The sequence below is a fragment of the Lactiplantibacillus sp. B652 genome, from assembly GCF_023806745.1.
Classification (GTDB): domain Bacteria; phylum Bacillota; class Bacilli; order Lactobacillales; family Lactobacillaceae; genus Lactiplantibacillus; species Lactiplantibacillus pentosus.
The window spans coordinates 230,686-288,356 of record NZ_JAMSKY010000003.1 but is presented as its reverse complement, the minus strand read 5'-3'; the positions used below and the strand labels follow the sequence as shown (position 1 = coordinate 288,356).

Genomic DNA, 57,671 nt, shown 5'->3' with positions numbered 1-57,671 from the left:
TAGCGGCGTTGGCCTTATCAGCTTCCGTTTGTGCAGCAGTTTGTTTGGCTTGTGCATCCGCCGTCGTCTGTTGCGCACTAGTTGCTGTTTGAGCCGCCTTATTAGCAGCATCTTGCGTATTAGTCACTTGATTGTTGGCAGCCGTCACGTTAGCTTGTGCAGCATTCTGAGCAGCCTGAGTCTGGTTGACCAACTGTTGCGCGGTAACTTGTTCCTTCTTGAGACTATCAACGGTCAGACCGTCATAGTCCGCTTGCTTGGCATCAACCTGACTTTGTGCGGTTGCGACTGTCTGCTTGGCGATGTTCGCGTTGTGAGTGGCCTGATTGGTACTAGTCGTTTGGGATTGAACTGTCGTTGTAGCTTGATCAACTACCTGCTGTGCTTGGTGCATCGCATCCTGCGCATTGGTCAAGTGCGTCCCCGCCTGTTGGACAGTAGTTTGGGCTTGTTTGATATTTTCGGGTGTCGCCTGGTTCTTAATTTGTTGAGCAGCATTAACGTTGGTCGTCGCCGTAGCAACCTTGTTAGTAGCGGTAGTCACGCGATTTTTAGCCGCATCTAGCTTGTCTTGCGCATTCTTCGCCGCATTAGTCTTATCAGTCACCAGCTGATGGGCAGTCGCTTGGTTAACTTGTGCTTGCTGGACGTGCTGCTGAGCTTGTTCGATTGTTTGCGCACTGGTGGTCACAGTTGCAGACTGATAGTCAGTCGGCTTGGTGGCTGCCTTGGCGTTAGTCGTTGGGGCCATCCCCGCGCCGGTCGCAATTACGCCAACTAAAGTTGTAACGGATAGTGATATCATTTTACTCATTGTTATGAATACTCCTTTTAAGTAATGTTCAAAGTTGATACAGTTTAATACTGGGAAACGTTGGATTGACGACAAAAAAATATCACGAAACTAGTTAACTGGTTTCCTTGTCGCCTACTCACACGCTAACCCACCTCGATACGGCTGGTAGTGAAGCTAAACCAGCCCTTGCGAAAATTGAATGCCGTTTTCACCCCCCAACCTTCATCGACAGCTGCTAACCAGCGAAAAAGTTAACAGTAGTAAACAATAAAGCGGACTGAATCCTAGAATAACCACCACACTATACTTCTGATAGTATCAAACGTGCCCAAAAATAACAAGCAAACACGCGTATTGTACATTAGTAATCACGTACGACCTGATTATGTCTGCCTAGTTAATGTTTGTCTGTCATTTTGAAGGCCAGCACACATCGCGCAACAAAAAGGACCGATTCATCTTCGAATCGGTCCTCCAGTTTATTTAGATTGTCGCTCTTTCAGCAACCAGGCTTACCATTCATAATCGGTCGCGTCCTGTAGTCCCCGGCCAGTCGCCTTGTCCAACATGATGCGTTGCTCAAAGTGGGCGACATTCCGCTTCGTCTCCTTGACCATATCAGGGTTGACTGAAACATAATCGATACCGCTTTGAATCAAGAAATTAGTGAATTCTGGGTATTCGGATGGGGCTTGACCACAAATCGAAACGGTCTTACCATCCTTGTGCGCCGTCTTGATCAAGTGCCGAATAGCCCGTTTAACGGCCAAATTCCGTTCATCAAAGAGGTGCGCGACCGTATCATTGTTCCGGTCACAACCAAGAATCAACATTGCCAAATCATTCGAGCCAATCGAGTAACCATCCACGAACTGGTTGAATTGATCAGCCAGAATAATGTTGGTTGGGATTTCAGCCATCATGTAAACCTTGAAGTCCGCGCCACGAACTAAACCTTCATTACGCATGATGGTCGTGACTTTTTCAGCTTCGTCAACGGTCCGAACAAATGGGATCATGACGTTCAAGTTCTTCAGGCCAAACTCGTTACGAACCTTCTTGACCGCAGCTAATTCCAGCTTGAAAGCTTCGATATACTTCGGATCGTAATACCGTGAAGCACCCCGCCAGCCTAACAAATCAGCTGGTTCGTGCGGTTCGTACTTGTCGCCACCCTTTAAGTTCCGATATTCACTGGACTTAAAGTCTGAGAACCGTAAGACAACCGGCCGTGGTGCCATTGCCCGAACCACTTTGGCAATCCCATCTGCCAACATATTGACCACTTTTTCAGGATGACCCTGTTCAATCAAGTATAGTGGGTGTTCGTGAATGAAGGTCGTCCAGAGGAATTCTTCACGCATTAACCCGATTCCATCGGCTGGCAAGCTAGAATACTTTTCGGCCAAGTCAGGATCACCTAAGTTCATCATGACACCTGTGGCCGTTGGTGCAAAGCTTTCAGCAGCCACCACTTGACCTGCAGCGGCCGTGGTACCGGACTTCGGTTTGAGCATGCTGGCAACCTTACCTTGGTAAACGACCCCGTTTTTGGCATCGACGGTTACCACGTCACCGGTCTTCAAAACATCCGTTGCGGCAACTTCCTTACTCTTAGTCCCAACGATACATGGAATCTGCATCTCACGCGACACAATCGCAGCATGGCAGGTCATCCCACCATTATTCGTGACGATTGCGGCCGCTTTCTTCATCGCAGGTACCCAGTCAGGTGAGGTCATCAAGGTAACTAAGACTTCGCCCTTCTTGAATTGGTCAATGTCCTTTGGGTTATCGATGACGTGAACAACACCGCTGGCTAAGCCAGGACTAGCTGGTAACCCCCGGACGACCACTTTTGCATCCGCTTCATCGACCACGTCAGCATCGTCCTCGGCGTCTTTCTGCTTGTTGCGTTGTGACCATACCGTTTCAGGCCGGGCTTGCACGATCCATAAGCGATTGGTATTCGTGTCTAAGGCGTATTCCATGTCCATGTAGCAGCCATAGTGCCGTTCGATTTCCTTCGCGTAGCCGGCTAATTCGATCACTTGGGCATCCGTTAAGACTGGTTGACCTTGCAGTTCTTCGGGAACGGGTTCTTCCTTAGTCCCGCCGCCTGGTAACCGTGTCAACTGAACAGGTTGCTTGATGATGTTCTTTTCAACGATTTTCATCGATTGCTTATCGATAACAAAATGGTCTGGGGTGACTTTCCCTAACACGATGTATTCACCTAAACCATAAATCGCATCAATGACGATTTTAGACGCGTCACCATCAGCCACGTTAACGGAGAACATGATTCCTGAGGCCTTTGAGAAGACCATCATCTGAATCGCAGCGGAAAGCGCCACTTTTTCATGTGGGAAATGCTGCTTGTGACGATAGTAAGTCGCCCGGTCAGTAAAGAGTGAAGAATAGCATTGTTGCACCCGGTTGACAACGTCCGCAGCCCCTTTGATATTTAAGTATGATTCTTGTTGACCTGCAAATGAGGCATTTGGCAGGTCTTCAGCGGTCGCAGACGACCGAATCGCCACGAAGGGATCCGTTTGACCGACTTTTTCAGCTAACTGGGCATACGCCGCTTCAATATCAGCGGCTAAGTCCGCGGGCATCGTCGCGCCGACGATCAAATTACGAATTTCTTCGCAGACCCGATGCAATTCATCAGAATTTTCATAATCCGAGATACTTTCTAGGAGCGCATTCACCCGATCGTTTAAACCAGTCTGGTGCATGAAATACTGGTATGCACGTGCGGTGGTCGCAAAACCATATGGTACGGGAACGTCCATCGAGGATGTCATTTCACCCAGTGACGACGATTTCCCGCCCACCAGGTTCACATCTTCGCGGTGCAATTCATCAAACCATAAAACGTTTGCTGTGTCACGACTACTCATAAGATTACCTCCCTGTATTTCTTCGCTTGAATAATAATGATTGACAATCTAAAGTTAACTTATGTAAGCGTTTACATTAACCAACTATATTGTAGTTCATTTTTGCACAAAGTAAAACCTATTTTCATAAATTTTCGAGATAAATATGATTAGTGTTGTTGATTAATCACTAACAAAAAAATTAATGTAACGCTTGTAAGTTAAGGGATGCCGAACCACCTTATTTTCATAATCATCCCACTTAGAGCAGTTAGCCCCAGTAAAATTAATGAATTAACAAACTTACTTCACAAGTTGGAATTTCGAGTCAAACAGTGTGACCAGTCGACACCCTCCCCACGGGGCAATTTTTACCGTGTTGGCACTGATTATGTGCAGATCGAGTCAATGTCAAAAAGCGGTGACGCTTGCCGTGTGCACGCACCACCATGGGCACTAACTGCAAATCGCTTGCATCGTCGCATGTCAAATTTGGTTGGCTCCGCTGAAAAGTCGCATTGCTAAGCGATGATTCTTGCGACTCATTCAAATTAAGCTTACCTTATAACCATACCTGTTTACAGGACTAAAAACGATAACGAGGAGCTTTGCAATGTCCATTAATGATAGATTTACACTAACGCCGAGTGACCAACAACTCGCCATAGACCAGCATTTCATACCCATCATACACGCGCTATCACGCTTCGAAGATGTTCAGACGACCCGTGAACAGACCAAAGCCATCGTTAACGGTGATCCGACGATGAACGTCTCACCTGAAGACCAAGCCATCGTCCTGCGACTTAAACGGGGCCTGACATACATTATCGAACACGATGGCCCCTATCAGCTTCAAACTTCACTTGCCATTAACGACATCGTTGCCCAAGACGAAGCGCTCGATTGGGGCACGCTACGAACTGGACAGATTCAAATCGGTGGTGTCGACTTTGTCCCGCCAATTCCAGTCCAAGCAACGGTCGAAACACAAATCACGCGTATTTTAGCCAGCCACACGAGTCTCACCTATCGCGCCCTGTTACTCATGTTTAACATCATGCGCGCCCAGCTGTTTTGGGACGGCAATAAACGGACTGCGTTTCTAACTGCTAATTATCTCATGTCGCATGCCGGTGTGGGACTGGTCTACGTTACCGAGAACCAACTAACCACTTTCCATCAGTTGCTGAGTGCCTATTATGAAGCTGGTGCAGGGTCGGCACTCACGAAGCTGATTCAGTGGACGGCTGAAAATTGTATTCATGGTCCTTCGACATTAAAATCCTAGGAATATCAGCGTAACCGTTTACTCGGGCACAGCGCGTTAACTTTTGCACGTCGTTTTTGACTTGAACATGACCTTACCACCTCATCAGCCATCACGATTCACCATTCAGCGATGGACCTGTTCATCCAACTCGCCTCGCCCCAAAAACAATGGTCACTACCATTTTCAAACACCAAAAGCGCCGTACAGACAACGATTTGTTGACAGTGTACGACGCTTTTAATCAAATTTAGGAATACTCAGTGTCCCGAATTCAGTAATTATCGCTTCATCCGCCGCAATCCCGTTCCTCAGCATGCCAAGGATCCGTGACCAGAATTGGACCGTGGGCCGTCTTCATCATGATTTGTGAGGCCCGTTGATTCGCATATTCTTCCAGCGAAAAGCCCAACTGACCGTGCACGACCTGGATGTCAGCGTGTGCACCAGCAATCACTTTTAATCGCTCAATCAGCTGCAGTGCTTGGGCTGGTGACATCGGTGCTGGGCGCTGCATAATGATGTCGAGGTCCGAATTTGGATTGACCATGGGTAAGCCGGTCGCCAATTCAAACTGGAGACTACCACCGACGCCCCAGTCATAAGCGGACAGTAAGGACTGCACGCGCGCTAATTTTTGAAAGGCTGGTAATTGACGCCGAGCCGCTGTTAACTCTGGCAACCGGTTCAATGCCATCGCGGGGGTCACGGGCGCTTGCCAGTCGGTTGGCATGATTGCCGCCGCAAAGCGTTGCGACTTTTGGTAGCCGCGAATGCCGACTGGAATCGTGGTCGTTTGCGGCCCACGACGGACGATTACGACCGGAGTTGCCGCTAACATGTCTGTGACCCAAGCCGGTAATGGGCCACTGGTCAGTAAAACATCAGGTGATTGTAAACTGACCAGTGTATGCGGGGCTAGTCGGCCCATTGTTCTGCCATTAGCCGCCGGACTTGATTGGTCGCCTTGCGTCCGCCCGCTTCACCGTTCACCGCAATCGGGTTCGTATACCGGAAGCTTAAATCAGTTGAGGTATCATCCAAACTAGTTAACGCTTCGTCTAAAGCTGCCTTGACCTTGCTGATCGCTGCTTGGTCGGTGTCGGTCCCTTTGACGCCTTCAATCAGTCGATACAGTGCGCCTAATTTTTGATAGTTTTCAATATCATACGCCATGGCAGGCACGTGTTGCGTCGCCGCTTCCAGCTCTGCAATCGTCCGTTGCGTGATACGCGCAGAACTAGCTTTACTCATGGCTTGCACGGTGATGTCCAAATCATCGAACGCCACTAATCGATTCGACTGTAAGCCGTGTGCTAAGAAACCACCAGACACCGCGTCACCCGCAATCAAAGCGACCACTTTATGGCCAGCTTGCCGCGCCCGAGCATACGCACTGGCACTCGCGGCTAACGCCATGTGAATACCAATCAACTCTTCATTATATCCATAGGCTTGGCTAGGCACATCCACGACCATGATGATGGGCGTCTTCGTTGTCTTGTCAGCATCTGCCGCAATCAAATCATTGACGACACTGGCGACCGTATACCCTTCTTGCAACCCAACTTCACCATGCCGGACGCGTGGAAAACGGTTCTGTGCATCCGCCACGATTGCAATGTATTCGCGCTGGTCGACTTGGGCATGCAACACCGTTGAAACATCACTTTGAGCATTGGTAATGCCGGTCAGGTTTTCAAACCAAGTCCGCCCACGAGAAGGCGTTGACTGATTTTCGCCGCTAGTTGCTGGGGCTAGATGATGGGGTGTCACCGTCACTTGTTTAAATAACTTGTCATAGGCTGGAATCGTCAACTTTTCACTCGGATCCAGTTGGTCGAGCAGTGACAAGTAAAAGTCGCCGCGCTGGTCACGATGACTATCCTGATGGGTCGCAATTGCCGCACTCACCGCATCGCGGAAGGCCGTCACGTCGTCTTCAATGACTTCATCGATGATGCCAGTTGCTTGGCGTTGCGTCGTCCCTAACGTATCCCAAATGAGATTTTTATCACTCGCATCCCACTCACGGACGCCGGCTTCCTGTTCAATGACTTCCGGACCATTCAGTCCGATGCGGGCTTGATTGGTGCCAATCACGTACGACAACAAGGCATTGGTGATCGACATGCCGCCAAACGACCCCACCCGTCCAGGAACAAGGCCAATCACGGGCACGTATTTTTTGAGCGCCACGACCATGTTATGAATTTCAGAAATCGATAATAAGCCGTAGTTGGCTTCCTGTAACCGCACGCCGCCAGTATCCAGAATAATCACGGGATAGATGCGATGACCGGCCTGATTATCTGCCAACGCTTGCTCGAGCGCCGCCACGATTTTAGCCCCACTGACTTCACCGATCCCGCCGCCTTGAAAGGCCCCTTCAATCGCGATGACCACCAAGTCATGGTCCGCTAACCGGCCCTTCATAATGACCACGCCATCGTCACTTTCCGGCACGATCTGTTGTGGTTCCAAGTGCGGTGAGATCATGTTATCAAGCGGTCCAATCAGTTCGCGGGTGGAACCAGCATCTAATAAGGCTTCGGCCCGCTGGCGGGCGTGTAATTCTACAAAACTATTGCTCATCGTTCAACGCCTCCATTGCTTGAGTCAGTCGCAAATTGACAACGCCAGGCGTCGCCCCGAAGTCGTTAATTTCAAACTCGGCCAGGAGTGGGTAGCGGTCAAAATAGCGTTTCAACACATTTTGCCAGACCGTTTTAAAGCCATCACTCCCCGTTACAATCGATAATTGGGCTTCATCGGCCGTTGTGGGGCGCATGATGACCTCTAAATCGCCAGAAGCAACGACCCCGATATGAACCGGGTGGTCGATTGGTTTGGAAGCCGGAAAGTTAAAGTGTAATTTTTCCATAATCGTTATTCCTCATCTTTCAATCTGATTCAACTTTCAATCTAATTCAACGTTACGACCAGCTACGGAACTTAGCCGGCGGATTGTAGAGGCCGTGTGACCACTGGACTAAGTCGGCCATATTTTGCGCGGCCAGTAGCGAACGTGTCGCCTGGGTCCGCCGCACACCTAAATCTTCTGGTAAGGCGACAATGCCGCGTGCCCGCAAATCTTGGACGACTGCGGGATCACTACGAAGGCCAACCGGCGTCACACCGGCAATCGCTTCAATTGCCGCTTGGCGTTCCGCCATACTATCGGTCTTGTAGAGGTAAGCGATCCCTTCTTCAGTCACGATGTGGGTCGTGTCTTCCGAATAAATCATGATTGGGACGTTCTTCAGTTTAGCTTCCTTTTGCACAGCGACCGCGTCTAATGAATCCACAAAGACTGGGCGTTTATTAGCGCCATAGGTCTCAACCATTTGAACGACCAGTTTTTGACCTTTGCCTAACGGATCATTGTCCGGACGTAAACTCTGCCAAGCGGGCGTCGAGTGCCGACGACCACTTGGATTGGACCCCATATTTGGCGCACCGCCAAAACCAGAGAGCCGCCCGTGTGTGACGGTCGATGAATTCCCATACTGGTCGATTTGTAAGGTCGAGCCGACGAACATGTCTAAGGCGTACTGCCCGGCCATTTGCCCGAAGGCCCGGTTAGAACGCATCGTCCCGTCTGGTCCCACAAAGAAGATGTCGGGTCGCGCTGAAATGTAATCGCCCATGCCGACTTCGCCACCGAATGAGTGAATCGATTGGATCCAGCCAGATTCAATCGCAGGAATCAAGGTTGGTGTCGGGTTAACTTCCCAGTTTGGCACGATCTTGCCCTTCAATCCTAACTGTTCCCCATAAGTCGGGAGCAGGAGCTCGATTGCGGCGGTGTTAAAGCCGACCCCGTGATTGACCGACTGAACATGGTGTTTGCCATAGATTCCCTTGATGGCCATCATCGCCATCAAGATTTGCAGTTCAGTGATGTTCTGCGGGTCACGCGTAAACAATGGTTCCAACTGGTATGGCTGGTCGGCCGGAATGACCACATCGACCCAGTCTCCCGGAATATCGACTCGTGGCACGCGATCCACGACTTGATTGGCCTGAACGATGACGATGCCGTCATGGAACGCAGCTGCTTCAACGATGACCGGCGTTTCTTCGGTGTTGTTGCCTGTATACAAGTTACCGTCCTTATCGACTTGATCCGCAGCCACTAATACGACGTTTGGAATCAAATCAACGTAGAGGCGCGCATATAATTCCAAGTAGGTGTGAATATCGCCAATCACCAAACTGCCATCCGCAATCATTTGCGAGACCCGCGTACTCTGTGGACCCGCAAACGAGAAGTCGAGCTTGCTGGCGATGCCGTCTTCGAAAATATCGAGGTGTTCTGGTCGAGAAATACTGCTCATAATCATGTGCAAATGATTGACCTTTTCCGGGTCGACTTGGGCTAAGGTTTGAGACAAAAAGCTCGCTTGCTTCTGATTGTCACCTTCCAAAACGACGCGGTCACCACTTTGAATCAAGCCTTCTAGAATGGTTTTAGCATCCTTCGTTTGTCCAAACTTGCCGTTCAGCCAAGATTGCATCGCCGTCAGCTTGGCCTACTTGGCCGTCCGTCGTGATGCCCAATTATGTTCTTCACTCATTTAATTAGTCCCTCGCTTCCATTTATTCAATAAGTACTGTGCGTCATCTAGCGACGTTTGATTTAAATCGATCTGCCGAAGATCGCCAAAGTCTTGTTGTAAGACGTGGCGAAACGGGCTTCCGGGCGCAAAATTGAGAATCGCATCCGGCTGGTAATTCAGTGCGACCTGACACATCGCTTCAAAATAGACCGGATGTACCAAGTTACTGACCAAGTCTTGTCTGACCTTGGCCGCTTGCCGGGCTGCATGGCCTGAATAATTCGCCAGATACACGCCAGTCGGTCGCTGAATCGGCGTCGCTTGAGCCGCTGATGCCAATTGCTCGGCAACAGCGGCCATTAACGGCGAATGCGACGGTACCGGCACCTTTAATCGCAGTGCCTTGGCTGCTCCAGCCTGCTTAGCCAGCGTCAACACTTGGTCAATCGCGATGAGTTCACCCGCAATTGCCGTTTGGTCGCTGGCATTTTGATTGGAGACATACACTGGATGTGTCGCCGTATGAACCTGTTCGACCAAGGTCGTCACCGCCGTACGGGTCAAGCCAACAATCACGCCCATCCCGTAACCATGGGGATAAGCCGTCTGCATCAATTCCGCGCGCCGTTTGACCAATCGAAAACAATCATCACGTGTCAGACTGCCAACCGCATAGGCTGCCGCAAACACGCCTAATGAGTGCCCTGCAACAAGACTAGGCCGTTCGCCGGCCGCAATCAGCTGGTCCACTTGATTCACTTGCAGGAGTGTAATGCTGACTTGCAGTTGTACCGAATCTTGATAACCCTGTGCTGTATCCAATAATTTCAGTCCGAGTAATTGTTCAACATGCTGTCGTAACGGACCTGGAACGTGCGTAAGCATCCCAGCACGCTGCCCACCTTGGCCAGGAAAAATCCATAACGCTTTCACCATGCAGCCTCCTTTCAGATACCCATTCAAATCGATCTCACAAGCTTAGTGTATGCCGAATTGATTCTGTTGTATAATGAATTAAAGTTATATTAATAACCGTTAGTTATGAATCGAGGGACGTTTATGAATATCTCACAACTGGAAGGTTTTATGTACACCGCCCAAACCGGCAGTATCACTGCTGGGGCTAAGAAGGCGTTTATCAGTCAGCCGGCAATGACCAAATTAATTCAGGACTTGGAAAAAGAACTAGGAACGCCCTTGTTTGACCGCGTTGGCCGCGGGATTCAGATCAATGCTAAAGGGCGAACTTTTTTGAACTATGTGGAAGCAACCCTCCAGCAGTTAAATCAGGGCATTGACGCAGTCTCATCACCCGTTTCCACACGGCAGCGGCCCATCCGTCTGCTAGTGGAAGTGGCGTCTGCGCTGATTCCAGAAATCATTACACAGATCCACCAGATTTTTCCGGCTGCGCCTGTGCAATTAACACAACGGATCAGTACCGTCAATGACACTGAGAACTTTGATTTCACGATTTCAACGCGCCAACCCGCGACTAATTTGCGGTCGTTACCACTGCTGACGGAAGAAATTTTAGTTGGCAGCCTCGAGCCAGTCTTCCAAACGTCAGTGATCACCCCTGCCGAACTTGCATCCCACGCCTTAGTCACGCTTGGTCGCCAGACACCGCTACGCCGAACGATGGACGCCTACTTTAAGTCGCAACGGGTGCCTGTCGATTATCAATACGAATCAGACGACCCCGCCAGCATCCGTGCGCTACTGCTACACGGCATTGGAATCGGCTTTATTCCCGCCATCACTTGGCACGCGACCGGCTCACAGTTGCACTTGACGCGCTTAAATCCGAACCCGCCGTTACGAACGATTTATTTGACGGAGGGACAGAGCAATGAAACGCCGCAAAATCGCCGTTTAGCAAACGCCCTCGTGAAATTATTCGTCGACACTCGCGCGCAATCCTTATAAAATCGAATCTTATAAAATCTGGCCTAGTAAAAACGTGGCTTGTAAAAATGAGCCTTGCAAATCTGAAAAATTCCGCTAAACTGAATCTAAGATTATCCACCATTCGATCTCACACTATTCGAAAGGTGGCGACGAACAATGAACGAACCTTCAACTCAACCTGCCCAGCAAGCTGATATCGGGGATTACCTGAAATTAGGCGCTTGTACGGCAGTCATGGCACAACCAATCTTGGCGGACGCGTTAACGGTGCACCCAACTGTGGCCGTGCAAGTTGGCATCGGGGTCCTTTATAATTTGGTCAAGTATACGGCCCCCGCCTTCATCTTTGGCATCCTGTACACGACGACCCGGACGACGTTGGCACGGCGTGAGCTAACTTATGGGACTTATTTACGGCAACAGTGGCACGCCTTGTTTGTCCCAACGATTTGGTGGACATTAATTTACTTGGTTCTGATGCCCCAATTACAACAGGGTTCTCCTTTCCAGAATTGGAAGGGATTTCTCTGGCGCTTTACCAATGGTAACGCAGCGCCGCACCTGTGGTATAACACCATGATGCTTCAATTCATCGTCTTGATGCCACTCTTCTGGGCGATTGGCCGCTGGTGTCAATATCACCCACACCGCGGTGAACTAGTGCTGACGGTGACCATTCTCATCACCGGTTTATGGCTGTGGTTCTATGACACACAAATTTTCCATGGCCCACAAATGCAACACTGGTACTTATTCGACCGGTTCTTTGTCAGCTTTCTCATCTTCGGGGTCTGCGGTGTGCTGGCGTGGGTCTTTCGGTCCCGTTTTGACCACTTGATCATGCGCTGGTGGCCGGGCTTAGTCGGCTTATTGCTGCTTTGCTTCTGGTGGACCAACCGGGAATTATTCAGCTATGGTTTCCCGATCAAGCTGGGGAACGCACCGTACTACAAACCCTCGATGACCCTATATGCGTTTGCCGTGATTGGCCTGCTGACAGCGCTGTGCCTGGCGCAAGTCAAGCGGCACCGCACATTTACAAGATTCGTCCACCGCTTCGCTGGCATGGCCTACAAGGCGTACCTCGCAAACGTCTGCTGGTCAACGTTGCTCTGGCTGAGTTTTGGTCGCCAACTGACGACTTGGTCACCCTTGCTTGGCATCGTGGTCGTCTATCTGCTGACCTGGCCATTGTCATTCGGCTCGGCCTTTGGGGTACACTGCCTGTGGACGGCCGTCAAACAGCGCAGCCAACGTGTTCGTGAAACGGTTTAAAATGATTACCGATCGACAAAAAGGAACAATTGACGCCACTTGATCACGCGTCAATCGTTCCTTTTATGTTTCACCTAAAATTCTGATGAGCACCAGCGGAATTGAGGCTATGTCCCATTTACGACCTGATACTGAATTCCGCACAAGCGCTCGCTTACTAATCACACCAATCAACTATCGAGGTGATTGATGACGATGAATTAGTCTTCGGTGCCAGTGCTACCACACTGTGCTGGTTCGTCAGATTCTGTGAGCGATGATCCGTTAGCATCACCAACCAGATACCCACTAACATCATCGATCCCGCCGCAATTAGTGCTAATCCAAATTGTTTCATTATTTCACAATTCCCTTCTCAATGTTTGCCATAACCTTTTTTATTTCCACTTTCCATCTGTGCTAGTTATTCTTTAGTATTAAAGCTGATTAAATCATGCCAATTTCCAAGTTCAAAAGCTGTCAGCTGAGGCCCGCTGAAAACAGTGCGAGTTACCGGAAACGTGCAGTGATTGAATCGTCCTACGCCGGCTTCCAGGCATTCTGGGCAATGGCCGGAACGTGGTGGACGCAGATTTAAGCCGACAACCCACGTCTTAAATACTGGTCTTTCACGCTGGCTGCATTATTGACGAAACATGTTCGGGTCAGACTGGGACTTCCGGTTAGCTACGCCAGAACGCCAAGCGGAAATGCACCGCTTAACGCTCTAGCTAGGCTAATCCTCAGTCCCAACCCGTCTGAACCTCACACTCTGCAAAACACTTGGCCTTGCCCAAAATACCTTCCAGCCGGGATGGTATTCGAAAGGCGGACATGTATGAGCTCAACTTTTTGTTGAATTAGTCGTTGGTTCCTTGATACAGGGTCATTTTGACAATCCCTGTCAGAGTGATTCTAAAAACAGCTAAGCTTTTTTACCTAATGCTTTAAAGCTTCTGATAAGCAGCTTCACTAAACTTGTCAGAATTTTCTCCAATCGTATGAGATAGCAAAGTCTCAAATTATAAACGAAGATAATTGTATCGACTAAATTCAAGACTAATGTCCGTTGAATCTTGCAAATAAAATTCAACTGATTTTTTCAGTGATTGAGTGTGATAAAGCATTATTGAGACCAATTAAAAGTTTACCTGAAGGACCAGTCACTTAATATTCAGTGGTCAATTGCACCCAAATAGGTGGCTGTTCATCTGCCATTCGAGCGGGTTCCCGACTGTAGGGGCTGGCGGACAATGCTCAAGGGCGAAATTCTTCTTGTCTGGGTGGGGTTCCCGGGCTAGAAGAAGACTCGTATTTGAAATTGCGCAGTGGGTTTCTGCGTGAGTTCAAATCGATGTCCGCCCTGTTCCAGCGTTGTCAGCCGGCCCCGGAGGTCGGAATATGGCGCGCCTCGGCTGACGAACAGGAATCTAAACTGGCATGATTTAATCAGGATTCATGACCAATTAACTAGCACAATGCGTATTTTCTACGTCTGTCTGCCCCGCACTAACCATAAATCGTCTTGAGTGCCGATATATCGGCATGCGATAAGGTCGTTTGGCCTTGATCAAATGGGTACATCACCGAATCAAGTTGGCGACTATGGTCTAATCCCAGCGCATGGCCGACTTCATGAACGGCAACTGAGGTGGCGACCGCCTCCGGATAAGCCGTATTCAGTCGTGCCTGGCCATGATTGAGCGTCTTAACGACCGCATACGTGACGGTCGGACCACCCTGACCAAGTTCAATGCTGCCGTTTGCATGCGATTGTTGTTGCTGATACGTTCCCAAGGTTAATGAATTACGCGTCAAGCTCGGTTTGCCGGGTCGTAACTGGACTAATCCTGTCTGGTTATAGGTCTGAATTGCCGTATGAAAGACCCGTTTGACCGGCTTAGGCGTTGCTTGTTCAAAATGATAGACATACTTTGATGATAATCGCTGCCGGGCAACCAACGAATTAACCGGGGTGGTTCCCCGACTAATCGTCACGTTTGAGGTCGTTTTTGGCGCCTCAACGAGTGACCGTAACGGCTGGATCATCCGCTGTAACTCATTGATGACGGTCGCTGGCAACTTTCGAACCGACCGCGGTCGCAGTAACGCCGCCTGTTGTGAGCGCACCAAATTGTCATGGTTAAGACTCCAACCGCCGATAACTAGCGCCCCCATGACGACTAGGACTCGCCAGTGCTTCATGAAAAACCTCCTTGTATGCTTGCCATCCGCAATATTGTCGTGACCGCAATTTCTAACTTAATCTCGTCGACGGCATTGCAGACTGTTTCCAATATTAAATGGCTTGTTTCGTTGGTCGAATGACCATTTCGTTAACAGCGACGGATTCTGGTGCATTAATGGCAAAAGCCACTGCTTGTGCGATATTGACTGGGCCAATTCCCAATTGTTTTTCTATATCGATTTCTGCTTGCTGATGTGTCTTGTCAGCGATGGACTGATACAGCTCAGTTGCCACGCTCCCTGGAGAAATCAGTGTCGTTCGAATGTTATTCTGATACTGTTCTTGTCGTAAGCCTTCCATAATGGCGCGCACCGCAAATTTTGACCCACTGTAAACGACGTGGTCTGGAACAGCGATGTGCCCCGCAACGGAATCAGTCGCCAAGATATGACCATGCTGCTGTTTGATCATGGTTGGGAGGACCGCCGCAATCCCATTCAGCACACCAGTAACGTTGACATCTAAGATTTGTTGCCATTCATCACGAGCACCCACACTCATTGCATTTACCGGCATAATCCCGGCGTTATTATAAAATACGTCGACCCGCCCGAAGCGATCGAGGGCAGTTTGAACTAACGCTTGGACATCCTCATAGTTGGTCACATCTACTTGTTGTGGCACAATCGTTGCATTTGGTAACGCCTGCTTGAGTGATTCCAATCGTTCTAATCGGCGTGCACCAATGACTAATTTGGCGTGCTGTTGCGCCAAAACTTTAACGGTTGCGGCACCGATACCACTGGAAGCACCAGTAATAATAATCACTTTCTCGCTTATACTCATCACTTTCATCCTCTCTTGTCTGTGAAGCAAACATTGACTGATAAATTGTCCTAAACTTAAACGACGTCTCATGACGCCAGGTTAGTTGTCCGCTCTGATGATTGCTCATCAAAGCCCAATGTTTAACTCACTGATTGCTTATTATCATAACTGCCGGTCTGAATAATGTTAAATACTTATTGAATATGGAATTACCATACTTTTGGCTATACTTAATGCTAGTCGCTGCCACCATTTTGCATGTTTTAGCGCCAACCGCAGACAACTAAGCGCCCTAATTATGACCGAGACCCATCAGCGTTTCATAAACAACCACTTGTGATTCATTTTTCGCCCGGCATCACGACACCTAAGCCCGAAGATATTGATTATCACGTATTTCTAACCAGAGACTCACTCAAAACTCATTTTGCAATAACCATCATAACGGTTGTACACAAAAATGTGAAATACCTTTTTAACATGGTCTTACATTACTTTTGGATATGGTTAACATCGTGTTGAACACCACGGTCAAATAAGGCACAAAGTACTCCGCCACTTATCTGGCCAGACTAAAAGTCCCACGTCAAGCTAAGCTTTGGCGTGGGACTTTTAGCATGATGCACATATCCATCAAGATTATTTTAATTCTACCCGTCTACTTCAGCTGTGCTAATTGACAACCACTGAAACCGATCAACAAACGGGAATTCATTTAGGCCGTCACCGCATTGTCCATTAAGATAATCACCTTACCAAAACTCTCAGTCGCTTGTAGGTAGGCGTGCGCAGCTGGCACATCCTTGAACGCAAAGACACGGGCGGGTTGTACATCGACGTGGTAATCGTGAATAAAATCAAACAACGCCTGAAGCTTAGCCTCGGAAACATCACCGGACGAGAAGCCGGTCAAATAGCCATTGTTTGGAATATCACTGATTGGATCAAAGGCCGGAATCGTCCAGACACCACCTAACTCACCCGTGACGTTGACGATTCCGCCATCATTCAGATGTTGCAACGAATCTTTGGCGCTAAGTGGCCCAATTAAATCGATAATCTTGTCAAAATTTTCCGTGGCAGCTGGTAGTTTAGCTGAATCTGGTGCCACGATGACAGCATCAAACCCTGCAGCTAGTAACGCCGACTCTTTGGAAGCCCGGCGCGTCGTCCCAGTCACGGTAATTTGAGGATTGAACGCCTTGATCAACTTAAGCGCCGCAATTCCGACTCCGCTGGTTGCCGCCCGAATCAAGACGGAATCAGTTGCTTGTAAGCGCAAACTATTGAAAATACCAAAGGCCGTGTAATACGTTTCCGGTGTCGCCACTAATGATGCTAACGGCAAGTCCGTTTGAATCGGATAAACCTGACTGTTGGGGAGTAAGACGTATTCGGCGTAACTGCCATCGTACGCACGCCCCATCTCTCCCATAATCGAGACGACGCGCTGCCCTGACGTCAACTGGTCGGGCGCACTGGTCTCATCCACGACACCCACGACTTCGATACCTAAAATCCGCGGCAACTGCACACTGGGTGACTTGCCCTCGCGCGTAAAAATTTCAGAATGATTAATGCCAAAACCTAATACTTTGACCCGGGTCCACCCTGGTTTAACAACTGGCTTCGGAACGGTCGTCAGTTCAAGCGCTTCGGGACCACCCGGATGATTAACAACGTATGCTTGCATGATAAGATTGCTCCTTTTCATTATTCTACTCATTACTATTTTAATAAATGGTGCGCTTTAAGATAGTGCTTGGCAACTGTTGCTGCTTTCTGATGTTGGACCGTTACTTGATAATTCATCGTTTGCATATCAGTTGTCGATATCCTGCCCGCTAATTTTTTCAATGATCGAACGATTTGCGGGTGCTGGGTCATAAAGCGCTTGGTCATCAATGGTGCACCTTGATATGGTGGGAAGAAATGCTTGTTATCCGTCAGTAATACCAGGTGATACTTCTTAATTTGAGGATCAGTCGTATAGGCATCCGTCACGTCAACTTTACCCTTGGCAAGTGCTTCGTAGCGCAAGGCTGGCTCCATTGTTCGAACCGATTTAAAGTTAAGACCGTATGTCTTTTGTAGTCCCGGATACCCATCAGATTGTTGATAGAAATCGGGGTCAAACGCGGCCCACAATTGTGGGTAGCGCTTTAAGTCCGCATAAGTCCGCAAATGATATTTTCTAGCAGTGGCCTGCGTCACGGTAATCCCGTAGCCATTTTGATAACGCATCGGCTTTAAATAAGCCATCTGATACTGTTTTAATAACGCCTGCTTAGCGGTCTGATAAGTCACATTTGGATCAGCATTCAACTTGGTGTGTCCTTGGACCAAGGACTGGAGCACCGTACCGGTGAATTCTGGATAAATATCGATTTTATGGCTCTGCAATGCCTTAAACAAAAAGCTGGCCCCACCGAAATTTGGTTTGAGCGTCACCTTGACGTTCGGATTATCTTGCTCGATTAAATCCTTGTACATATTGATTAGAATCTCAGGCTCACCACCCATTTTACCAGCAATCACCACATTTTCTACTTTTGGCGTCATCAGCTTTTTAACACCGACACCACCAGCGATGATCATGGCCAACACCATAATACCAATAATCATATGTTTCACTGGAGCTCGGACCAAAATCCGAATCAACGCACTCGCAACTAACGCCAGTACCGCAGATAGGACGGCACCCACAATTAACGCATTATTATTGTTGGTCTGAATACCTAGGATAATGTACGTTCCAAGTCCTCCACCACCAATTAAAGCAGCCAAAGTCGCGGTCCCAATGACCATCACAACTGCAATCCGGATGCCCGAAATAATTATCGGCATGGCCAATGGAAATTGAACTTTAAATAATTTAAATCGTTTTGAAACCCCAAAAGCATCCGCCGCTTCGATCAATAACGGATCGATATTGGTCAGTCCGGCATAAGTATTCTGGAACACCGGCATAATGGCGTATAACACTAGGGCAATAATCGCTGGTACGGTTCCAATCCCAACAAACGGAATTAGAATACCTAAAATCGCCAGACTGGGAATTGTTTGAATGACACCAGTCACTTGTAACATTAATTCTCCCAGCTTACGATGATTTAGCGAGACTGCAGCCAGCGGAATCGCAATAACAACGGTGATTAATATTGCAATCACTGACAATTCGATATGTTGGCCTAGCGCACTCACAATTGCAGATTGATTTTTGGTCAAATAGCTCATTAAAGCACTCATTTAGCTTGGCCTCCCAACTGGATGGTTGCCATGTATTGCATCAAATCTTGTGGCGCCAAAACTTTGCCGTCAACGCGAATCAAGGCGCGTGGCTTTTTCGCTAAAATTGCCGCCCACGTTGAAAGCGTGTCTGTTCGTTTCAATTCAATCGCGTCATTTGACGTTTCGCTTGAGGAGACTGTCCCAAGGTGGGCAGTTAAAACGGCCTGTAGATAAAGCTTGGTATTCATCTCACCGGCAAAGAAATTAGCCACAAATTTATTTTGCGGCATCGTTAAAATCTCAGCGGGCGTGCCCACCTGCTGTAACTCACCATTATGAATCACGGCCATTCGATCAGCTAGCTTAATGGCTTCCTGCATATCATGGGTCACAAATACAAACGTCGTTTCAAGCCGTTGATGGAGCGTCAATACCAATTCCTGTAACTGGCGCTTAGAAATCGGGTCAAGCGCACTAAACGGTTCATCCATTAATACGATCAATGGGTCAGCTGCCAAGGCCCGAACAATTCCAACCCGCTGTGCTTCACCACCTGATAGCTCACTAGGATGGCGTTCTGCAAACTTTTGTGGGGCCAGTCCAACCAATTGTAATAATGCGTTCACCCGCTCATGTTGTTTTTTGATTGGCCAGCCGAGAACGGCCAACGAGATGGCCGCATTCTCAAAGACCGTCATATTTGGAAAGAGTGCTCCAGATTGTAAAACATAACCAATCGTCCGTCTCAGTGTCTGAACCTCAACATCATTGACTTTTTGATCATCAATACGTACCTCTCCACTTGTTGGCTCGTTTAATCGATTGATCATCTTTAATAAGGTCGTCTTCCCTGATCCTGAAGGGCCGACTAGCACAAATAGCTCCCGACTATTAATGGTCAAATTAACCCGCTGCAGTGCAACGGATTGTGCATAGGTCTTAGTGACTTGCTTAAACGTAATCATGAATTCTCCCTACCTTCTGTCTTTGCCGACAAGTGCCCTCGCATTCGAGCTCAACGCCTGTTTCCGTGCGTGGTATCAGTTGTCTTTTTAAACAATAATCACTATAATAGCAATACGCACAAAAAGTAAGTAGGCACTTTTAAGTTCGACACATACTTTTAGTAAGAATTAATCAATGAAAGGGATCACGACCAATGTCTTCAAGAAAATTATTAGAACAAAATGGAATCTGTCCGGTTGCCACAACGATTGATTTACTCAGTAGCAAGTGGAAAGTGCTCATCATGCAAGATTTACTGAAGGGAACTCGGCGCTATTCCGAATTACGGACAAGCGTTGCTGGAATCAGTCAAAAAATGCTCACGCAAAGTTTACGGGAGATGACCGATGACGGCTTGGTCATTCGAAAAGCGTTCCCCGTCATCCCTCCCAAAGTCGAGTATCACCTCTCCGAATTAGGTGAAAGTATGCGCCCAATCATTAATTCAATGGCCGATTGGGGCAGCGACTATTTGGACCACCATCCCGAGAAACGACGAGTCACCATGCAACCCACTCCGGCGCAATAAAAATCCGTTGGACGCAAAAAGACGAACGGCGCTAGTTCTAAGCTAGCTGCGTTCGTCTTTTTAAGGGCTCTAGAATAGCTGTTACTTGGCGTGACTGCTGATTTTCGCAATTGTGTCGCAGTCAGTCCGTAGCAATTGAATGACTGCCAAATAACTGGCTGACCCAGTGATTCAGCCTCTAATCACACAGCGCAGGAACCAACTAATTTTGAGCCGTCGGGTGCCGCCGGGCCTTCATCGCTCTGGCAATCACCACTAATTCAATCAGCACGAGTACAAACAAGATGCCCAAAGCCATCGTTGACCCGAGTGCCGTTCGATGAGCAGTCGTCCCGCTAGCCTGAACTTGAACTAAGGTAATCACCGCTGAAACTACGGAAGTCCCAATGGCGCCAGCAAACTGTTGCATCGTATTGAACACGGCATTGCCATCCGCCTGCTGTGATAGCTCCAGCTGTTGGAGGCCGCTGGTCATTGTATTCCCCATGGTTAGCCCGATGCCGACCATCAGGAGGATATAAATCCCCAAGATCAACCCACCGGTGAGTCGCATGCCCAAAATCGTAAATAGTGCCATCGCAATTACGAGAATGGTCGACCCCGTCAGCACTGGTTTGGCCGCACCAAAGTGGTCGAGAATTTGACCACCTAAAGGCGCAAAAATTGCCCCAATGGCGGCACCTGGTAAGACAAATAACCCCGCCAACAGTGCACTCTGACCATTCACCAATTGGATGTAGTTCGGTAAAATAAAGGCTAAGCCCAACGCACAAATTTGAACTAAGAAATAAGCCAGTAAATGCCCGTCATAAGATGATGACTGAAAAATTTTAAGGCTAATTAATGGTTGGTCAGTGTGCTGGGTGCGCGCGATGAAACCCACTAACCCGACCAGTCCAACGATGAGCCAGGCCACAAACGGCCACGGTTGCGTTGTCACCGTTGAAAGTTTGCTAAATCCAATCGTAAACCCGACGAACAATAGCACGATCATCAACCACCCGCGGACATCAAACCGGGCCTTAGTGGTTGGCTCTGCCTGGCGAATCGCGTAGATTCCTAGGATTAAAGACAGAATGAGGACTGGAATCAAGAAAATAAAAATCCAGTGCCAGTCCATACTGTTGACAATGATGCCACCAAAGGTCGGTCCTAACGCCGGTGCAATCGCCGTAATCAGCGTCCCAATCCCCATCAACGTGCCCTTCTGATTGGCAGGTGCCCAATCGATGATAATATTGAACATCAATGGTAACGCAATCCCTGTGCCACAACCTTGAATGATGCGGCCAATCACTAATAGTGGAAAATTAGTCGCAACGGCATCCACGACCAGACCGGCAATAAACAATAGATTGGCCGTTACGAACAGCGTTTTTGTCTTGAACCGCCGTTTCAAAAACGCCGAAATCGGCACAATCGTCGCCACAATCAGCAGATACGCCGTCGTCATCCATTGGACGGTGGCAGTATTAATGGCAAACGTCCGCATTAATTTGGGAAACGTGATATTCATCGCCGTTTCGACAATCACCCCGCAAAAGGACAAGAGTCCCGCAGCAATGATTGCCAAAATCAGCTTCAAATCAACTCGCTTTGACATGCATAATTCAACTCCTTAGCTTATAGTTCGGTTTCGAACTATTCACCATTCTAACACACTGAATTGAAGTGTCTAGTGATAAATCAATTGACATCACAGCTGATAGTCCATATAATGCAAATTAGTTCTAATACGAACGATACACACAATAAGGAGCAATCTCGTATGGAAGATTCTTTAGGTGTCATGATCAAAAAAGCCCATAACGCCCTCTCACGCGACTCAGACCACTACGCCAAAACACTCGGGCTGACTGGCATGCAAATCAGCGTCATTAATTTCATCGCCAACAATGAGCAACATCACGATCTTTTTCAACGTGATCTGGAATTGGAATTCAACATCCGTAAAGCAACCTGTTCCAGTCTCGTCAGTAAAATGGTCGCCGACGATTTACTGGTCCGCGCACCCGTGAAAGACGACGGCCGATACAAGCGACTACTGTTAACGCCCAAAGCACGCCAACTTGCGACTCAGATCGAAGCCTTTTTTGAAGCTAGTGAGCAACGGATGGCCACCATTTTGGGCGCAGAGACCCACCTGACTTATGAAGGTTTGCGCCAAATCGCCGTGGCATTCACGACGCCGACACGGGCACCGGAAAGTTGGTAGTATCTTTTCTGGAATCTGTGCCACATTGTTTGGTGGCTCGATTGAACCGTGCGGCGAGCTCCGCCAAATCTAACCCGCATGCCTGATTCGCGTGCACAACTTGTCAATTTTAAAAGTGTGGGCCAACCGGAAAATGAATCCGATTGGCCCACGCTTTTTCAGCACCCTGAATCTTAAAGTTCGAGCGCTATTTTGATTGTACTCACTTCAAACTCTTATTGACCCACTTAATAAAGTTCGTTTCATAATTACCGGTCCGCTCAGCTTCAGTGTGTCCCTGTCCCCAAACGGTAGCAAAATTAACATTTTTCACTTGCGGATTTTGTTTCAATGTCAGGGCCAGATTAGTTTCAACCGTCAAAGCCGTATCCGTCTGGTCAATTCCAGTCCGAATCCGCCAATACTTGGCAACTTTACTGGTATTATAGCCATCATAATAACTTGTCAGATAATACAGTGGATTATACAGATTCATCCGTGATTGAATTGACTTACCCTGAGCATTGGTCTTCTTCAAATCTGACTGGTAGGCTTTCGCATAACTGGCCTTATAATTCTTTAGCTTGGCATACTTAGCGTGATTGGCCGTTAATAACTTACTGATCGTCGAGTCAAAGTGGTTAGCACTGCTGCCACTCGTCGCAAATAGCTTGTTCTCAGTCTGTTGCCGGGTCAGTCCATCAAAAGCACCCACATCTTTGGAAGCCGTCTTACAGTGCTTAACAAAGGCTTTCATACTGGTAATCGTGGCCGTGTTCTTTTTGGCATTATAAGTAATCCATTTGCCATTCTTATTGAGCGCCTTGATATAGGCCGTGGCGGTCTTGTAAGTCTTGCCACTCGTCGATGAAGCACTGGTGGTTCCACCTGAAGGCGCACCACCAGAAGGTTGACTTCCTGACTTGGCTGTCCCTGATGGCTTGCTGCCGCTTGGCATTTTTCCAGTTGTCGTGCCGGTTTGGGCTGCGGCACCACTCGGACCTTCATTACTAGTTGCCTTGTATGGGAACGTCGTGTCTTTCAAGAAGTTATTCAGTGACTGTTCGACCTCTTTTTTCAAATAAATGGCGTAACTACCAGACGTATAAATACCGTTAGTCGATTTTTTAAGCGTTAAGGTCTTGCCATCAGCATCTTTTAACCCCAACTTATTGATATATTGCGCGTAACTGGTAGCCATGTCATTGGATAGCGCCTTGGTCCAAGTGCCTTGCTTACGCGTACCAGAATTTGAGTATTGTCCCATATTCCATTCATACGCTTCATTAGCTGTATCCAGGCTAGTGATCGGACACCAAGCCATTGCACCAGCAACCGCGTCACTCGTCGACTTACCACTCGTTGTCGCCATTGGTGCACCAATGGTTTTCAGGTAAGTCGTGTATTTCTTGCTGTCACCGGTCGCACCCATCAACGCACTCTGAGCACCACCACCACTGTGACCAAAGGTGAAGACCCGATTGGTATCGCCTGCAATCCGTTTGCTGTTCAAACGCAGGGTCCGGACCGCTGCTTTCAAGTCGGTCACACCCCAAGGCGACGATCCATTCGACTTATCCGTTTGATTCAGACCCCGACACCCAGCAGCAACGTAAATAAAGCCCGCTTTGGTATATTTGTTTGCATTACTATCATAGCTGGTCGGTGCCGTTTGTGCCGCGTACCCAGGTGTATTAACCGGCATCACGATTGGCGCCGTCTTGGCGGTATACCCTTTAACCTTGGCCTTATTATTAAAAGTGATGGTATACGTCTTCTGACCACTAGCCTTTGCCGTGACATACTTGGCCGGAATAAAGATCCCCATCGATTCATAAGTGCTACTACTTGTTTTGGTGCCATACTTGACGCCAACTTGATAATAGACTTTATTTTTGGCGTTGTAGCGCCATTTCTTTTGATTAATCAATAATTTCTTGGCATTCTTGACATCTGCAGTCGTCACCGTCTGCTTGGTGGCTTTTGCAACCTTAGTGGCCGTGCTGGTCGTCTGCTTAGTCTTGGTCTTCGTTTGACCACAAGCAGCTAAACCAACGCTCATAACGAGCAATCCGCCCATCAAAGGCGCTAATTTTTTGAATTGCATGGTACTATCTCCTCTACAGGTTCTGACTTTATTAGTGGGTGGACCTATTTTCCTCCCTTTCAGCGCTAAAAAATCAGTGCAAAAGAACGACTTTGATTCAGCAATCATGACTGACAATCACCGTGCCAGTGCGAATCTTGCTGGTAAACTCATTTTACCATCAGGCGAATTGCAGCCACAACGGATCACACCTTTAACTTTCAACCGGGCAAACCTCTTGCCATAGCAACCCGAAGCCATTTCAAAATGCTCCTGTACCAGCTCAATTTGCCAATCTATCCGATCAGTATTAATTCTAATCGAGACACTGGATGACATTAGTTTTTCGGTATTGAATATTTTTTTGCTGATTACTCTGCACCCCAAAAACGGCCTCGTCGCAAAAGCGAGAGGCCGGGCTGATCTTTTGTTCGCGATTGATGATTGGTCTTAGATGCACGCAAAACTGCCGTCTGCAAACGCTGTACGTGGGTCACATTGATGCTTTCGGACGGGCGGAAATCAGCAGCTCATGTTGCGGATAATCTCGATTATGAAGCACCATATCAGCAATCAGTGTTGCCAGTGAAAAGATGCTTAACGGGCCGCCGCTAACAGCATTTTCAGCGGATTCCACAATCAACTTATCAGCTTCATCCGTATATTTGAAGAAGTGGCATTCTAAGAGCGTGTATGCCAAATCACTGGCTTTAATCACCGCCGCACCCGCTTTTTGTCCGGCCACATAATTGGTTTCCACTTCCCGACTAAAGCCAAATTCACGGTTAGCCAAGTCGTACATTGCTTCCGAGATCTGATCCGCATTGATTTGGAACTGTGTCGTCCATAACAGCCGCTTGACGCCCACTTCATCCATCGCCTGCACTAGTGCCGTTGCGAACGTTTCCGCTTGCGTAATCCCAACCGTCGAAAAGACGACGTCAATACCGACCAGCGCCCGTTTTAAATCTTCAACACTGGTCGCATCACCAATCAATTGTGTCGCCAGCGAAACATCATGGTCATGCCGATGATGGTCCAACAAAGTCACGTGACACTCAGGCATCACCGCCACGCGTCGATAGACTTCATACCCCAACTTACCCGTACCAATAATTAACACATTCATCATTAACCACATCCCCATCTAATTTAGGCGGCCAACGCTGTTATGAAAGCTAATCATGACACACAATCGTGTTCGGTTACCTTGCGCCTTGATTCCGACCGCCTTTATGCTCCCATTATACGCATTTTCCAGCCTCATATGCCGGAATTTACGAGGATAATCAGCGATCATTGTCTGTAGCCATTGATACCGGTCGGACTTTTTCATATCAGTGGTAATAACGACCACTATTATGAGTCGTGAGTTGAAAATAATAATGGCGTCCCATCACGACCATTGAACCATCATGAAAGAACGCCATTTATACTTTTTTTCTAACGACCGACTTACAAATTTTGATTGAAGAAGTCGGCAAATTTATCAAACGGGATCACATTGACATTGTCGTAAAAATCCACATGTTGCCCATGCGGTTCAACAACCAGTTGTTTGGGATCGTTCAGACGCGCATACGTTTCTTCCGAGAATGCCTTTGAATGCGCTTCATCACTGGTTACTAGCATTACTGGACGTGGTGCGATCTCATTGATACGGCGCGTCGCTTCAAAGTTCATGAAACTTAAATTTGAGACTCCTGTAATGTTATGCGTTGCATTTGGGTGCCAGCCCCGTTTGAAGCCGTAAAAGCTGAAGAACTCTTGACTAACAGGATCTAGCCCTTCCGGAATCGTGGTTACGGGATGATCTGGAAATGTCCTCTCAGCTGCGTCAAGCGCTGACCAGCGTTGTTCACTCAATGTCGCTAGCTGCTGTTGCCGGGTCTCACCTGTGGCCAGATTAGCTAAATGTGGAATATCATACATCACACTGGTAGCAACGGCCTTGATACGGGAATCCTGAGCTGCCGCAGCTAACGAAAATCCACCAGAAGCACAAATACCCAGGGCACCAATCCGCTGACGATCAACAAATGGTAATATTCCTAAATAATCAACGCCCGCAGAAAAGTCTTCGACATATGTGTCAGGAGAGCCACTATAACGCGGCTGTCCACCTGAATAACCATGGTAGGCCGGGTCAAAAGCCAGTACGACAAAACCGCGTTGTGCTAATTGGTTCGCGTACACACCTGGTCCTTGTTCCTTAACGCCGCCAAATGGTGGTCCGACAACAATTGCAGGTTGTTGTCCCTGATTACCACCATCCTTGGCATAGTATAAGTCAGCGGCGATTTCCACCCCAAAACGAGTTGGGTAATAGACTTTTTCACGCGTGACATTATCGCTCAACTCAAAAATATACTGATCTTCATCTGCGGTCACCCGCGTTGCGGCCATCGTAGGTCCAATTTTCATAAAAAGCATCTCCTTATGTTGTACTGCCAATTAAGGTCTTTCATTAACTTAATCAATGTCGTCAAATCATCCTGTCAGTGGCTATTTTGTGTTAATGAACTTATCCAGTAACTTTAAAGCTTGACGTTGATTGTGGCCTTCAAAACCGTGCCCCGCGCCAGACAAAACATGCAGTTGTCCATGCTGATAGTTGGCTGCGGCTTGGCGCACATACTTGATTGGGACGATGTCATCCGCATCGCCGTGGACGATCAACACTGGGCCCCGATAAGTCGTCGCCGTTTTGGTGACATCTTGGCGTAGCAGCGCTCGATAATACGCCCGACCGACTGTAAACCCGAAAACGTCAGTCGTCCGTGGTACTGCACCGATGGTCTGATACTGACTCCGCGCATCGTGCGTCATCGAAAATGCGGGATACATTAAGGCCAACCGGTCAACCAACTTAGGATGCCGACTGGCAACTAGTCCGGCAACCACGCCGCCCTGACTACCACCGACGAGCAATGTGCGCCCGGAAGCTGCAGCTGAACGTGCTGTGATGGCTTTAATGACCGCCGTCAAGTCATGGGCCTCGGTCTCAATCGACATCTGTGTCTGCCGAACACCAGTACTTTGACCACCAGAACTGCCGCCTGGAAAATCGAACGCATAGGTCATGTAACCACGGCTGGCTAAATGGCGCGCCGTCCCGCCCAGTTCCTGGTAAGTACCACCTAATCCGTGCGCAACGATGGCAACGGGCATCTGCTTGCCATGTTTTTTAGGCGTATACAGATGCCCATAGATGTCCTCACCGCTGAACTTAACGTGTACCACTTGGTCATTGATTGCTAATCGACGATCGCCGGTCGTCACTTTTCCAGCAGAAGGCCCCTTTGTCTCAGTACTCGTGTGGCGCTGACAACCAGCCACCATCAGTAATACAGAACTGATACCGATAATCAAGCTAATCAACAAATGACGTTTCATGATTGACTCCTCGCAATTCTAACCCGAACATGATTGCCCATGTTTTTAATAACTTGGCGATAATTTTGACTATCAAAGTGACCAATGATATGAATGCCTTCATAATACGACTCAGTTCCCCAATAGAAGACAATGCGTTGGTCCGGAGACCAGTAGCCGATTGCCCCTTGATTACCAGCATGACCACTCGGCATTCCAGTCGTCGGTAACGCATGATGCAAATCCGCAATCTTCTCAGGAAAATCAGCATAGTCGCGAAAACTGAGCGTCGTCGGGAGCTCCCGCGCAAAGGCCTTCGCTGCACTGGAACGATTCAGATGAGCGGACAGTTGGTGGCCGTTGATCGTAATCGTGATCCGTTGACCAACCTGTTGATCGTCTGTACTCGACTGCGTTTTATTTGACTCGGCTTTTTTTGACTTGGTTTTTGTCGATTGTGATTGCGACGAGTGGCGATTGGTTGACGTTGTTTGCTGTGTTTGTTGCTGGCATGCAGACAGTCCAATCATTCCAATCAATAAACTTAAAATAACTAATAACCGTTTCATTCGAATCCTCCTTGTCTCGTCTAGCTTGGTTATTAGTACACTGGCCCAGCATTGCTATGTTAAATATCTATTTATTATGATGTACTATAGCATAAAAGCATTGATTATCAAGTACGTCACGCAGCGCCGTAGTAAACCATTGATAATTTCAGCTTCAACGTCATATGATGGGCTTCATCAAGTCCATTGCTAAAAACTGGTCCGACTTCGAAATTTCGAAGCCAGACCAGTTGCCGCTTTTTGATTCTCTGTTAATCATGATTCACTAATTTGCTACATGAACAATTATCTCAGGCAATGCTGCCACCACCACTGACCTATCGCGCAATCCGTACCTGCAAATAAGCCGCCAACTGATCGACGGACCGAAACACGAGCTGATCCGCCTTTGCATCAGTCTGCTGGTCGGGGTCCCAAGCTGCAGTCAAGCATTGAATCCCTGCTTGGGCCGCAGCCTCAAAATCTGAGCGCGTATCACCTACGTAGCAGACCGCTGCTGGACTTAAATCCTGCGAACTTAATAATTGTCGTAAGTTGGCCGCTTTATTTGGCTCGAATTCCGACCCGTACAACTTAATGGGAAAGAAAGCCGTCAAAACAGTCATTGCCAGTGAAATTTGACAACTCTTAGCCGCCTTGCCCGTCACTAACGCTAATACAATCCCTTGCTCGCGAAGTCGTGTTAGTAGTTCAACCATCCCCGGATACGGTACAGTCACTTCTCGATGCGCCTGGGTATACGCTTCATAAAATGCGGCTAACGCTTCTCGCCAGCGTGGCCCAGCAACTGATTTGACCATCCCAATTTCGTTTAAGCCAAAGGTGTGCACGATTGCTTGAGTCGTCAATTCATGCTCGACGTAAGGTGTGACGCTACTGCGAAAGGCTTTGATCACCATCGAAATCGTCGGCGCTAAGGTGCCATCAAAATCAAATGCCACCATTTTAAGCATGCCGCTCCTCCTGATTGATCTGCCGAATCACTCGACACGGGTTACCGACCGCCACTGTATTCGCAGGAATATCCTTGACCACGACGCTGCCGGCACCAATCACTGAACCTGCACCAATCGTGACGCCGGGAATAATAATGACGCCACCGCCAATCCAACAACCATCCGCAATCGTCACTGGTTTCGCATATGTCTGACAGAAGTACTGCCCACTATCCGGCTGCCAATCAGCCCGTAACCGATCTCGCAATTCGACCGGGTGCGTCGCCGTGTAGATCTGAACATTCGAGGCAATCAGCACGTTGTTGCCAATCACGATTCGATTACAATCCACAAACGTACAATTCATATTGATTGAAACATTATTGCCAATTGAAATATTGCGGCCATAATCGCAAATAAACGGGCTACCAACCGACACATTCTGGCCGACTGCCGCAAACATCGCCCGTAACAATGTCTTTTTCTCATCCTTTTGATCATAAGCAAGTTGATTGTACTGGCTCAAAAGTTCCCGTGTGTGCCGTTTCATCTCCAAAAAAACCGGTGCATGTGCATCATAGTTCTGACCACTCAAGCTCTTTTCAAGTTCATCCATCCCTAAGCGCCCCTTTCACTATCCAGCTTAAAAAACGAACCGTTACGCTTCAAGTCACGAATCGTTTCTTTTCGTTATAACCGTTTGGACAAGGTCTCAATAACATAGACGACTGGCACCTGTGTTGTCAGATTATAGTTTCCATTAATCCGCTGATGCGTCAACTGGTAGGCAAAGTTCCAATCGGAGAGCTTGGCAATCGTGGACTGGGGCTGATTGGTGATGCTTAAAATTGGGCACTGTTGCTGCTGAAAGTGTTGAATCAGGGTCACGAGTTCGGGGGTCTCACCACTCTCTGATAGCGCGAGAATCACCGGGTGTTGCTGTTCAAACGCACTGACGGGATACTTACTATCCTCGAGGCCAAACGCCATCTTACCGGCATTGGTAAAACACCGTGCAGCATAGCGGGCCAAGCTACCTGATGAGCCGATACCGACAAAAATAATCAGCGACGCTTGCCGTAAAGCTACAATCGCTGGCAAGAGTTTTTGTTCATAAGCGGCTGAATTGGTTTTGGCAAAGAAGTTAGCCAGCTCGCTGATGTCACTTTGTGGTTCATAGGTCGTCAATTGTTGCTGCTCATTTTTCAATGCCTGCTTAAAATCCCGATAACCGGCAAACCCATTCTTGACACAGAATCGCAAAATCGTGGAAGTCGATACATGCAATTCGTGCGCTAATTCACGGATACTCATGTACGCCACTTTATCCATATTCTTGACGATATACCGATAAATCGCCACATCCGTTTCATTATACTTTTCAAGCTGTTCGTAACTAAACATGACTTGCCCCATTTCTCATCCATTTTGGCCGCTTCGATAACTATCACCGTGACTGCCATTGCCGACTTAGCAGACCTAGATTATTCATTGCTTAAGGCACGGTCTTACATTGATCAATGCTCACATTGCCGCTTTAGCCAAGGTCAAGCATCCTCATCTATTTAAGCGCTTTCGCAATGTAAATACAAGCCGTTAATGTGGAACTCCCCGATTCCTAGACCGCCGCGAACTGGTCGGCCATCATCACGATGCACAGTCGGCGCTAATTAATACCGTGATGATACGGGCCCACCCGGTACCTAACATCATTGCCACATTTTTTGTGTAAAAAACCGCTTAACCATGCAAATACGGTCAAGCGGTTGATCAATTTTTATTAAGTCGATTGCTACCCTTCATACACTAAGAACCAGTTTGACCTATTTCGGCTAGTCCCGCTTTATAAGTGATGAAGATAGCCACAATGTTAATATCACTGAACATAGTAATTACCAATTTCACAATACCAGGGTAAAATCAACCCCCTCAGGACGGTTCCCCCAACCCTGCTAATGTCCGTTGAAAACTCATCCGCCGAATGTGGCGCGGAATAAATTGGCGAATGTCATCATCATTAAAGCCTACTTGGAGTTTGTTCGGACCGACGATTAGCGGCCGCCGCAATAACTGGGGCTGATTGCACAGCAAGTGTAGTGTTTCATTAAATGACATATCCGGTAACTTATCCGCAATTGATGGATAGGCCTGAGCCCGGGTCGAGATAATATCATCCAAACCATTCTCAGTTAAACTCAGAATTTGTTTGAGCTCATTAACCGTCGGAGCCGACGTTGTAAAGTTCTTTTCTTCAAACGCAATTTCGTGGTCTCGGAACCACTGACGGGCCTTTCGTGATGAGTTACAACCTGCTTGAGTAAACAATTTAATCATAATTCTTTTCGCCTCCTCGGTTAGTGTTTTTATTATGATAATTATAACTTGATTATTATTGTAGCAGGTAAATTAATATTTTGTAAAGTCCTGAACGAAGTAATCTTAAAAAATTCACGATTTTTTCATAATTAATTATGGTACGGATAATAGTTATATTATAGTAGAAAGTGACATTTTCGCTTACTTCGCGATTTAAAATTAATTTTGCATTGCTTGCATTAATCGGGATGCTAACAAGTACTTCACCTGATATTTGACCGCTAACTGCTTTAAATATGGCCCCAACTGGTCAGAATCGGGCGTCAGTGTCGCCAGCAAATCCAGATAGTGCTGCTTTTCTGCCTCGGTACTTTCACGTTTGAAATAACCCCACACGTGTTGATAGGCGTTCGTGAGCGTGGCCGTGGTTGGTGGAATCTTCTCGACTTCCAGCAACAATTGCTCAAAGCGCGCCGCTTTTTGTGCTGACCATTGATTGCCACGCGCTAACGTACGCAAAGCGTTATAATGCTGCTGAGAACGCGCCATGACCCAATACTTTTGCCACGCCCAGACTCGTTGCCATTCCGACATATCCGCTCACCTCCAATCCATGTTTTAACAGGATTATAGCGGATTGTCCGGCCAAAATGAATCAATTTACACTAGCCACGCATTGTGCTAGTTAATTTGTCATGAATCATGATTAAATCATGACAATTTCTAAGTTCAAGTGCTGCCAGCTGAGACCCGCTGGAAAAAGTGCGACTTAGCGTAAACTTGCTGTTGTGGAGACGTCCTAGGCCGGCTTCCAGGCATTCTGGTCAATGGCCGTAACGTGGTGGACACAGATTTAAGCCGACAACCCACGTCTTAAATACTGGTCTTTCACTAACCAAGCCAAAAACGCTTGCTAAGTGAAATTTCACCACTTGGCCTTGCCCAGAATACCTTCCAGCCGGGATGGTATTCGAAAGGCGGACATGTGCGGACCCAACTTTAAATGAACTGGTCGTTGATATTTGGCACACGCCATGTTGACATTCGGCTGTAGGACTGGCAAGTTTTCAGATTATCCTGTTGTATTTCAATTCTGCGAATCTTCAGTATTACTGAAGATTGTATAGATTTTGTCTACTCGCCTGAAGTGACAATATGCTAAGTGAGGCCAGGACTATCGACTAATTTCATGGCATTTTACCAACATTTAAATGCGACAAATCAGTGTAATGCTGATTCAAAGTTTACTTGAAGTTACTGCAACTAAATATTCATTGGTCAATTGCACCAAGATAGGTGGCCGTTCATCTGCCATTCGAGCGGGTTCCCGACTGTAGGGGCTGGCTGACAATGCTCAGTAGCCAAATTATTCTTAGTCGGAAGTGCTTTTCTTCCGGCTTAGAATAAGACTCGTATTTGAAATTGCGCAGTGGGTTTCTGCGTGAGTTCAAATCGATGTCGGCTTACGTTCCAGCAATTGTCAGCCGGCCCCGGAAGTCGGACTAAGGCGCGCATCGGCTGACAAACAGGACGCCAACTTGTCATGATTTAACCATCTTTAAGGCTAAAGAATAACTAGCACAACGCGTACTAGCTATTTTTAGACAAAAAAACTTCACTAACTTTTGAGCATGGTCAAAAATTAGTGAAGTGACTACTGATTGTTTGTTCTGTTTATTGACAAATCTAATACCTATTCGACGTTTATTTAAGTCAGCCAATCACGGACTAAGCATTCGGCCACAGGAAATCGATCAATAATCGGTCAACTTGCCGATTCTCATGCAACTTGCTATGTTGGGCCTGTTTTCCAGTAATTTTGACTTCACGATAGGACTTCGCCCGACCTGCAACCAGGTAGCGCAATGATTGTGAAGACGCGTTGCTAACAGAGCCATCCGAATGCGTGCCATCACCCTTATCGCCATAAATGTTCAAAACTCGCACTTGATTGCGTGGGTACACTTGCCGTAATCCCATTAACTGGCGATAAGCCGGTTGTAATTTATTAGGCCGTCCCGCAGCATTCAATTTCATGCGATTCGGTTCGTCATCCATGCCTAAAATGCCGTTGAAATGGCCTGCGATATCGACTTGGCGTTTGAGCTGTGGTAACCGTTTATTCTGGGCGTTGGCGAGTAAGTAGTAGGTAATGGCCATGTTACCCATCGAGTGTCCAACCATATTAAACGCTTTGATACCATAAACCTGCTGCAACGCCACGACGACATTTTTGGCCCAGCGTCCAACCGTTGGATAGTCTGACGAACGATTTGCAGCAAAATTGACCTCAACGATTGGCCGGTAGTCACCCGCTTTAAAATGGCCCTGCAAAGTCACCGCACCATTCCTAGCGACCATCGCACGAATAATGGTGTGCGTCCCACCGGCTTTGACGACTGCATTAGCCATCTGCGTCTCGGCATGGTAGCTACTACCCCAGCCATGGAAAAAAGGGTTGGCACGTAACGCTGACCGTGGCTGTGGCGCTGCTGATGCGTGTTGGACGCGTTACGTTGCCCACATCCGCTTAGCAACAAGATTAATCCCAATAATAATCCCCATAATCGCATTCTTTTCACTGATATTCCCCCATATTCATCTGAATTAATTTAGTTTAGCACTTGCCTCGCCTGGACGCTATCGTTGGTCATCATGATTAATCACTAGTCATCGCATCCATGTCCGAGTATTGACTTTCGCGAGTACCTGCTAAGGATCAACACCCTTATAACCAGCTGGGACGATCACCATCCGTGTTGGGCTTATTGATGCCGACACTGGCGCGTTGATACTTTTCCGGATGGGCGATTACCGTCATCGCAAAATCCGCGACACTCGCACGTGAGACTTCGGTACCCTTGAACGGTTCATCCGCAGTCGTCAATTCGTAATCGACCTCACTAGCATCCGTTAACCAGGCCGGTCGAATTTCCGTATAGTTGACAGTCGATTCACTGAGTAACGTCGCGGAGGCCCGAAACCCAGGTAAAAAGTCAGCGATTGCTTGTTCGTTCCAAGCACCAAACTTTCCAGGCACTTCATGATGGGCGCCAAGCGCGCTAATAAATAGCAGGCGTTGTTGCTTAGTCTGTGCCATTGCAGCCAAAATGCTGCGCGTCTGAGCGGCCAGGTCGACCCCACCAACGTTGGAATAGACTAAATCCACCGGTGCCATCGCTGCGGCTAACCGGGCGGTATCTAACACATCACCATCCAACACCGTTACGCGCGCTTGCGATTGATACTGCGCCAGTCGTTCTGCATGGCGTAAGAACAAGACCAATTCGTGATCCGTTTCAGCGAGCAAGCGGTCAATTAAAATTCTAGCGGTTCCACCGTTTGCGCCAATAATCATGATTTTTGTCATTTAGCTGCCTTCCTTTCTGTTGCGACCCGCGGTGTCACTTGCATCGTTGCCTGCCGTGGCCCACTTGCAACCATCGGCATCAAGTACGGACTGCCGGCATACTTCTTACGGTAAGCTTGGTCGATTTGATCATTCAACGCTTCGTCCGTCACTGGTTCAAAATAAACCAGGTGATTGGCTTCTGCCAGATGAATCCGCCCCGCTTTTTGAGTCAGTGCCGAGCGATACCACCGTGATCGTGGTCCATTCCACGCTCGGATATACAAGTGTTGATTCACGACGACCGACCAAATCCAAGTTGGCGTGCCATATGTCCGACCATCGCTATAAAATGGTGAAACTTGAAAGTCATCGGCTTGGCTAAAAGCCGTTAACTGCGACGCGGACCACTGTTCGGTCGTGGGCGTCACATCCGTTTGATTATATCGAGCTGTCATTTTAACGCTCCTCCGTTCTTAATCGCTAATCAAGCTGGTTAGAGGGTGAATCCGCGGCCCAAGACTCGTAAACCCAGTCTTGTCCCACATTTTTCACCCCGTCACCGCGATTAGCTGTTCTTAACTTCAAGTCCCATCTTAAAGCTTGACAAGCACCATGTCGAATGCTTATATTGAATTTGAAATTATGCAGAATTGTAATAGTAAGGAGTGGTTTAAATGGAATTACGTGTTTTGCGGTATTTTCAAGCGGTCGTCGCCGAGCTCAACATTAGCCGAGCAGCCGCGCGCTTACATGTCTCTCAGCCAACGATTTCACGCCAACTTAAGGATTTAGAAGATGAACTTGGCGTCACCCTATTTGAACGGAATGGCCGCCATATCCAGCTCACAAGCAGCGGTGAATACTTCGCGACGCAGGCCAATCAAATTATTGCGTTAGCCGATAAGACACTCGCTAACATTAATACTGCCAAGCAAATTAGTGGGACTGTCGAACTTGGCAGTGCCGAAGCCCGGAGTTTTCTAACGATTGCGCAATCAATCAAAAAATTACAACGCCATTATCCAAAAATCAAAACGAACGTGATTAGTAGTAACGCCAATCAGATCCGTACCAATCTTAAATCTGGCAACTTCGATTTTGGTGTCGTGATGGAACCGACCGATAAACATGACCTGAATTTTATCCAACTGCCTGGCGAAAGTCGTTGGGGCTTACTGGTCCCGCGCAATTCACCACTCGCTGACCATGACCATATCACGCTGGCAGACCTGGAAGGCCAGAACATCATTACTTCGGCGCAGCATGGCACCATCAATCAGCTGCAGGAATGGTACGGCGAAAGCACCCCGAAGTTTAAAATCGTTGCCACCTACAACTTGCTCTACAACGCTTCACTGCTAGTCTCTGCCGGTGTCGGTTACGCGCTAGGCGTCGACGGGATCATCAACACCAATCAAACGGACTTGACTTTTATCCCACTGGCCCCCCGTCTAACCGCCAGAACCAGCCTCGTTTGGCTCAAAGGACAGCGCTTATCGGAAGCAGCCCATGCGTTTTTGACCCAGCTAGCGGATGATCTGCAACAGCCGTTACCGGCGATGCACCAGTAAACATCATTTGACGCTTTGCCGGTAACTTATTCATCGGTTGACTTTGCCCGCTCTGTTGACCTTCAGACTCGTTTTATCGTCCCAGCGAACCAAATAATTGAATTGACCACAACCAAAATGCTAAGCTAGGTTATCAGTTTAGGGAGGAATCAATTCAAATGAAAGCAGTTATTATCAATCAATATGGTGGCCCCGAAGAATTACAAATGACCACTATCGACCGGCCACAGATTGCCGATGATGAGGTGCTAGTCGCAGTGAAAGCCACCAGTATCAACCCAATCGACTGGAAAGCACGCCAAGGCCTACTTAAAGGTATGTTTGATTGGCAGATGCCCGTCGTACTGGGCTGGGATGTAGCCGGCACGATCGTCGCAGTCGGTGCGGCCGTCACCCAGTTCAAAGTTGGTGATGACGTCTTTGCTCGCCCCGATATTTACGAAGATGGCCTGCGCGGCACTTACGCCGAATATGCAGCCGTCAAAGAAGACAAGTTGGCCTTGAAGCCTGCTGAGCTGACTTTCCAACAAGCGGCTGCACTGCCATTAGCTGGACTGACGGCCTATCAAGTCGTTCACGACCAGTTGAAGTTGCAAGCTGGTGAAAAGATTTTGATTCAAGCCGGTGCGGGCGGTGTCGGTTTGAATGCGATTCAAATCGCTAAATATCTCGGCGCCGAGGTTGCGACGACTGCCAGTGCTAACCATCATGATCTGTTGAAGCGCATCGGTGCCGATCATATCATCGATTACCACACCACTGCCATCCAAGACGTGCTCAAGGATTACGATGCCGTCTTCGATACGATTGACGCCATTGATGATGGTCTAGCCATTCTCAAACCTAATGGCCGGCTCGTGACGATTGACGGTCAACCGACCGAAGCACAAAAATCAGTCGGTCCAGCAGTTTCCAGTTGGTGGTTACAGCCAAACGGCCGTGAACTCGCCATTCTAGGCCAGCTCGCCGTTGAAGGCCACCTACAAGTGATCATTGACCAGGTCTTCCCATTCAGTACGGAAGGGTTGCAGGCCGCACACCGTTATAGCGAAAACAGTCATAGTGCCGGCAAACTCGTGATTGATGTTGGCACTGAGGCTTAATCTGGCAATAACTGGCAGGGCTGATAAAATCGGTCATTCTGCACTGCAGTATAACCAGTCATCGATATTTAGTATCAAATTTAACAAGCTGATTCAAGACTAAAAAGATGCATTCAGAATTCGACGTTGAATTCTGAATGCATCTTTTTATAACAATTGATTAGCTGCAACCACGTTCTTGCGACAACTGCGCTCACTTTCATGGTTCGATTATAAATCCAGCAATCTGATTAGCCCTGTTCAGGCGGCGTCGGCCAGTTACCCGGTGCTGTGATGTGTGGCGTTTGATTGCCACGTTGATACTCTTGTTTGACCGCTAATTGCCCAACCAGGTTCAAATAGTTGAACGGTTGATTGAAGTTCGGTTGAAAGAACATGTCTACATAGGCCAAATCATCGATCGTATTCTGATTTTGAATCATCACTGAGACCGTATTGGCTGCTTGCGCAATGTCATGCTGACTCCAGAATTGTGCTCCGAGAATCTGCCGACTTTGATAATCGTAGACCAAGTCGATCGTAACTTTGGCCGTACTGGGCATGTAAGCGGGACGCCAATCGCCTTGATAAACGACGTGGCGGACCGGCAATTCACGTTTTTTGCCGCGGGATAAGTCAACCCAGTCGTCGCCATCGTGTGGTCAAAGAATTGCATGGCCGAGGTCGCCTGCGTCCCCATGTAGGGTTGCAGGTCACCAAATACGTTAATGCCCGCGAGCGCGCCTTGACGTAGGGCGTTAGTTGCCAGCGGTGTATACGCCGGCTGACCGGTGGGATTGTAATTGACCACGCAGGCATCCCCAGCCGCATAAATATCCGGGTTGGACGTTTGCACATATTTGTTGATCAGAATCGCACCATGACGGTCCATCGCGACTTGTCCGCGCAATAATTCCGTATTGGGCATAAAACCGGCACAAACGATGGCTAAATCAACTGGATAATCGCCCTGCGCCGTTTCAACGACGAGCTGATCATCTGACCCACTGGTGAAGCCCGTGACCCGCTCATCCAAATGCACGTCGACTTGGTGGTCGCGTAACAGTTGTGCCGCTGCACCGGCCATCTCGGGGCCAAGATAATTATTTGAAATTTGCGAATGGGAATGAAACAATTTGACTCGATACCCCATGCTAGCGTAACTTTCAGCTAGTTCGGTCCCCATGTATCCAGCCCCGACAATGGCGACCTGCTGATTGGGTCGTAGTGACTGATAAAGCTGTTCGGCCTGTTGGTAATTTTTACACAGCAGGACTTTTTCATGGTCGATTCCCATGATGGGCGGCACGATGACTGAGGAACCAGTCGCCATGATGAGCTTGTCGTAAGTGTCGACAAAGACTGCGCCCGTCTGCATGTTTGCCACCTGAACGGACTTGTGCGCCGTATCGATTCGCAGCACGTTATGTTGGGTCTTGACTGCCGCACCCATTGCCGTTAAATCTGCCGGTGACGCGTAAAACATGTCCTCAAGGTGTTGGATGACCCCCGTTAAGTACAAATAGATTCCACTCGAAACGAACGAAACGTTATCATTTCGTTCATAAATCGTCACTGCCGTCTCTGGATGACGTGTTAAAATTTCGCGTGCCGCTGCGGTCCCCGCATGGGTGCTACCAACGATAATTACTTTCATCTTACCGAATCTTCCATTCTGCCAGATTTGTCACGCATTAGTCAGCGTGCTTAACATTAACCACTATTCAATTATTATATCGCGACCCCCATCATTTGTATATGTGTCGATGAAAATAAACCTAGATCGTGCCAAACTGGCCTGCCCTTGATCACAGCCACTGATTGGTCTTGGCCACCCGAATCGCTTCTAATCGATTATGCACGCCTAGTTTGCTAAAAATCGCTGACAAATAATTGCGGGTCGTTCCGGGTGATAAGTACAGATTAACCGCAATCGTCTTCGTCGGTAACCCCTTTTCCGCTTCAGTAAGCACCGCTAGTTCCCGCTCCGTCAGCGGATTTTTATCAGCAGAGAGCATATTAGTCACGAGTTCCGGGGCGTAGATGGTCTGACCGGTCATCACGGATCGAGTGGCCGCAATCAACTCGTCACTTGGACTGTCCTTAAGTAAATAACCGGCGACCTGGGCATTGACTGCACGCTCAAAGTACCGTTGTTGGGCAAAAGTGGTCAAGATGATCACCTTTGTGGCGGGTTGCCGCGTGTGTAAGCAATCCGCCACATCCAGTCCGGGCATACCGGGCATCTCAATATCTAAAATCGCCACATTTGGCTGTAACCGTTGCAAGTCCTGCCAGGCCGCGGTTCCATCAGTGGCACTGCCGACCACGTGTAAATCATCTTCTAATTCCAATAATTGCGTCAAAGCTGAATTCAACATACTTTGATCTTCGGCTAAATAGACCATTATCATGCGTTCTCACGCTCCTTTGGTAGTTTTAACGTCAACCAGGTGCCACGCCGCGAACTGGTAATTGCAAAGGTTCCCCGATTAGCTTGTAACCGCGACTGCATACCCGTGAGACCGTTGGCGCCCTGACGCCTTAATGTGCCGCCCTTACCATCATCTTGAAACACGGTTTGATAACTAGTCGTCGTCTCCGTAAAATCAATGGTAACAGTCTGTGCATGGGCGTGGCGAATCACATTGGTGATGGCTTTCGACCAACACCGCCGCAAAACAGCTCTGAACCGTCGTCGGCCACTTGGTTGCTTGGGCCTCTCCAGTCGTGGTGACCCACACCCCAGCCACCGCCAAATTGTGCGTTTGGTCCAATAGCATTTCGGTCAACGATTGCTCATGCAAGTTATTGACGATTTCACGAACCAGTTGTAAATTTTGGCGGCTGGTCTGTGCGATTTCGGTCAATTCCGGCGCCACCTTGTCAGGGGCTTTGACCAGTAACTTGCTAGCGAGTTCTGCTTTGAGCGTAATCATGGAAAAACTCTGGCCCAGCGTGTCATGCAAATCACGAGCGATGCGCTCTCGTTCGTGACGTTCAACAATTGTCTTCAGGCGCCGATTGGTTTGATTGAGTTGCCGTTGCCGTTCGATCGACCGCGAGAAGCTATAGGCTAAAATTGGTGAGGTAAATGGAAACACCAACCCCATCAAGTTGCCATTTTGCCACGTAAACGTGCCTGGAAATTGCAAATAGTCCAGCACACACCCCCCGACCAAAAATACATAGTACGCCATCGCAAACCAGTAAAATTCTCGTTTAGGGCGGCGCGCAAGCAAAAAGCTCACTTGCCATCCGGGAAAGATAATCATAAAATTATTCGCCGCAAACAAGGCAAATAGGCCCGTCACTGCTAATTCAGCTGGTATGGTCACAAAACGCCAACGGGGCTTTTCAACCACGAGGATATACAGCACCAGAAAACAACCGACCAGCGTGAGCCACAACCAATCGCGCCAGGATTTGACCGGGAGATAGGCTGCAATGGTATACAGCAAATAGACGAGCCACACGTAGCTCGTCCATTCTAAGTTTTTAAAGCGTTTGTGCTTATGCTCGAACAATCCCATTCCCCCGTTTAAGCAAACGCCGAGTCCCCCAGCTGATCACGACTAATAATCCCAGCGTCCACGCACCAATTCCGAATAGATTCGTTTTATCAAGTGTACCATGCATCATCCAAGTTCCCAACAAATCGTTCATGTAAAAAGTCGGCAAGTGTTGACCAATCACTTGGACCCAGTCCGGTAACATGCGGATTGGCCACCACAAGCCACTCATGATGGCCATTGGAAAGGTAACTAAATTACTGGCAACACTCAAGGTCTCCGCGCGATTGAGGAAGGATAACGCAACGCCAATCAACATAATCGGCACTTGTCCGATGATTGCGATGCCGAGCACGCCGAACCACTGGCCCAGAGTCAAACTGACGTGGTTGACCAGCACCGCAATCGTCCCCAACACGGCAACTGACAGGAGATTCATCAGTAAGCCAAGGATCCCAATTGAGACATAGTAAGGCACGAGTCCATGGGGCGTCAGTTGTAACCACCGAACCAATCCTTTTTCACGGTCATGCATCAAGATCTGCGCAATGCTAAACAACCCATTGATGGCAATGCTGTAGACCGTCATACTGCCCATATAGGCAACATTAAAAGCGGCCATCTGTGCCGTAGTGCCGCCAGTCATGGCCTTGGTAAATAAGAGATAAAAGCCCGCTGGCATCATGAGCGCAAAAAATTGAAACGCGACGTTTCGTAAAATTAGTCGCCGACAATCAAAACTGAGTTGTGCAATCAAGACGTTCATGCTGGAACCCCCTTCGTCAGATGAACAAAAATATCCGTTAACGATTCACGACTAATCGTGAGTTGATGACATTCACTCAGCAATGGTACCAGTGCCGCTAACGTCACATCACCGTCTTCACTACTCAAACGTAGCTGGTCACCCTGTTTTGCGACCGCCGTCACGGCTGCCAAATCCATGAAAGCGGCAGTCGGCAGCGCCGTTTGACAGATAAATTCGACTTGTTGGTACTGCTTTTGTAAAGCCGCCAATGTCCCTTCAAAGGCGAAGTGTCCGTCTTTGAGTAACATGATACGGTCCGCGACTGCTTCGATTTCCGGTAAATAGTGGCTGGTGATAATAATCGTCTTGCCACTGGCCTTCAACTGCCGGATTCGTTGCCAAAACGCCTGTTGAGCCGTCGTATCCATCCCGACAGTTGGTTCGTCTAAGAACAACAACTCCGGATTGCCAATTATCGCGAGCGCAAAGGTGACGCGCCGTAACTGGCCGCCAGATAAGGCCGTCAACCGACGTTTGGCTAAATCTTCAAGCCCTAATTCAATCAACAACTGCTGCGGGTCAGTCGTGCTTTGACGCTCGGCATTCGTCAAAGTGAGCATCTCTCGGACCGTCACCCCTTGAATCGGCATGTCACCTTGTAACATCGAGCCAATTTTGCACCGTGCTTCTAGGCTTCCTGGCGCCTGTCCAAAGACTGTCAGCTGTCCCTGTTGCGCGTGATTGACGCCTAATAACAGATTGAGTAACGTTGTTTTCCCCGCCCCATTTTCACCAATTAATCCGATAATTTCGCCCGGTGCAATCGTCATGTTAATCCCACTTAAAACTGACTGCTGACCGTAGCTAAACGTCACATCGGTTGCTTCAATTAACGGTGTCATCATTGACCGCCTCCTTTTTAATGACTTAAGTTTACGGCCATCACCGATCATCCGGTAGTCGCGTTTGTCATGAGTATTAGATGACAAATGTCATATTGTCGGTATTTGCCTGATAGGGTGTTGGCTTGACAAATTAATTAGTTTCACGAATAATGGACAAGTCCACTAATTTTCGAAAGGAGGTATTATCATCGAAACTTTCAGCTTAACCAAATTTATCGCCGGAATTTATCGTGAGTCAAAGAATAGCATCAACGACCAGCTAGCAACCCTAGACATTCGGGCGACCGAAAGTGATCTCTTGCTGGTCGTCTATGATTACCCAGACCAGACTCAAAAGATGCTTGCAGCCAACTTACGGCTGGACCCCAGTCTACTTGCACGCACTGTTCGTCATCTTGAAAGCCGGCAACTCGTGACCCGTTCACATGATCAAAACGATCAACGCCAGATTCACATTCGGTTGACCCCCGCCGGTGAAAAAATCGCCCTCAGTATCAAGCAGACTTTAAAAGACTGGTGGCATGACTTTTTCGTCGCTCATCCAGAAGTTGATGAGACGACCTTTACTGAACAATTACAACTCGTCTACTCAGGTTTGACCACTCACGGCGAACGTGACTGATTGTCGACACCTGAGAATGACCTCAAATAGGCTGGAATCACTCACCGTACCTGAGCATTTCATTAGGTACTGAACGATTCCAGTCAAATTAAGCACAAAGAGAAAAGAGATTGAAACCTTTTGAAACAAGTCATCAAACAATTTGCGGTATTAATTGCGGGCATTTTATGTATGTCTGCCGGTGTGGCGCTCTCAAAGCTGTCCCTGCTCGGTACTTCGCCAATTTCCAGCATTCCAAATGTTTTGAGTAACATCACCGGCGCCTCAATTGGCCAGGTTACCATTATCTTTATGTTCGTGTTGGTCTTCTTGGAAGCAGTCGTCCTGCGTCGTGAATTTTCATGGCGGAACTTGCTGCAGTTAATTCCGGGTTGCCTATTTGGCTGGTTTATTGACAACTTTGTCACCCTTTTCCAGCACTTGCCCAACCAAACCTATATCGCGCAACTGATTCTCGTCTTCATTGGTACGATTTTACTGGCATTTGGCGTTTTCCTGGAAGTCAATTCACACGCTATCATCATGCCCGGCGAAGGACTCCCAAATGCAATTGCGTTGATTCACCAACTGAAGTTTGCCAAAGTCAAAGTTTACAATGACTTTACCTTGATTGCCATTTCATTGATTTTAGCACTGACCTTCACACACTCTCTTGCCGGCGTGCGTGAAGGGACGTTGATCGCAGCCTTCTTGACTGGCCGCTTCGTCAACTTCTTCACTGAACACGCGCCTAACTTTGTGGAATGGATGCGACCGGCTGTGCATTAAGAATTAACCAGAACAAGACGACCTGTTTTGGGTCATCGCCTTGTCCTGGCTAATTTTTTGCAGTAACTGTGCCCTGTACCGTGATCAAAGCATGGTCAATTCTTCGTCGTTCAAAAAAAGCGCCTGACCACCAGCTCAGCTGACAGTCAGGCGCAAATATCTAGTTGTTATTCCAAGAAATCTTTCAATTGTTTGCTACGTGATGGGTGGCGTAACTTCCGCAATGCTTTGGCTTCGATTTGACGAATCCGTTCACGGGTCACACCGAAGACTTTACCGACTTCTTCCAACGTGCGGGTTCGGCCATCATCAAGACCAAACCGTAACCGTAAGACGTTTTCTTCCCGGTCAGTCAACGTATCGAGGACGCCTTCCAATTGTTCCTTCAAGAGTTCGTATGCCGCAGCATCCGCTGGTGAAGTTGCATCTTGGTCTTCGATGAAGTCACCAAGGTGTGAATCATCCTCTTCACCAATTGGGGTTTCCAACGAAACGGGTTCTTGTGCAATCTTCAAGATTTCACGAACCTTTTCAGTTGGCATGTCCATTTCGGCCCCAATTTCTTCAGGCGTTGGTTCACGCCCAAGGTCTTGGAGGAGTTGCCGTTGAATCCGAATCAATTTGTTGATTGTTTCAACCATGTGAACTGGAATCCGAATCGTCCGCGCTTGGTCAGCAATCGCCCGCGTAATCGCTTGACGAATCCACCAAGTGGCATAAGTCGAGAACTTGAAACCTTTGCGATAATCGAACTTTTCAACGGCCTTCATCAAGCCCATGTTACCTTCTTGAATCAAATCGAGGAATTGCATCCCCCGACCAACATACCGCTTGGCAATTGAAACCACCAACCGTAAGTTAGCTTCCGCTAATTCTTGCTTGGCTGATTCGTCACCTTGTTCGATTCGTAAGGCTAAGGCAACTTCTTCATCGGCGGTCAACAAGTCGACCCGACCGATTTCCTTGAGATACATCCGAACTGGGTCATTGATCTTAATACCAGAAGCAGAGCCTGCATCACTCAATTCCTTCTTCGAAACGGTCTTCACACTCTTGACCGCCCGTGCATCCGGATCACCCTTTTCGTCAACGACACTGATCCCAGCATCTTCAACTTTTTGCAATAATTTGTCGATTCCGCTCGCGTCTAACTTATAAGGCGCTGCGATTTTATCGGATAATTCATCATACTGAATACTACCGGACTTCTTGTAGTCCTTGATTAATGCTTTAACAGCCTTGTCGTATTCTGTCGTTGCTTTTGCCTTTGCCATGTAGTAGCCTCCTAGTTTCGTATGCATCTACTAGCACCCTAGTGAAAATACCGAGCCAACCTTAATTATAACACGTAAGCTAAAAGTAATCAGTTTGTTGTGCTTGTTGTTGTTTTCGATAGAGTTCAATGAGCGCTAAGGTTAATTGCTGAACCAGATCATGATTGCCAATTTGTTTAGCAGCCGTCAGTTCAGCCTTCTTCTGATTAATCTGTAATACCAGTGGTTGTTGGGTCATAATCACGTTGACTAAATCCGCAATTTCTTCCTTCGACGTTTCACTGGCAACATCCATGAATTCTAGACTGGTCACGACTGGTTGCAAGTCAGAATCAGCCATGAAATCCGTGAAGTTGCCCAAGTCAAATTGATTGTGCGTTTTAAAATAAGCCTCAGCATAGACAAAAATCTGCTGATAAGGGTCATGTACGAAATGGAAACCGGCAATCGCCATGACTCGCAACCAGACATCATGGTCATTGAGCAACCGGTATAACAAAAGTCGCTCTGCCTTTTCAACTCGACTTAAAGGTGCATTGTTGTTCGTCCCACCGTCGACCGTTGCCGGTGGTGGTGCGAGTGGCGCCGTCTCAGGTGGCGGCGTCATGTTTTGAGCACCACGACCACTGCGTTGCACGGCCTGCTTGCCGACCAACGACCGTAATTGCGATTTTAAATCGTTTTTGTCTAAATCAAATTCAGCAACCAGCTGGTTTAAATATAAATCCTGCTCAACACTCGACGATAACTTGGCCAGCCGTTCTAAGACTGCCTGTAAGTACGTCAGTTGGTCAGGCGTATTTTGTAAATTCAAATCGTGTTTTAAATACTGCATCTCGAAGGCGGTCGGCGTTTGCTTACCGTCCTCAAAGACCTGCACGAATTTGTCGCGACCATTGGCACGCAGGTATTCATCCGGGTCCATTCCATCCGGCATCTGGATCACACCCAGCGTTAAGCGACTATTGCCCCCTAATAATTTCAGGGCACGATCGGTCGCTTTTTGCCCGGGCATATCGCTGTCGTAACAGACGTAGAGCGTATCCGTGACTCGTTCGAGCATATAAATTTGCTCGTCTGTCAGGCTGGTCCCCATCGACGCAACGCCGTTCTGAATCCCAGAACGATAAGCCGCAATCACATCCATAAATCCTTCAAATAAAATGACGGATTTTTGTTGCCGAATCGGACCACGCGCCAAATCAAAGTTGAACAGTACCGAGCGTTTATTGAACAGTTTCGTTTCCGGACTATTCAAATATTTAGGCTCACTCGGTGACTGCTTTAAAATTCGACCAGAAAATGCGATGACGCGCCCGCTGGCATCCTTGATTGGAAATAAAACGCGGTCCACAAACCGGTCGCGTAAGTCCCCGTTCTGATTTTCAATGAACAATCCCGATTGCCGTAACAGCTGGTAATCCGTCTGATGTTCTTTGAAAAAATCCAGCAAGAGTTGATTGGCGGGCGCATACCCAATTCCAAAAGTTTGAATCGTCTCATCATCTAGGCCCCGCTCGTGTAAATATTTGAGTGCGGGTTCACCCAGTTCGGTATTGACCAAGATGTGTTGGTACATTTTCGCGCTATCCGCATACAGCTTGAGCAGATCCGCCTGTTGCTGATCTTTAGGTGCAGCCGGTTGCGATTGCGCGGTATAAGTTGCTGGCAACTCGATATGGCCAAAATCAGCGACCTTGACGACTGCTTCTGGAAAGGAAAGATTTTCGAGTTCCATAATAAAACTGAAGACATTCCCACCGCGACCACAACTGAAACAGTGAAAAATCTGTTTCTGTTCATTTACCGAAAACGATGGCGTTCGTTCTTCATGGAACGGACAGAGTCCAAATAAGTTCTTACCTGCTTTTTTTAACTGAACATATTGTCCAATGAAATCCGCAATATTAACGGCTGAACGGACTTGTTCAACCTTCTCTTCAGGAATTCGATTGGCCACTTTGCCACCCCATTTCTGCACACACCTGTCTGACAAACTAACCAAACCGTTGCGCAATCAAAAGTCGCATCATGAAAACGAGATGCGACTTTTGAACGTGCGAACTTTTACAGAATATATAGTACCACAAGTTTGACAGCAGTGCAATAATAAGTCCTGCTTATTAGACATATTTCTAGAATTTGTTATAAAAATACGTGTTGTCGTGTAATTCATTAGTATGAAATATGATTAAAACGTGCCGATTCTTAAGTTCGAAAACAGCCAGTTGCTTCCCTGAACTTTGCAAGTTGTCTCTAGTCGACTGAGATTACAAAGCTTTGAATTCTAAACGAAAGCTATTCTATCGCCTAACTAAAAGTCCGGTTGCTATTGAAGCTGTTAATAATCTTTAGACCATTTTCACGTATTTAAGTGCATGAATCATCATCGATACCTACTCAAAGGTTGCTTGAAGGACCAGTCGCCTAATACTCGTTGGTCAATTGCGCCGAGATAGGTGGTCGTTCATCCGCCATTCGAGCGTTTTCCCGACTGGAAGGGCTGGCTGACAATGCTCAAAGGCGAAATTCTTCTTGTCCGGGCGGTTTTCCCGGGCTAGAAGAAGACTCGTATTTGAAATTGCGCAGTGGGTTTCTGCGTGAGTTCAAATCGATGTCCGCCCTGTTCCAGCGTTGTCAGCCGGCCCTGTAAGTCGGACTAGGACGAATATTTGCTGACGAACAGTAAACCAACTAATGGCGCGTTTTAATCATGATTCATGACAAATAATCGACTAAAAAAAGAAGTCGCCACTTTTCAGCAACAACTTCCTAGTATTATCCCTCGTGAACGATTATTTCACAACTAATTGGTTCAAGTCACCCATGACATTGACCATTTGTGCAATCGTCAAGAGTTGTTTCAAGTGATTGTCACGAACTTGGTCGTCCTTGCTCATGACCATCGTTTGTTCGAAGTAATCCACGATTAGCGGCCGTAAGCTGGCTAATGCCGTGAACCGGTCCTCCATGGACATCGTTGAAGTTACTTTTTGTTTCAAGTCTTCAACGGCATCATACAACTTTTGTTCCGCGTCATTTTCAAACAAGCTTGGATCGACCGTCAAATCGCCAGCATCCAACTTCGCCTTAGCCGTGATCCGTAGCAACCGTGTAAAGGCTTCAATCGTATCCTTGAATTGTGGATCATCTTGATGCGCATTTAAGACGTCAGCTGCCTTGAACATTTCACGAATGTCTTGGCGGCTCCCCTTAATGACCGTATCCACAATATCATAACGTAATTTGTGATTACTAAACCATTGCTTGACCCGGTCCGTTAAGAAATCAGCGACCGGTGCCGTTTGCTTAGCGAAGTCCAGATTATAGGTCGCATCATTAGCAGTCAATTCTTTTTGAATAGCTGTTTCGATTTGACGAATTGGGAAGTCCCAACCTTGGTCACGCACGATTCGAACGATCCCAAAGGCTTGACGACGCAATGCAAACGGATCATTTGACCCACTTGGGGTTAAACCAACAGCGAAGAAACTTGAAATTGAATCAACCTTGTCGGCAATCGCAAGCACAGCCCCAACCTTGGATTTCGGCAAGTCGCCATCCGCACTAATTGGCATGTAATGTTCGCGAATCGCTTGGCCAACGACTGGATCTTCGCCCTTGAGCACGGCGTACTTATCGCCCATGACCCCTTGCAATTCAGGGAATTCGCCGACCATGCCAGTCACTAAGTCAAACTTGTAAATCTGGGCAGCACGATGCAACTGGTTCTTTTCAGTTTCAGTCAATCCAAACCGGTCAGCTAAGAAGGCGCTAATAACCATGACCCGTTGCATCTTTTCGTACATCGTCCCGATCTTGTCATGGAAGCTGACCTTCTTGAGTCGTTCCACGTATTCTTGAATCGAGTGTTGCTGGTCTTCATGATAGAAGAAGGCTGCATCTTCCAGCCGCGCAGTTAAGACTTTTTGGTTACCTAACGCCACGTTTTCAAGGTGATCCGTGTTCCCGTTTCGAACCGAAACAAAGTGTGGTAACAAGTTATCTTCCGTATCCGTGACGTAGAAGAACCGTTGGTGGTCACGCATTGACGTGATCAAGACTTCATCCGGAATCGTCAAGTACTTGGTATCAAAATCACCGGCGAAGGCCGTTGGAAATTCAACTAAGTTATTAACTTCTTCCAGCAAGTCTTCGTTAACTTTGATCTGCCAATCGTGGGCTTGTGCCAAATCGGCAATTTGTTCACGAATCTTGGTCTTACGCTTGTCAGCATCCGCAATGACTTGTACGCTCGCTAAGTCATCTTCGTAATCCAGCGCCGTCGCGATTTCAACGTCGTGGCCCAAGAAACGATGGCCACGGGAGACCCGGTCAGCGGTGACATCCAAAATTTCAACCGGCACGATTGCATCATCTAACAATGAAACGATCCACCGAATAGGCCGAATGTATTTGAAGCTAAACGTCGACCACTTCATCATCGTTGGGAAGTTCATCTTAGTGATGACGTCCTTGATACCTGCAGTCAGCACTTCTGCGGCCGTCTTGCCCGCCTTGAAAGTTTGAACGAAGACATATGGGGTACCTTTAACATCTTTGAAGACGATATCGTCCGTCGAAGCACCTTGACCCTTAGAGAAACCAATCGCAGCTTTGGTCCAGTTACCATCTGCATCCTGGGCAATCTTTTTAGCCGGACCGCGGACTTCTTTTTTCACATCCGCCTGCTTATCAGCCAGTCCTAACACTTGGACCGTCAAACGCCGTGGGGTTGAAAAAGTTTTGATGTCTTCAAAATCAAGCCGTGCGTCGGTCAAAAACTTGGTCATGCGTTCCTTAAGTTGTAACACACTCGGTGTAACGACGTGGGCCGGCAGTTCTTCCAAACCGATTTCTAATAAATAAGTTTTCGCCATTATTTCGTCTCCTCCTGTGCGTGTTTTAATAATGGGAAGCCACGTTTTTCACGTTGGGCCACGAATTCCTTGGCAATCGACTTCGCCATGTTCCGAATCCGGTCCAAGTAGCCAGCCCGTTCCGTCACTGAAACCATACCGCGCGCATCCATCAAATTGAAGGTGTGGCTGCACTTGAGACAGTAGTCATACGCTGGATGAACCAACCCATTTTTGATTTGGCGCTTGGCTTCCTTTTCATATTCATCAAATAACATTAACAATAAATCTTCATTGCTTTCTTCAAAGGCGTACTTGGAATTTTCAAACTCTGGTTCCAAGAAGATATCGCCATACTTAACGCCGTCGCCCCATTCCAGGTCGAACACGGAGTTGACGTCTTGAATGTAAGAAGAAAGCCGTTCCAAACCATAGGTGATTTCAGAAGTGACCGGATCCACTTCTAAGCCGCCGACCTGTTGGAAGTACGTGAATTGACTGATTTCCATTCCGTCCAACCAAACTTCCCAACCAACACCGGCACAACCCATGGATGGATTCTCCCAGTTATCTTCCACGAAGCGAATATCATGTTCGAGCGGGTTGATGCCTAGTTGTTCTAGACTTTGTAAATATAAGTCCTGAATGTTTTCTGGTGAAGGCTTCATGACCACTTGGAATTGGTGATGTTGATACAAACGGTTCGGGTTTTCCCCGTAACGACCATCAGCTGGCCGCCGGGATGGTTCCACGTAAGCGGCATTCCATGGTTCCGGACCGATTGCACGTAAGAACGTATACGGGCTCATCGTTCCGGCCCCTTTTTCTGTATCGTAAGATTGCATTAACATGCAGCCTTGATCTGACCAAAACTTCTGCAAGGTCAAGATGATCTCTTGCACTGATAACTTTTTGCTCATTATAATCCTCCCAAAAATTAGTGACTGAACGGCTGATGGCTTCGCATGGTGGTCCCATTTTCGACCAAAGATGGCACAAAAAAAGTCCCCTGTCGTCAACAATAACGACATAGGGACGATTGGTTTCGCGGTTCCACCCTACTTCTGAGTAACCTCAGCAGCTTAATTATACGGTATTAAAGCTCCGAAAGCGCCAATTAACGTCTTTGATTAGCCGTTTCACACCACCACAGCCTCACTGAAATCAAATTCCGTTAACCTTCTCTCATCAACACTTAACTATTCAGTTCTTCATCATCATAGCCGATGACTGCGCGTTTGTCAATCCTCACTCTTGCGCGGCGTGAGTGGTCGATACCAACTGCTCATCTGATCAATGAAACGTTTGGACTTCAACCGCACACCGACTGAGTTCTGATAAATTTCATCTAAAATTCGGCGCAACTCTGCCGCTGTCCGTGGCTTGACCTTAATTGAATGGACTTTGGCTAAATCTAATACCGAGAACTTCCGCAAGTAAAAAATGGCTGCCGCACTCGCATGCAAGCGGTGCGGGTCCAGATGCCAATGTTGCTGACATAACAGGCCACCATAGCTTTCAGAATAATCCAGTGGTAAGTCGGTACGGCCACAGACCGTGCACCAGCGTAGTTCCGGAGCAACTCCAAATGGCGCCAATAATTGGATTTCAATCACATTGGCGACCAAGGCTGGCGCGACATCTGCGTCAATCAATTGTAGCGCACTGGTCAATTGTTGGTACCAGCGCCCCACCGGTTCATTATCCGGAAACGCAACATCAATCAAGTTCATGACATAGGTGGCATAAGCGTTGAGTGCAATATCTTGGCTAATATGCTCAAAATACTGAACGTGCTTGACGCTATTAATATACGACAGCCCCTGATCACGCAAGTCACCGACATACTCACCCATGGTAAAGGGCAAGAGCTCTGCGGCCATTTTAAACCCACGACGACGGGCGCCACGAATGAAGAACATCTTCTTGCCATATTCGGCCGTCAAAAACTTGATGAGCATATCACGTTCGCGGTAGTCGCGTCGAAAAAGTAAAATACCATTAAAATTTGTGACCATCTGTTGGGCCATGCGATCACCTAACGATTCTAGTAGTCATCTTGCCGGTAGCCGTAGCTTGCCAGCAAGTCTTGCCGGTCCTTCCAATTCTCTTGGACCTTCACCCATAATTCAAGGTAGACCTTGTCTCCAAGCAAGTGTTCGATATCACGGCGCGCCATCGAGCCGATCTTCTTCAGCATGCTACCACCTTTACCGATGATAATGCCTTTTTGTGAGGACCGTTCGATAATGATCGTCGCTTGAACGTGAATCTTTTCTTCGTCCTGCCGTTTGATCGAATCAATCACGACAGCAGTTGAATGTGGCACTTCTTGGCGCGTCAATTCTAGGACTTTTTCACGAATCAACTCCGAAATAATGAAGCGTTCGGGATGGTCCGTCACTTGGTCAGAAGGATAGTATTGCGGACCTTCTGGCAACTGCTTTTTCAGGGTCACTAACAGTTCATCAACATTGTTACCTTCCAAGGCCGAAATTGGATAAACTTCTTTCCACGGCAACGCATCCTTGTACTGATCCATGATCTCTAGTAAGTGGTCAGGATGGACTTGGTCGATTTTATTAATCACCAAATAAATTGGCTGTTTGACATTTTTTAAACGGTCAATAATAAAGTTATCACCGGCACCACGGCGTTCGTCCGCGTTGATCATGAAGAGCACGGCGTCGACTTCACCTAATGTTGATAGCGCCGACTTGACCATGAAATCGCCTAAGCGACTGTGTGGCTTGTGAATGCCGGGCGTGTCAATAAAGACCATCTGCGTGTCTGCAGTAGTGTAAATGCCTTGAATCCGATTCCGCGTTGTTTGGGCCTTATCAGACATGATTGCGACCTTTTGGCCCACGACCCGGTTAAGTAACGTTGATTTACCGACATTCGGACGACCAATAATCGCCACAAAACCGGAATGAAATGCTTGTTGTTCTGCCATAATTAATTCCTTTCACTATTTGCCGAAGGAGCTACACCCAATCAGCCGAGCCAGTGACTGAGCACCAGCCAAAGTTTGGGCGCAAAGAGTATCAAACCGACGAGCACGGCAAACGCAGCCGCAAAGACAACTGCGCCAGCCGCGATATCTTTAATTTTTTTCGCTTGCGGACTAAACCTTGGGCCTGTAATCATATCTGAGAGATTCTCAGCAATCGTATTATTGATCTCACAGAGCATCACCAAAAAGATGGCGAGCGCCAGCCATAACCATTCGTTGACGGTCAAGTGAACCCACCAGCCAGCAATCAACGCAACAGCGCCCAATACCAGGTGTGTCCGCATATTCCGTTCTTCAATCACAACCGTTTTGAGCCCATTCCAAGCATGTAACCACGATTGCCAAAATGAATGGTTTTTCCCAACCTGAAGCCGGTCTGGTCTATTTTTCGAGCCCATAAGCATCCAAAATCTGCCGTTGTAGTGTGAACATTTCAGTTTCATCCGCTGGCTGTAGATGATCGTAGCCATTTAAATGCAAAAAGCCGTGAACCACTAAGTACCCTAATTCACGGGCTTCGGAATGTTGCAAAAAGGCGGCCTGTTCACTGACTTTATCAACGGAAATCATGATATCACCCAGGTTTAACGGCAGTTCTGCTGCCAGCTCCGGATCCATCACGATCAAGTCGTCATCATCGTCGTCGTGCATTGCAAAACTAATGACGTCGGTCGGGCGGTCAACGCCCCGATACTGTTCATTAATTTTTTGAATGTCATCATTATTCATTAGCGTCACGGAAACTTCCGTATCGTCCCGTAATTTTAACGTTTTGCCGGCCAAATCAATTAAATCACGAATGAGTTGTAATTGTTCTGGCTGGGCGCCCGCTGAGGTTTGATCATATAATTCTAAGTCCATAAGTGCCCCCTACCGTTGTTCCACCTTATCATATGCGGTGATGATTTTAGCGACGACTGGATTTCTGACCACATCATCCGCCGTAAACTTCACAAATGAAATATTACTGATACCACTCAAAATTTGCTCAGCTTGAATCAAGCCACTCTTGGTGTGACGTGGCAAGTCGATTTGAGAGATGTCGCCATTGACGATCATCTTAGCCCCGAATCCTAAGCGGGTCAAAAACATCTTCATTTGCGCATTAGTCGTATTTTGCGCTTCGTCCAAAATAACAAACGCATGATCCAGCGTCCGCCCCCGCATGTAAGCAAGCGGTGCAATTTCGATAATACCGCGATCCATCAACCGTTGGGTATGCTCAGCACCGTAAATATCATACAACGCATCGTAAATTGGCCGTAAATAAGGATCGACCTTTTCTTTCAGATCACCAGGTAAGAATCCCAGACTTTCACCCGCTTCAACAGCTGGCCTTGTCAAAATCAACTTCTCAACGTCGCCCCGTTTTAAAGCAGCAATGGCCATGACGACCGCCAAGTAAGTCTTCCCGGTCCCGGCTGGGCCAATGCCAAAGGTGATATCGCTCTTGGCCACCGCTTGCACGTACTGCCGTTGGCCAAAATTCTTCACGCGAATCGGTCGGCCCCGATTATCTTTAATCAACGTCTCTGAATAGAGGTCTTTAAAATAATCTAAGGTCCCGCGGTTCACCATCTTGATGGCACTAATCACATCCGGCGCACCGATTTGAATACCTTGTTTAATTAAACTCGTTAAATTATCTAGGACTGCTTGTGTGTTATGAACGGCTGCTTCATCATCACTACTAATCGTCATCTGATCACCGAACACGTGTAATTGGACATGCAACCCGTCCTCTAGTAATGCAAGGTGGGCATCCTCAGGTCCTAACAGTGCCACTGATTGGGCTGGATCAGCAATGAGAAATTTTTGTTCATATTTTGAGTTTTCGGTCAAAAACATGGACTCCTTTATTGACAGATTTAATTACCATTAGCTGGTAATGGCACCCGCGTTTAGCGTGATAACCGCGCTGATTTCGGCAGGTATTTGTTAGTTAATCATAGCATAAAAGCCCGCCTGCTACCAGCGCAAGGCCACCGTCCATTGGATTCGACAGGGCACACGCTTCCGAACATAAATGGTAACCGATTACGCATTGCGCTAGTGAATCTGTCATGAATCATGATTAAAGCATGCCAAGTTGGCGTCCTGTTCATCAGCCGAGGCGCGCCATATTCCGACCTCCGGGGCTGGCTGACAACGCTGGAACAGGGCGGACATCGATTTGAACTCACGCAGAGAACCACTGCGCAATTTCAAATACGAGTCTTCTTCTAGCCCGGGAACCCCACCCGGACAAGAAGAATTTCGCCCTTGAGCATTGTCAGCCAGCCCCTACAGTCGGGAACCCGCTCGAATGGCAGATGAACGGCCACCAATCTAGGTACAATTGACCACTCAATGTTTAGTAACCAGGACTTCAGGCAAAGCTTTAATCGGTATCGTTGATGCTTTATGGCATTTGAGTACTGAGAAGATTCCCGGAATATTATTCATTAATCTCAATTCCACTAATTTCAACGGTAACTAGCATTGAATTCAGTCTATAAAATGGCCGTCATTTAGAATTCAAAGTTTTGAAGTATCAGGCAACTAGAGAAGATGCTGACAAGTTCAGTGGTGTTGCTTGTCTGATAGTATGATTAAGAATGTTCAGCAATCATTAGACACCAGTCTGACAGTTCAATATCAAAATCCCCGTGGACCAAGGAACCAACGCCTAATCCAACAAGAAATCGGGTCCGCATATGTCCGCCTTTCGAATACCTGGAAGCCGGTGTAGGACGCGCCTACCACTGCATGTTTACGCGAACTCGCCTTGTTTCCAGCGGTTCTCAGCTGGCAGCACTTGAACTTAAAAAACAGCATGATTTAATCATCTATAATGCTAAATAACAACTAGCACAACGCGTACAGAATGGACGCCTTCAAACATACTGCTATCAACAGTCCGACTGTTGTCGTTATCACTGAAATTGTGACGGTTCAAACCGCCTTTTAGTGACCAACGCAACAATTCTCAGCGCACCAAAAAAGCCGAGGAATTAATCCCCGGCTAACCGTTAATTCAATAATGATTTAACTGTTTGGTTGATCAGCTTGCCATCTGCCTGGCCTTTAAGCTTTGGCATAACGGCCCCCATCACCTTACCGAAGTCACCTTTACCGGTTGCTCCGACTCGCTTGATAGTGTCCGCTACAATCTGTTGAACTTCTTCGTCCGACAATTGTTTTGGCATATACTTCTCAACAATTGCAATTTCTGCTTTAACGCCGTCAGCTAAATCCTGACGACCCGCATTTTCGAATTCACTTAATGATTCGCGCCGTTGCTTCAGTTCACGTGATAAGACGCTCACTTCTTCATCAGCCGTTAAATCATGGCCAGCGTTAATTTGTTCATTCATTACCGCTGACTTAAGCATCCGTATAACGCTGAGGGTTTGCTTATCGCGCGCCTTCATCGCAGCTTTCAGATCACCATTGAGCGTATCTAATAAACTCATTGGTTTCCCTCCTCGTTGGGTGAATTAGTAAACTACTAATTACTTGAAACGACGACGGTTCTTACGCTTACGTGCTGCTTCAGATTTTAACTTCTTCTTCACACTTGGTTTCTCGTAGAATTCCCGTTTGCGGTATTCTTGTAAAGTACCACTTTTTGAAACGGTACGTTTAAAGCGACGAAGAGCATCATCAAGAGATTCGTTTTTACGAACGACTGTTTTTGCCATGTTAAATTCCCTCCCTCCGAGCTCAAAAAGTAACCGTTAAATTATGCATACTTACACATAACGCAACTGTTCTAGTAAATTATACATAAATTGAAAAAGGCCGTCAACCAAAGTTTACAATTTCCTTAAAATAAATCCGGAAGCAGCCTCGATACTCCGGACAGTAAATCGTTTTCAAGACTGACGTGCTATGCTACACTAAGGTTATTATTGAACCGAAATGAGGTTATCATATGTCAGCAATTAAAGTCTTTATTTTATCAGATTCCATCGGTGAGACGGCGCATAACGTGGCACTCGCCGCAGCGGCCCAATTTTCAGACTATGAAATTCGTTATCAAC

50 protein-coding genes and 3 pseudogenes (2 of these 53 only partly in view) are annotated in these 57,671 nt (G+C 47.6%); 10 read left to right on the top strand and 43 right to left on the bottom strand.

Annotated elements, in window-relative coordinates; translation table 11 throughout:
* Together MZO40_RS06135 and ppsA are read right to left on the bottom strand one after the other, a co-directional pair.
* Positions 1-814 carry the 5' portion of an SEC10/PgrA surface exclusion domain-containing protein gene (locus MZO40_RS06135; protein WP_105961974.1) on the bottom strand. It extends 2,543 nt beyond the left edge of the window, so only the first 814 of its 3,357 coding nucleotides appear in the window; the start codon lies at positions 812-814; the stop codon falls past the left edge of the window.
* Positions 815-1,308: 494 nt separating this feature from the next.
* On the bottom strand, positions 1,309-3,705 hold the full coding sequence (gene ppsA / locus MZO40_RS06130) for a phosphoenolpyruvate synthase (protein WP_105920056.1): 2,397 nt from the start codon (positions 3,703-3,705) through the stop codon (positions 1,309-1,311).
* Positions 3,706-4,297: 592 nt separating this feature from the next.
* Here ppsA and MZO40_RS06125 point away from each other — a divergent pair.
* A complete protein-coding gene (locus tag MZO40_RS06125; RefSeq protein WP_252133164.1) occupies positions 4,298-4,975 on the top strand; it encodes a Fic family protein in 678 nt (225 codons plus the stop codon).
* A gap of 268 nt (positions 4,976-5,243) precedes the next feature.
* Here MZO40_RS06125 and MZO40_RS06120 read toward each other — a convergent pair whose 3' ends face one another.
* From MZO40_RS06120 to MZO40_RS06100, 5 genes are read right to left on the bottom strand one after another with little or no spacing between them, the layout of a single operon-like run.
* A complete protein-coding gene (locus MZO40_RS06120; RefSeq protein ID WP_105961971.1) occupies positions 5,244-5,885 on the bottom strand; it encodes a malonate decarboxylase holo-ACP synthase in 642 nt (213 codons plus the stop codon).
* Positions 5,873-7,549, bottom strand: coding sequence for a biotin-independent malonate decarboxylase subunit beta (mdcD, locus tag MZO40_RS06115; RefSeq protein ID WP_105961970.1), 1,677 nt, complete (start codon positions 7,547-7,549; stop codon positions 5,873-5,875). Before mdcD ends, MZO40_RS06120 begins: the two co-directional genes overlap by 13 nt.
* A complete protein-coding gene (locus tag MZO40_RS06110) occupies positions 7,539-7,838 on the bottom strand; it encodes a malonate decarboxylase subunit delta (protein ID WP_050338565.1) in 300 nt (99 codons plus the stop codon). The genes mdcD and MZO40_RS06110 overlap by 11 nt, the downstream gene beginning before the upstream one ends.
* Positions 7,839-7,890: 52 nt before the next feature.
* On the bottom strand, positions 7,891-9,474 hold the full coding sequence (gene mdcA, locus MZO40_RS06105; protein ID WP_252133163.1) for a malonate decarboxylase subunit alpha: 1,584 nt from the start codon (positions 9,472-9,474) through the stop codon (positions 7,891-7,893).
* 60 nt (positions 9,475-9,534) lie between these two features.
* Positions 9,535-10,452: an acyltransferase domain-containing protein gene (locus MZO40_RS06100; protein WP_225367266.1), complete on the bottom strand. Its 918-nt coding sequence runs from the start codon at positions 10,450-10,452 to the stop codon at positions 9,535-9,537.
* 123 nt (positions 10,453-10,575) lie between these two features.
* Between MZO40_RS06100 and MZO40_RS06095 the strand changes: the two genes are divergently transcribed.
* Positions 10,576-11,445 carry a LysR family transcriptional regulator gene (locus tag MZO40_RS06095; RefSeq protein ID WP_105961968.1) on the top strand — a complete coding sequence of 290 codons (870 nt, stop codon included), beginning with the start codon at positions 10,576-10,578 and terminating at the stop codon, positions 11,443-11,445.
* Positions 11,446-11,583: 138 nt separating this feature from the next.
* Positions 11,584-12,702, top strand: a complete 1,119-nt coding sequence (locus tag MZO40_RS06090) for a hypothetical protein (RefSeq protein ID WP_105961967.1) — start codon at positions 11,584-11,586, stop codon at positions 12,700-12,702.
* 157 nt (positions 12,703-12,859) lie between these two features.
* Here MZO40_RS06090 and MZO40_RS06085 read toward each other — a convergent pair whose 3' ends face one another.
* From MZO40_RS06085 to MZO40_RS06060, 6 genes are all read right to left on the bottom strand, one after another.
* Positions 12,860-13,039, bottom strand: coding sequence for a hypothetical protein (locus MZO40_RS06085; protein WP_050338560.1), 180 nt, complete (start codon positions 13,037-13,039; stop codon positions 12,860-12,862).
* A gap of 1,151 nt (positions 13,040-14,190) precedes the next feature.
* The gene (locus MZO40_RS06080) at positions 14,191-14,886 is read right to left on the bottom strand and encodes a M57 family metalloprotease (RefSeq protein WP_050338559.1); all 696 of its coding nucleotides are present in this window, start codon (positions 14,884-14,886) and stop codon (positions 14,191-14,193) included.
* A 94-nt stretch (positions 14,887-14,980) separates the two neighbouring features.
* Positions 14,981-15,718, bottom strand: a complete 738-nt coding sequence (locus MZO40_RS06075) for an SDR family oxidoreductase (protein ID WP_165861037.1) — start codon at positions 15,716-15,718, stop codon at positions 14,981-14,983.
* A 694-nt stretch (positions 15,719-16,412) separates the two neighbouring features.
* The gene (locus MZO40_RS06070; RefSeq protein ID WP_105962085.1) at positions 16,413-17,390 is read right to left on the bottom strand and encodes a zinc-binding alcohol dehydrogenase family protein; all 978 of its coding nucleotides are present in this window, start codon (positions 17,388-17,390) and stop codon (positions 16,413-16,415) included.
* A 35-nt stretch (positions 17,391-17,425) separates the two neighbouring features.
* Entirely contained in the window at positions 17,426-18,946 is a 1,521-nt protein-coding gene (locus tag MZO40_RS06065; RefSeq protein ID WP_252133162.1) for an ABC transporter permease/substrate-binding protein, read from the bottom strand.
* Positions 18,943-19,893 (bottom strand): ABC transporter ATP-binding protein, encoded by a 951-nt coding sequence (locus MZO40_RS06060; RefSeq protein ID WP_105962084.1) that lies wholly within the window; start codon positions 19,891-19,893, stop codon positions 18,943-18,945. Before MZO40_RS06060 ends, MZO40_RS06065 begins: the two co-directional genes overlap by 4 nt.
* A gap of 194 nt (positions 19,894-20,087) precedes the next feature.
* Between MZO40_RS06060 and MZO40_RS06055 the strand changes: the two genes are divergently transcribed.
* Complete coding sequence (locus MZO40_RS06055; protein ID WP_252133161.1) at positions 20,088-20,462, top strand: helix-turn-helix domain-containing protein; 375 nt, start codon at positions 20,088-20,090, stop codon at positions 20,460-20,462.
* Positions 20,463-20,664: 202 nt separating this feature from the next.
* Here the strand turns inward: MZO40_RS06055 and MZO40_RS06050 are convergent, their stop codons facing one another.
* Positions 20,665-22,065: a DHA2 family efflux MFS transporter permease subunit gene (locus tag MZO40_RS06050; RefSeq protein WP_252133160.1), complete on the bottom strand. Its 1,401-nt coding sequence runs from the start codon at positions 22,063-22,065 to the stop codon at positions 20,665-20,667.
* 165 nt (positions 22,066-22,230) lie between these two features.
* Here MZO40_RS06050 and MZO40_RS06045 point away from each other — a divergent pair, with 165 nt between their 5' ends.
* The gene (locus tag MZO40_RS06045; protein ID WP_056952280.1) at positions 22,231-22,677 is read left to right on the top strand and encodes a MarR family winged helix-turn-helix transcriptional regulator; all 447 of its coding nucleotides are present in this window, start codon (positions 22,231-22,233) and stop codon (positions 22,675-22,677) included.
* A gap of 202 nt (positions 22,678-22,879) precedes the next feature.
* Here MZO40_RS06045 and MZO40_RS06040 read toward each other — a convergent pair whose 3' ends face one another.
* The 13 genes and pseudogenes from MZO40_RS06040 to MZO40_RS05980 form a co-directional block, all read right to left on the bottom strand.
* Positions 22,880-24,763, bottom strand: coding sequence for a subtype A tannase (locus tag MZO40_RS06040; RefSeq protein ID WP_252133159.1), 1,884 nt, complete (start codon positions 24,761-24,763; stop codon positions 22,880-22,882).
* 472 nt (positions 24,764-25,235) lie between these two features.
* Positions 25,236-25,874: an NAD(P)H-binding protein gene (locus MZO40_RS06035; RefSeq protein WP_225367285.1), complete on the bottom strand. Its 639-nt coding sequence runs from the start codon at positions 25,872-25,874 to the stop codon at positions 25,236-25,238.
* A gap of 323 nt (positions 25,875-26,197) precedes the next feature.
* Positions 26,198-27,166: an alpha/beta hydrolase gene (locus MZO40_RS06030; protein ID WP_225424072.1), complete on the bottom strand. Its 969-nt coding sequence runs from the start codon at positions 27,164-27,166 to the stop codon at positions 26,198-26,200.
* Positions 27,167-27,247: 81 nt separating this feature from the next.
* Positions 27,248-28,138, bottom strand: coding sequence for a S9 family peptidase (locus MZO40_RS06025; protein WP_105962081.1), 891 nt, complete (start codon positions 28,136-28,138; stop codon positions 27,248-27,250).
* Positions 28,135-28,686: a cyclophilin-like fold protein gene (locus MZO40_RS06020; protein ID WP_105962080.1), complete on the bottom strand. Its 552-nt coding sequence runs from the start codon at positions 28,684-28,686 to the stop codon at positions 28,135-28,137. The genes MZO40_RS06025 and MZO40_RS06020 overlap by 4 nt, the downstream gene beginning before the upstream one ends.
* A 317-nt stretch (positions 28,687-29,003) precedes the next feature.
* A complete protein-coding gene (locus MZO40_RS06015) occupies positions 29,004-29,639 on the bottom strand; it encodes an HAD family hydrolase (protein ID WP_105962079.1) in 636 nt (211 codons plus the stop codon).
* Positions 29,632-30,237 carry a sugar O-acetyltransferase gene (locus MZO40_RS06010; protein ID WP_105962078.1) on the bottom strand — a complete coding sequence of 202 codons (606 nt, stop codon included), beginning with the start codon at positions 30,235-30,237 and terminating at the stop codon, positions 29,632-29,634. The genes MZO40_RS06015 and MZO40_RS06010 overlap by 8 nt, the downstream gene beginning before the upstream one ends.
* A 74-nt stretch (positions 30,238-30,311) precedes the next feature.
* Positions 30,312-31,025 carry a MurR/RpiR family transcriptional regulator gene (locus MZO40_RS06005; protein ID WP_252133158.1) on the bottom strand — a complete coding sequence of 238 codons (714 nt, stop codon included), beginning with the start codon at positions 31,023-31,025 and terminating at the stop codon, positions 30,312-30,314.
* 525 nt (positions 31,026-31,550) lie between these two features.
* Positions 31,551-31,955: a Spx/MgsR family RNA polymerase-binding regulatory protein gene (locus MZO40_RS06000; RefSeq protein ID WP_088771201.1), complete on the bottom strand. Its 405-nt coding sequence runs from the start codon at positions 31,953-31,955 to the stop codon at positions 31,551-31,553.
* A 201-nt stretch (positions 31,956-32,156) separates the two neighbouring features.
* On the bottom strand, positions 32,157-32,531 hold the full coding sequence (locus tag MZO40_RS05995; protein WP_105962077.1) for a YbgA family protein: 375 nt from the start codon (positions 32,529-32,531) through the stop codon (positions 32,157-32,159).
* Positions 32,532-33,665: 1,134 nt separating this feature from the next.
* Positions 33,666-34,519 (bottom strand): annotated as a pseudogene (locus MZO40_RS05990) (alpha/beta hydrolase).
* A 146-nt stretch (positions 34,520-34,665) separates the two neighbouring features.
* Positions 34,666-35,307, bottom strand: a complete 642-nt coding sequence (locus MZO40_RS05985; RefSeq protein WP_105920034.1) for an NAD(P)H-binding protein — start codon at positions 35,305-35,307, stop codon at positions 34,666-34,668.
* Complete coding sequence (locus MZO40_RS05980; RefSeq protein ID WP_105962075.1) at positions 35,304-35,744, bottom strand: DUF2255 family protein; 441 nt, start codon at positions 35,742-35,744, stop codon at positions 35,304-35,306. The genes MZO40_RS05985 and MZO40_RS05980 overlap by 4 nt, the downstream gene beginning before the upstream one ends.
* A 219-nt stretch (positions 35,745-35,963) precedes the next feature.
* On the opposite strand from MZO40_RS05980, the gene MZO40_RS05975 reads away from it, so the two are divergent.
* Positions 35,964-36,860, top strand: coding sequence for a LysR family transcriptional regulator (locus tag MZO40_RS05975; RefSeq protein ID WP_105962074.1), 897 nt, complete (start codon positions 35,964-35,966; stop codon positions 36,858-36,860).
* Between the two features lie 158 nt (positions 36,861-37,018).
* Positions 37,019-37,963: an NADP-dependent oxidoreductase gene (locus MZO40_RS05970; protein ID WP_088771196.1), complete on the top strand. Its 945-nt coding sequence runs from the start codon at positions 37,019-37,021 to the stop codon at positions 37,961-37,963.
* A 230-nt stretch (positions 37,964-38,193) separates the two neighbouring features.
* Here the strand turns inward: MZO40_RS05970 and MZO40_RS05965 are convergent.
* From MZO40_RS05965 to MZO40_RS05945, 5 genes and pseudogenes are all read right to left on the bottom strand, one after another.
* A pseudogene (locus tag MZO40_RS05965) lies at positions 38,194-39,599 on the bottom strand (FAD-dependent oxidoreductase).
* 151 nt (positions 39,600-39,750) lie between these two features.
* A complete protein-coding gene (locus MZO40_RS05960) occupies positions 39,751-40,356 on the bottom strand; it encodes a DNA-binding response regulator (RefSeq protein ID WP_252133157.1) in 606 nt (201 codons plus the stop codon).
* A pseudogene (locus tag MZO40_RS05955) lies at positions 40,353-41,475 on the bottom strand (sensor histidine kinase). The gene MZO40_RS05960 and the pseudogene MZO40_RS05955 overlap by 4 nt, the downstream one beginning before the upstream one ends.
* Positions 41,456-42,220, bottom strand: a complete 765-nt coding sequence (locus tag MZO40_RS05950) for an ABC transporter permease (protein WP_088771192.1) — start codon at positions 42,218-42,220, stop codon at positions 41,456-41,458. Before MZO40_RS05950 ends, MZO40_RS05955 begins: the two are co-directional and overlap by 20 nt.
* On the bottom strand, positions 42,217-43,104 hold the full coding sequence (locus MZO40_RS05945; RefSeq protein ID WP_105962087.1) for an ABC transporter ATP-binding protein: 888 nt from the start codon (positions 43,102-43,104) through the stop codon (positions 42,217-42,219). Before MZO40_RS05945 ends, MZO40_RS05950 begins: the two co-directional genes overlap by 4 nt.
* A 301-nt stretch (positions 43,105-43,405) precedes the next feature.
* On the opposite strand from MZO40_RS05945, the gene MZO40_RS05940 reads away from it, so the two are divergent.
* Both MZO40_RS05940 and MZO40_RS05935 read left to right on the top strand, forming a co-directional pair.
* Positions 43,406-43,729 carry a MarR family winged helix-turn-helix transcriptional regulator gene (locus tag MZO40_RS05940; RefSeq protein ID WP_252133156.1) on the top strand — a complete coding sequence of 108 codons (324 nt, stop codon included), beginning with the start codon at positions 43,406-43,408 and terminating at the stop codon, positions 43,727-43,729.
* A gap of 120 nt (positions 43,730-43,849) precedes the next feature.
* Positions 43,850-44,497, top strand: coding sequence for a YitT family protein (locus tag MZO40_RS05935; RefSeq protein ID WP_105962070.1), 648 nt, complete (start codon positions 43,850-43,852; stop codon positions 44,495-44,497).
* A gap of 167 nt (positions 44,498-44,664) precedes the next feature.
* Here MZO40_RS05935 and rpoD read toward each other — a convergent pair whose 3' ends face one another.
* The 11 genes from rpoD to rpsU form a co-directional block, all read right to left on the bottom strand.
* Positions 44,665-45,771 carry an RNA polymerase sigma factor RpoD gene (gene rpoD / locus MZO40_RS05930; protein ID WP_003638904.1) on the bottom strand — a complete coding sequence of 369 codons (1,107 nt, stop codon included), beginning with the start codon at positions 45,769-45,771 and terminating at the stop codon, positions 44,665-44,667.
* Positions 45,772-45,850: 79 nt separating this feature from the next.
* On the bottom strand, positions 45,851-47,731 hold the full coding sequence (dnaG, locus tag MZO40_RS05925; protein WP_105962069.1) for a DNA primase: 1,881 nt from the start codon (positions 47,729-47,731) through the stop codon (positions 45,851-45,853).
* An 835-nt stretch (positions 47,732-48,566) separates the two neighbouring features.
* Positions 48,567-50,651, bottom strand: a complete 2,085-nt coding sequence (glyS, locus tag MZO40_RS05920; RefSeq protein ID WP_105962068.1) for a glycine--tRNA ligase subunit beta — start codon at positions 50,649-50,651, stop codon at positions 48,567-48,569.
* Entirely contained in the window at positions 50,651-51,550 is a 900-nt protein-coding gene (glyQ, locus tag MZO40_RS05915; protein ID WP_050338529.1) for a glycine--tRNA ligase subunit alpha, read from the bottom strand. Before glyQ ends, glyS begins: the two co-directional genes overlap by 1 nt.
* Before the next feature lie 321 nt (positions 51,551-51,871).
* Positions 51,872-52,660 carry a DNA repair protein RecO gene (recO, locus tag MZO40_RS05910; protein ID WP_050338527.1) on the bottom strand — a complete coding sequence of 263 codons (789 nt, stop codon included), beginning with the start codon at positions 52,658-52,660 and terminating at the stop codon, positions 51,872-51,874.
* Positions 52,661-52,677: 17 nt separating this feature from the next.
* On the bottom strand, positions 52,678-53,586 hold the full coding sequence (gene era / locus MZO40_RS05905) for a GTPase Era (RefSeq protein ID WP_105962066.1): 909 nt from the start codon (positions 53,584-53,586) through the stop codon (positions 52,678-52,680).
* Positions 53,587-53,627: 41 nt separating this feature from the next.
* Complete coding sequence (locus MZO40_RS05900) at positions 53,628-54,044, bottom strand: diacylglycerol kinase family protein (RefSeq protein WP_088771183.1); 417 nt, start codon at positions 54,042-54,044, stop codon at positions 53,628-53,630.
* Positions 54,028-54,507 (bottom strand): rRNA maturation RNase YbeY, encoded by a 480-nt coding sequence (gene ybeY / locus MZO40_RS05895; protein ID WP_003638911.1) that lies wholly within the window; start codon positions 54,505-54,507, stop codon positions 54,028-54,030. The genes MZO40_RS05900 and ybeY overlap by 17 nt, the downstream gene beginning before the upstream one ends.
* A 9-nt stretch (positions 54,508-54,516) precedes the next feature.
* Positions 54,517-55,494, bottom strand: coding sequence for a PhoH family protein (locus MZO40_RS05890; protein ID WP_033619327.1), 978 nt, complete (start codon positions 55,492-55,494; stop codon positions 54,517-54,519).
* A 1,163-nt stretch (positions 55,495-56,657) separates the two neighbouring features.
* Complete coding sequence (locus MZO40_RS05885; RefSeq protein WP_105961712.1) at positions 56,658-57,101, bottom strand: GatB/YqeY domain-containing protein; 444 nt, start codon at positions 57,099-57,101, stop codon at positions 56,658-56,660.
* Positions 57,102-57,140: 39 nt separating this feature from the next.
* Positions 57,141-57,329, bottom strand: a complete 189-nt coding sequence (rpsU, locus tag MZO40_RS05880; RefSeq protein WP_003638914.1) for a 30S ribosomal protein S21 — start codon at positions 57,327-57,329, stop codon at positions 57,141-57,143.
* A 233-nt stretch (positions 57,330-57,562) separates the two neighbouring features.
* On the opposite strand from rpsU, the gene MZO40_RS05875 reads away from it, so the two are divergent.
* On the top strand, positions 57,563-57,671 hold the beginning of the coding sequence (locus tag MZO40_RS05875; RefSeq protein ID WP_252133155.1) for a pyruvate, water dikinase regulatory protein. 710 nt of this gene lie beyond the right edge of the window; the window shows 109 of its 819 coding nt (coding positions 1-109); the start codon lies at positions 57,563-57,565; its stop codon lies beyond the right edge, outside the window.

Bases quoted from the DNA above. Each gene is read 5' to 3' on its own strand.
- MZO40_RS06100 (WP_225367266.1), bottom strand. From the start codon at position 10,452: ATGGTGAAAGCGTTATGGATTTTTCCTGGCCAAGGTGGGCAGCGTGCT.
- MZO40_RS06010 (WP_105962078.1), bottom strand. From the start codon at position 30,237: ATGGATGAACTTGAAAAGAGCTTGAGTGGTCAGAACTATGATGCACAT.
- MZO40_RS06045 (WP_056952280.1), top strand. From the start codon at position 22,231: ATGGAAGATTCTTTAGGTGTCATGATCAAAAAAGCCCATAACGCCCTC.
- MZO40_RS05960 (WP_252133157.1), bottom strand. From the start codon at position 40,356: ATGATAATGGTCTATTTAGCCGAAGATCAAAGTATGTTGAATTCAGCT.
- MZO40_RS06015 (WP_105962079.1), bottom strand. From the start codon at position 29,639: ATGCTTAAAATGGTGGCATTTGATTTTGATGGCACCTTAGCGCCGACG.
- ybeY (WP_003638911.1), bottom strand. From the start codon at position 54,507: ATGGACTTAGAATTATATGATCAAACCTCAGCGGGCGCCCAGCCAGAA.
- MZO40_RS06090 (WP_105961967.1), top strand. From the start codon at position 11,584: ATGAACGAACCTTCAACTCAACCTGCCCAGCAAGCTGATATCGGGGAT.
- MZO40_RS05900 (WP_088771183.1), bottom strand. From the start codon at position 54,044: ATGGGCTCGAAAAATAGACCAGACCGGCTTCAGGTTGGGAAAAACCAT.
- MZO40_RS06085 (WP_050338560.1), bottom strand. From the start codon at position 13,039: ATGAAACAATTTGGATTAGCACTAATTGCGGCGGGATCGATGATGTTA.
- MZO40_RS05945 (WP_105962087.1), bottom strand. From the start codon at position 43,104: ATGACACCGTTAATTGAAGCAACCGATGTGACGTTTAGCTACGGTCAG.
- MZO40_RS06120 (WP_105961971.1), bottom strand. From the start codon at position 5,885: ATGGGCCGACTAGCCCCGCATACACTGGTCAGTTTACAATCACCTGAT.
- glyQ (WP_050338529.1), bottom strand. From the start codon at position 51,550: ATGAGCAAAAAGTTATCAGTGCAAGAGATCATCTTGACCTTGCAGAAG.
- MZO40_RS06040 (WP_252133159.1), bottom strand. From the start codon at position 24,763: ATGCAATTCAAAAAATTAGCGCCTTTGATGGGCGGATTGCTCGTTATG.
- MZO40_RS05885 (WP_105961712.1), bottom strand. From the start codon at position 57,101: ATGAGTTTATTAGATACGCTCAATGGTGATCTGAAAGCTGCGATGAAG.
- MZO40_RS05970 (WP_088771196.1), top strand. From the start codon at position 37,019: ATGAAAGCAGTTATTATCAATCAATATGGTGGCCCCGAAGAATTACAA.
- ppsA (WP_105920056.1), bottom strand. From the start codon at position 3,705: ATGAGTAGTCGTGACACAGCAAACGTTTTATGGTTTGATGAATTGCAC.
- MZO40_RS06095 (WP_105961968.1), top strand. From the start codon at position 10,576: ATGAATATCTCACAACTGGAAGGTTTTATGTACACCGCCCAAACCGGC.
- mdcA (WP_252133163.1), bottom strand. From the start codon at position 9,474: ATGCAATCTTGGCTGAACGGCAAGTTTGGACAAACGAAGGATGCTAAA.
- MZO40_RS06055 (WP_252133161.1), top strand. From the start codon at position 20,088: ATGTCTTCAAGAAAATTATTAGAACAAAATGGAATCTGTCCGGTTGCC.
- MZO40_RS05890 (WP_033619327.1), bottom strand. From the start codon at position 55,494: ATGTTTTTGACCGAAAACTCAAAATATGAACAAAAATTTCTCATTGCT.
- recO (WP_050338527.1), bottom strand. From the start codon at position 52,660: ATGGCCCAACAGATGGTCACAAATTTTAATGGTATTTTACTTTTTCGA.
- MZO40_RS06065 (WP_252133162.1), bottom strand. From the start codon at position 18,946: ATGAGTGCTTTAATGAGCTATTTGACCAAAAATCAATCTGCAATTGTG.
- MZO40_RS06080 (WP_050338559.1), bottom strand. From the start codon at position 14,886: ATGAAGCACTGGCGAGTCCTAGTCGTCATGGGGGCGCTAGTTATCGGC.
- MZO40_RS05995 (WP_105962077.1), bottom strand. From the start codon at position 32,531: ATGTCGGAATGGCAACGAGTCTGGGCGTGGCAAAAGTATTGGGTCATG.
- MZO40_RS05980 (WP_105962075.1), bottom strand. From the start codon at position 35,744: ATGACAGCTCGATATAATCAAACGGATGTGACGCCCACGACCGAACAG.
- mdcD (WP_105961970.1), bottom strand. From the start codon at position 7,549: ATGAGCAATAGTTTTGTAGAATTACACGCCCGCCAGCGGGCCGAAGCC.
- rpoD (WP_003638904.1), bottom strand. From the start codon at position 45,771: ATGGCAAAGGCAAAAGCAACGACAGAATACGACAAGGCTGTTAAAGCA.
- MZO40_RS06110 (WP_050338565.1), bottom strand. From the start codon at position 7,838: ATGGAAAAATTACACTTTAACTTTCCGGCTTCCAAACCAATCGACCAC.
- MZO40_RS06060 (WP_105962084.1), bottom strand. From the start codon at position 19,893: ATGATTACGTTTAAGCAAGTCACTAAGACCTATGCACAATCCGTTGCA.
- MZO40_RS06050 (WP_252133160.1), bottom strand. From the start codon at position 22,065: ATGTCAAAGCGAGTTGATTTGAAGCTGATTTTGGCAATCATTGCTGCG.
- era (WP_105962066.1), bottom strand. From the start codon at position 53,586: ATGGCAGAACAACAAGCATTTCATTCCGGTTTTGTGGCGATTATTGGT.
- MZO40_RS06005 (WP_252133158.1), bottom strand. From the start codon at position 31,025: ATGTTTAGTTACGAACAGCTTGAAAAGTATAATGAAACGGATGTGGCG.
- glyS (WP_105962068.1), bottom strand. From the start codon at position 50,651: ATGGCGAAAACTTATTTATTAGAAATCGGTTTGGAAGAACTGCCGGCC.
- MZO40_RS06125 (WP_252133164.1), top strand. From the start codon at position 4,298: ATGTCCATTAATGATAGATTTACACTAACGCCGAGTGACCAACAACTC.
- MZO40_RS06070 (WP_105962085.1), bottom strand. From the start codon at position 17,390: ATGCAAGCATACGTTGTTAATCATCCGGGTGGTCCCGAAGCGCTTGAA.
- MZO40_RS06025 (WP_105962081.1), bottom strand. From the start codon at position 28,138: ATGAAACGTCATTTGTTGATTAGCTTGATTATCGGTATCAGTTCTGTA.
- MZO40_RS05985 (WP_105920034.1), bottom strand. From the start codon at position 35,307: ATGACAAAAATCATGATTATTGGCGCAAACGGTGGAACCGCTAGAATT.
- MZO40_RS05975 (WP_105962074.1), top strand. From the start codon at position 35,964: ATGGAATTACGTGTTTTGCGGTATTTTCAAGCGGTCGTCGCCGAGCTC.
- MZO40_RS06020 (WP_105962080.1), bottom strand. From the start codon at position 28,686: ATGAAACGGTTATTAGTTATTTTAAGTTTATTGATTGGAATGATTGGA.
- MZO40_RS06030 (WP_225424072.1), bottom strand. From the start codon at position 27,166: ATGAAAATTGGACCTACGATGGCCGCAACGCGGGTGACCGCAGATGAA.
- rpsU (WP_003638914.1), bottom strand. From the start codon at position 57,329: ATGGCAAAAACAGTCGTTCGTAAAAACGAATCTCTTGATGATGCTCTT.
- MZO40_RS05950 (WP_088771192.1), bottom strand. From the start codon at position 42,220: ATGAACGTCTTGATTGCACAACTCAGTTTTGATTGTCGGCGACTAATT.
- MZO40_RS06035 (WP_225367285.1), bottom strand. From the start codon at position 25,874: ATGATGAATGTGTTAATTATTGGTACGGGTAAGTTGGGGTATGAAGTC.
- MZO40_RS06000 (WP_088771201.1), bottom strand. From the start codon at position 31,955: ATGATTAAATTGTTTACTCAAGCAGGTTGTAACTCATCACGAAAGGCC.